Raw genomic sequence first — 56995 nt, forward strand, 5'->3', positions numbered from 1 at the left:
TTCGGAGGCTGGGCGGCTCGCGGGTTGCCGCGACCGGCTGTCCGGTTCGCACCGGTGTCGGGCCGGGCGGTGTTATCCGTTGTGCGCCCGCGGTTTCCGGCCTGACGGCCGGTGTTCTCGGGTTGCGGGGTGCGGCCGGCGCCGCTTTCGGTCGCGGTGCGGCGCTTACCGGCCTCGTCCTTGCGGCGGCGCTCGATACGTTCACTGTCGACCCGCTGCACGAGGTCGTGGACGGTGATCGGCTTCGAGGTCTGCGGTTCGTCCGCACGCCGGTTCCGGGGGGCATCGTCGGAATCCGGCGCGGGGTATCGCTCCCACGGGGCGCGACCTCCGGGCCGGGACGAACGCCCGCGCCGATCGTCGTCACCCACCAACGAACCTCACTTCACTCTTCGTCGCGACCGGAGCTGTCGATTCCATCACTCCGGTGGCGGCACGCGCAGTCACATCTGGCCGAATCGGCCCCAGCCATGATAACGATTACGCCACAGTTGGCCACTTCTAAACCAGCCATCACTGTCGGCGCAGGTCGGAGAGTATGCGCGCGTCAGCCTCCGCTGTGCATCACATCGGCGGCCGAGGGCACGGTGGGATCCTCGGGATCGTCGAGCCAGCCCTCCGGCAGCACCACCTTCGCCGCCGGGGAACCCTGGCGGCCGCGCGGTCCCTGCGCATCCGCCGGGAACGGCACATCCGGCGGCAGCTGCTCGATCAGCTCGCGCAGCTGTGTGAGACTGCCCACGGTCGCGAAGCTGCGGCGCAGCTGCGAACCCAGCGGGAAGCCCATGAAATACCAGGCCATATGTTTGCGGATATCGCGCATGGCCTTGTCCTCGCCGTCGTGGTCGACGAGCAGGGTCGCGTGCCGGTACAGGATTTCGCCGACCCGGCCCAGGCGCGGTCCCTCCGGAATCGGTTCCCCGCGCAGCGCGGCGCTCAGTTCGGCGAACAGCCACGGCCGGCCCAGGCAACCGCGCCCGACAACCACACCGTCACAACCGGTTTCGGCGATCATCGCGAGTGCGTCTGCGGCGCTGAAGATATCGCCGTTGCCGAGTACCGGAATCGTGGTGACGGCCTCCTTGAGCCGCGCGATGGCCGACCAGTCGGCCGTGCCGGAATAGAGCTGCGCGGCGGTACGTGCGTGCAGCGACACCGCGGCGGCGCCCTCGGCCTCGGCGATGCGCCCGGTGTCGAGATAGGTCCGATGGTCGTCGTCGATGCCGATGCGGAATTTGAACGTCACCGGCACACCGGCGGGTTCGGCCGCCGCGACCATCTCCCGCACGATCTCGGCGAACAGCCGTCGCTTGTAGGGCAGCGCCGCACCGCCACCGAGCCGGGTCACCTTCTTCACGGGGCAGCCGAGGTTCATATCGATGTGGTCGGCCCAGCCCTCGCCGACGATGATGCGCACCGCCTCGCCGAGCGTCCTGGGGTCCACGCCGTAGAGCTGCATCGAGCGGGGATGCTCGTCCTCGTCGAAAGCCATCATGTGCAGCGTCTTCTCGTGCCGCTCGACCACCGCGCGGGCGGTGATCATCTCGCAGACGTAGATCGAGGTGCGGCTGCCGAATTCGCGGCACAGCTTCCGGAACGCGACATTGGTGATCCCGGCCATCGGCGCGAGCACCACCGGCGGATCGACGGGGTAGGGGCCGATTCGCAATCCGGTTCTGGTGTCGAGTGCCGCGGTCACGAGTTCCAGTGTCCCATCCGAATGACAGTGCGAGAGATCACAGGTCTCCCGGTGCGTGCGACGGGACCGGTGCCGTGCGGCACCGGTCCCGGTCGAAGTCGTGCGGGCGAGCTCAGCTCGCCGCGGTGAGGTCGCGCTCGCGCTTGGCGGCCTCGCGGGCCAGCATGCGGTCGCGCTGCTCCTCGAACTTCAGGACGTCCTTGCCCAGCTTGTCCAGGAACAGGCCGAGCCGCTCGCGGGTTTGCTCACCGCGCGCGGTGAAGTCGTCGCGCTCGAAGATCTGCCACTTCTTCAGCACCGGCTGCACTACGTCTTCGAGGTGCTGGCGCAGGTCGTAGATGCCGTGCTTGGCCATCAGCACACCGTTGCGACGGAAGTTCGGCATTCCGGCGCCGGGCATCTGGAAGTTCTCGAGGATCAGGGTGATCGCGTCGAGGGCCTGGTCGGGCGCCAGATCCAGCGCCGCACCGCACATGTTGCGGTAGAAGATCATGTGCAGGTTCTCGTCGGCGGCGACGCGCTGCAGCATACGGTCGGCGATCGCGTCGTCGCACACCTTGCCGGTGTTGCGGTGGCTGACGCGGGTGGCCAGCTCCTGGAAGGTCACATAGGCGACCGAGTGCAGGAAGCCGGCGTCGGCCTCGGCGGGAGAGGCGAAACCGTTGGTCATGTGGACCATGCGGGCTTGTTCCAGCGCCACCGGGTCCACGCCGCGGGTGACCACGAGGTAGTCGCGCATCACGATGCCGTGGCGGTTCTCCTCGGCGGTCCAGCGGCCGACCCAGGTTCCCCAGGCGCCGTCCTGGGAGAAGTTCTCGGCGATCTCGCGGTGGTAGGAGGGCAGGTTGTCCTCGGTGAGGAGGTTGGTGATCATCGCGGCCTTCGCCACTTCACTGAGCTTCGACTGCTCCGGATCCCAGTCGACGCCGCCCAGCGCGGCGAAGTTGCGCCCCTCGTCCCACGGCACGTAGTCGTGCGGGTGCCATTCCTTGGCCATCGAAAGGTGCCGGTTGACGTTTTCTTCGGCAACCGGCTCCAACTCCGTCAGCAGCTCGAGTTGAGTCAGATCCCTTGCCATACATACGCCCTTCGGTGTTGTCGTGCGATATTGCTGGTCGCCCCCCTGCTGGCCGTGCCGCCGCCGCCCATACCTTACGGCACCGTAGGTGTGATGCGAAGCGCACCTGTATGAGTTCACAGCATCGGTGACGGAACTCATAAGGGTGTTCGGCACATGCCCCAACCGGTTGCGAGTGTAGGGGGGAGACCTGTGCGCCAACGGTGTATCGGCTGGGAGTTGCGAACGTTAGCCGAGTATCGGATTGCGCAGGTACCGGGCATCCGCGCAGGGAGACGGCGATGGGCCGGAGCTTTCGCTCCGGCCCATCGGTGTGCCCCCACCAGGGCTCGAACCTGGGACCTGCGGATTAAAAGTCCGTAGCTCTACCAACTGAGCTATAGGGGCGCGGTCCGCAAGTCTAATGTTTCGCGCGCGGAAGTGGTAACCGGTATCCGTGTGACGGTGTCGCGGTGGGTATCTGCGCTGGTCGCGCCGGGTTCGACGGCCGGGTGGCGGCGCCCGGGAGCGGGATGGCCGCCGGCGATATCCGGGGCACCCCCTGAACGCCGGGCGGCGCCCGCCGCGACGGTCCGGGGGTTGCGCATCCCGGCCCCGCCGGTTCCGGAGCGTCGCGGCGTTCCCGTATACCCGGCCGATTGCCGGGCAATCGCCTTGCTCAGCAATTTGTTTCAGCGCGGAAGTGTGGAAACATTGTCCAAACGTAGTGCGTGACAACATATTTGGTACGGGAGGTGATCGTGTCGGTGGATCCGCCCGGTGGCCGACCGCAGCGGCCGGGATGAGTCCCGGGTATCCACGGCGCCGGCCGGTGGTGGTGAACATTGCTGGGGCGCGCCGGAATTCGCATGCCCGGACGCTAACCGGGCATTTGCCACAACCGGTTCCGGTTCCCGGTGAAGTGACTCCTCGGTACGTGGCGCGTCGTCCCGGGATTCGGGGTACGGTGATCGCTTGGTGAATTCCGGCGAATCCGGGAGATCTTCCGGCCGTTGGGATTCGGCCGAAGGTTGTGGTGCCGGCACATCTCGCGATCGGCCGGGCCGGTCACGAGGTCGGAGGAGGCGACGTCGCAGGAGGCGGATCCGAGACGAACAAAACGCCCGGGTGCGCACCCCCTGCGGCGCACCCGGACGTCGAAACTATACCAGCTGGTGTGTTTCAGGTATTCCTGCGAATTTTCGTACCGAAAGTCTGAAAGCCGGGCGTTAGCCCGGAATTAAGTATTTGAAAATCTAATAACTTCTCGTCGAGGACCGTCTCCTATCGGTTCCTCCGGCGGCAAGCAGCTTCGGAGGCGTTTCGAGCATGGCACGGCAGCAAGAGCGGGCCCGCCGGACACGGGCGGCGATCATCAGGTCCGCCGCCGTTGAATTCGGGAAGAGCGGCTATGCCGCGGCATCGCTGAATCGCATATTGGAGGGATCGCGCGCGACCAAGGGCGCGATGTACTTCCATTTCGATTCCAAGGAGGATCTGGCCCGGGCGGTGCTGGACGCTGCCGTCGAACGATATCGGGCGACCACCGAAAGGTGGCTGGCCAGAACGGATCTCGAGCCGCTGGACATCATGCACGGGATGATCGACGAGGTCGCGCTGCGCCTGGAGAACGACATCATCGCCCAGGCGGAGTTCCGGCTCGTGATCGAACCGGAGTTCTATCAGGACGCGCGGGCCGGCGGCAGCCGCATCGTCAGCCGGTCGGCGCGGCTGCTCGCGGTGCGCGCCGTCGACCGCAAACAGCTGCGCCTGGACACCGACCCGGACCGCTTCACCCGCACCCTGGCCGCCGCGCTGGCCGGACAGCGCTACATCATCGATCTGCTCGGCGGCGGGGTCGATCTGCGCACCCGGTTCACCGAGGCGCTGGAGGTGATCATCGAGGCGATGGCGACTCAGGATTGGCTCGAGGAGTTCCGCCGGCACGGCTGGAAGGCCTCGGCACGCCTGGAAGATCTGAATCTGGGCCTCTGACCAGCCGATTTGGGAATAGCGCAAAGCCTGTCATAAGCTATGCGAGCTCCCAACGGAAGCCGTTGAGGTACGGACCGGAGAGATCCGGCGGGCCCCCTTCGTCTAGCGGCCTAGGACGCCGCCCTTTCAAGGCGGTAGCGCGGGTTCGAATCCCGTAGGGGGTACGGTGGCAACACCGTTGAGAGCATGCAAGGCCCTGTGGCGCAGTTGGTTAGCGCGCCGCCCTGTCACGGCGGAGGTCGCGGGTTCGAGTCCCGTCAGGGTCGCTTTGTTGTACGGCATTCGGTTCGGGTGCCCCGGCCAGGTAGCTCAGTTGGTACGAGCGTCCGCCTGAAAAGCGGAAGGTCGCCGGTTCGATCCCGGCCTTGGCCACTTCAATCCCCTCGACCTGCGGTCGGGGGGATTTTTCGTGTCCGGGATCACCGTGCGTTGAGAGAGCCACGTCGACAGGGCGTCGGCGGGTACCGCGCCCACGCCGCCGGACCCGAGCGCTACCGACAGAATTCGGATGACCGCATAGCTCGCGCCGGTCCCAGAGGCGCCGGCGGCCGGCTGGTCGTGGCTCGTGTGCGCGAGGTGCGGTGTCTTTCGGCCTGCCGTGACAGATATGGACCGTTCGTTCGTCTCGGGGAGACGAAATCTGCGCGGAACGGCGGTCGGGGTGGGGCTGGGGGCATACCGTCCGTGGTGTGGCGAAGGCGCGGGATGGTGATGTCGGCTCGGGCGAATATGTCGCTCGGATCGCCGCGCGGTTGAACGAGCAGGTGACCGGGGTCAGTTCGCTGATCAAGGATGCGCTCGAGCAGCGCATTCCGGAGTTGCGGGGGGATGCGCGGACGGTCGAGTTGCTGGGGGCCAGTGTCGAGGGGAATGTCGACACGATTCTGCATGCGCTGCGGCACGGCATCGCGGTGGAGCGGATCACCGCGCCGACCGCCGCGCTCGAATACGCGCGGCGGCTCGCGCAGCATGGGGTGCCGGTGAATGCGCTGGTGCGGGCGTATCGGCTGGGGCAGCGGCGGTTGACCGAGCTGGTGTTCGCGGAACTGCACGCCATCGATATGGAGCCGACGACGCGGATCGCGGTGATCGAGGAGATCACCGACGTGCTGTTCGCCTATATCGACTGGATCTCGCAGCAGGTTGTCGCGGTCTACGAGGAGGAGCGCGAACGGTGGCTGGAGAACCGAAACAGCCTGCGCGCCATGCGGGTCCGGGAGGTGCTGGCCCAGGACACGGCCGTCGACGTCGACGACGCCACCGCCGCGATCCGGTATCCGCTGCGCCGGCATCACGTGGCCATGGTGCTCTGGTACCCGGACGCCGATTCCGACAGCGACGACCTGGCGCGGTTGCAACGGTTCGTCCGGGAACTGGCCGGGGCCGTCGATGTGGCTGCCGCCCCGCTGTTCGCCGCGGCCGACCGCACCAGCGGATGGGTCTGGCTGCCGTACACCTCGGATCCCGATGATCCGGCCGCGCGGATCCGCCGCTTCGCCGCCACCCGGCCGGACGCACCTCATATCGCGATCGGCGCCGCGGGGGTCGGCGTCGAGGGGTTCCGCCGCTCGCATCGCCAGGCCCAGCAGGCCCGCACGGTGGCGGCCCGGAGCGGGGCGGCGGACAAGGTCGTGGCGGCAACCGATCCGGGCTTGACCGCGGCCGCGCTGCTCGGCGAGAACCCGGCGGCCGTCCGGGACTGGGTCGCCGACGTCCTCGGACCGCTGGCGACCGACACCGCGAGCGATGCCCGGCTGCGCGACACCCTGCGTGTGTTCCTGCGCACCGGATCCAGCTACAAGGCGGCGGCGCAGGAACTGGATCTGCACTACAACTCGGTGAAGTACCGGGTGAGTCGCGCGGTGTCGCGGCGCGGGCGACCGATCGCCGATGACCGGCTCGATGTGGAGATCGCGCTGCTGGTGTGCCGGTGGTACGGCAAATCGGTACTCGTGCGCTGAGCCCGCGACCGTGCGCCGATCATGAGCGCGGCCGCCCGCGGTGCGCCAGGTGGTCAGTGCACGGCCGCCGGTTCCGGCCGATGTGGGTGAACTGATCGTGCAAAGCTCGCCGATCCTGCGCGTTTTCTCGCATTGTCGCGGAGGTTTGCACGGAAAGTTCAGGGGGACGCGCCGGGACACCGCACCAGCCGGTCACCGCCGGCCGCACATTCTTTGTCTCGCGAAGACGACACTTCCGGAGTAATTCGTCCACACGCGACGGTGTGGTCCAGCTCACTAATTTCTACCGTTGACGTGTCCGTTCGAGACCGAAGATTCAGGACCGTCCATGCACCTTTCCGAGTTACCCGACCTGCGCAGCCGGCATGACCCCGGCGGGCCCTGTGTGGCCGACGATCAGGTCGAGCTGACCAACGCCGAGTTCGCCGATGCCGTACGACGCGCGGCCACCGCCCTTGCCGCGCACGGAGTTTCCTCCGGCGATGTCGTCGCGGTGATGTTGCCCAACACCGTGGCGCTGGTGGTGTCCCTGTTCGCCGCATGGCGGCTGGGCGCCGCGGTGACGCCGATCAATCCGTCGCTGGTTCCGGCCGAGGCCGGCTATCAGGTCACCGATGCCGGGGCCGAGGTGCTGGTCACCGATCGGCCGACCGATATCGGGGTCACGGTCCTCACCCCTGCCGAGCTCACCGCGCGACCGTCCGCCGATATCGCCCCCGAAACTCGCGACGACGCGCTGGCCCTGCTCGTCTACACCAGTGGGACCACCGGGCGGCCCAAGGGCGTCATGCTCGATCACGCGAACCTGAACGCGATGTGCGCCATGGCGATCGGCGCCTTCGAACTCACGGCCGGCGACCACAGCCTGCTGGTTTTGCCGCTGTTCCATGTCAACGGCATCGTGGTGAGCACCCTTTCGCCGCTGCTCGCCGGCGGGCGTACCACGATCGCGGGACGGTTCAGCCCGACCGCGTTCTTCGACCGGCTCGAACGCAGCCGTGCCACCTACTTCTCCGCGGTGCCGACCATCTACACGATGCTGGCCGATCTGCCGCCGGACGTGGCCCCCGATACCTCATCGGTGCGATTCGCGGTCTGCGGTGCCGCACCTGCCAGTGCCGAACTGCTGCGGAAGTTCGAAAACCGTTACGGCATACCGATCGTCGAGGGCTACGGCCTCTCCGAGGGCACCTGCGCGAGCGTCGTCAATCCGCTGCGCGGCCGCCGCAAGCCGGGCACGGTCGGTCTCCCGCTGCCCGGCCAGACGATCCGCATCGCCGACCCCGACGGCAATCCGGTCGCCGACGGTGCCGCGGGCGAGGTGCTGATCCAGGGCCCGAATGTCATGCGCGGCTATCTGAATCGGCCGGAGGACACCGCCCGGACGCTCATCGACGGCTGGCTGCACACCGGCGATATCGGCCGCATCGACGAGGACGGCTACCTCGTCCTGGTGGACCGCGCCAAGGACATGATCATCCGCGGCGGCGAGAACATCTATCCCAAGGAGATCGAGAGCGTCGTCTACCAGCTGCCCGAGGTCGCCGAGGCCGCGGTGGTCGGCCGGGCCAGCGAGCTCTACGGCGAGGAGCCCGTGCTGTTCCTCGCCCTGAACTCCGGCGCCACCCTCACCGCCGAACAGGTGCTCGCCCATACCCGGCGGAACTTGTCGAAATACAAACTGCCGGTGGCGATCACCTTCCTCGACGACCTGCCCAAGAACGCCGTCGGCAAACTCGACAAACCGTCGCTGCGCCGCGTGACCACCGCCTGATCCGCCCCACGAGAAGGAGATATTCCGATGGGATTCACGAAGCCGGATCTACCGGCAGTCGATCCGGACACGTTCCTGCAGAAACCGCTGATGGAGCGAATGCGCATCCTCGGTGCCGATTGGGCCGAAAACGGCTTCGGCTCACCGAAGATGGTGCATTGCGTCTACATCCTCAAACTGGTCGTGTTCTACGCGATCGGTGGAATCACGGTGGCCACACTGACTTCCGGCCTCCCGGCGTTCTGGCATGTCGCCGAATGGTGGAATCAGCCGATCGTCTATCAGAAGGCGGTCGTCTGGACGGTGCTGCTGGAGGTCGTCGGTCTCGCCGGTTCGTGGGGGCCGTTGGCCGGCAAGGTGAAACCGATGACCGGTGGCATCCTGTTCTGGGCCCGGCCCGGCACCATCCGGCAACGCCCGTGGGCGTGGGTGCCCGGTACCGGCGGAGATCGCCGCACCTGGTTCGACGTCACCCTGTATCTGGCCCTCCTGGCGAGTCTGGTGCTCGCGCTGGCTCTGCCCGGCGCGCACAGTGATTCGCTCGCGGCGGCTGTGCCGGACAACGTGTCCGGGCTCATCGCTCCCGCCGTGCTGCTGGCGCCGATCGTGCTGCTGATTCTCAACGGCCTGCGCGACAAGGTCGTCTTCCTCGGCGCCCGCGGCGAGCAGTATCTGCCGGCGCTGATCGCGTTCACCGTGTTCCCGTTCGTCGACATGATCGTCGCGTTGAAACTGCTGATCGTGGTGGTCTGGGTGTGCGCCGGATTCTCCAAACTCGGCAAGCATTTCTCCAACGTGGTGCCGCCGATGGTGTCCAACAGCCCGTCGGTGCCGTTCAAGTCGGTGAAACGCGCGCACTACAAGGACTTCCCGCGCGATATGCGTCCCTCCGGCATCGCGCATTTCATGGCCCACGTCAACGGCACCTGCGTGGAGATGCTGGTCCCGCTGGTGCTGCTGTTCTCCACGAACAAGTGGGTGACGTCGATCGCGGTGCTGATCATGGTGATCTTCCACCTCTTCATCGTGTCCACCTTCCCGCTGGCCGTGCCGCTGGAATGGAACGTGCTGTTCGCCTATGCCACCGTTTTCCTGTTCCTCGGATTCCCGGCGTGGAACGGATACGCCGTGTGGGACATGTCGCCGGTGTGGCTGGCGGTCCCGGTGGTCGCCGCGCTGCTGTTCTTCCCGGTGCTCGGCAATCTGCGGCCCGACAAGGTGTCGTTCCTGCCGTCGATGCGCCAGTACGCGGGCAACTGGGCCTCGGCGGTGTGGACGTTCACCCCGGGCGCCGAGGAGAAGTTGAACCGGGTGACCCGCTCGGCCGGCAATCAGATCGATCAGTTCATCGATTTCGGTTACGAACCGCAGTGGGCGGAGATCACCCTGCAGAAGACGATCGCCTGGCGCACCCTGCACAGCCAGGGCCGCGGCCTGTTCTCGTTGCTGATCGCGCGGCTGCCCGATATCGATTCGCGTACGGTCCGGGAGGGGGAGTTCCTGTGCAACTCGATCGTGGGGTTCAATTTCGGTGACGGCCACTTCCACGACGAGGGGATGATCCGCGCGGTGCAGGACGAGGCTCGCTTCGAACCCGGCGAATGTGTGGTCGCCTGGGTGGAATCGGAGGCGTTCGGCAGCGGCGTGCAGCACTACAAGCTGATCGACGCCGCGCTGGGCGTGATCGAACGCGGCACCTGGCGGGTCGCGGACGCGGTCGCCGAGCAGCCCTGGCTGCCGAACGGGCCGATTCCCCTGCGGCCCACCTGGACTCGTGCCGCCGCAGCGCGGATCGAACCCACGCAGGACGATTTCGGAGTGGTGGCGTGACAACCGCACTGGTGGTCGGCGGCGGGCCCAACGGGCTCGCCGCCGCCGTCGCCCTCGCCTCCGAAGGTGTCGAGGTCACCGTGCTCGAAGCGGCCGAGCGGATCGGTGGCGGCACGCGCAGCAGCGAGGCGATCGTTCCCGGCCTGCTGCACGACCACTGCTCGGCCATCCACCCGATGGCCGTCGGATCCCCGTTCCTGACCAGCCTGGGCCTGGACCGCTACGGGCTCCGCTGGCGGCTGGCCGAGATCGACTGTGTGCATCCGCTCGATGACGGCAGCGCCGGTGTGCTGTACCGCTCGGTCGAGCAGACCGCGGCAGGGCTCGGTCGCGACGGCTCGCGCTGGCGCCTGGCATTCGAACGCCCGGTGCGGCGATACGACGCGCTGAGCGAGGACATCATGCGCCCGCTGCTGCGCGTGCCGCACCATCCCCTGACGCTGGCCCGGTTCGGGATGCCGACGCTGTTGCCCGGATCCACCGTTGCCCGGCTGTTCCGGACCGAGCAGGCGCGCGCGTTGTTCGGAGGTGTTGCGGCGCATGCCTTCCGGCCGTTGCATCAGCCGCTCACCTCGGCCATCGGACTCGGGATCCTCACGGCCGGGCATCGGCACGGCTGGGCGGTCGCGTCCGGCGGATCACAGGCGATCAGCGATGCGATGGCGGCGCTGCTGACGGAGCTGGGCGGAAAGATCGAGACCGGGGTGCCGATCGAGTCGGCCGCGCAGCTGGCCCCGGCGACATCACGCTCTTCGATCTGGCGCCCGATGCGGTCGGCCGCATTCTCGGGGATCGGCTGCCCGGCCGAGTCCGTCGGGCGTTCAGCCGCTTCCGTCGCGGCCCCGGCGCCTTCAAGGTGGATTTCGCGGTGGCGGACGGAGTGCCGTGGACCAATCCGCAGGCTCGCCGTGCCGGAACCGTCCATCTCGCCGGGACCTACGGTGAGCTGGCCGCGACCGAACGTGAGATTCACGCCGGTCGGATGCCCGAGCGTCCGTTCGTCCTGATCGGCCAGCAGTATCTGGCCGATCCGCAGCGCTCGGCAGGCGATGTGCACCCGGTGTGGAGTTATGCGCACGTCCCCAACGGCTTCACCGGCGACGCGACCGAGGCGATCATCGCCCAGATCGAGCGATTCGCGCCCGGGTTCCGGGAACGCATTGTGGGACAGGCGGTTCGCTCGACGACCGAGATGGCCGTCTACAACCCGAACTACGCCGGCGGCGACATCATGACCGGCGCCAAGGACATTCGACAGCTGATGTTCGGACCGCGCACCACGTTGTCTCCCTACAGTCTCGGCGTCCGAGGCATGTACATCTGTTCGGCGGCAACGCCACCCGGGCCGGGAGCGCACGGAATGTGCGGCGCCAATGCGGCACAGCTCGCGCTCGCCGAGTTGAGGCGCGGGTAGGGGCCGAGGCACCTCGTCGCGGAAGCCCTGCCCGATCACTTCAACACGTTGACCGCCCGCGCGATGACCAGCGCCGCGGTGATCAGCGACAGCGCCGATTCGGCCATCATCAGCGTCTTGGCCCAGCGCGTCATCGGCATCACATCGGTGGGGCTGAAGGCGGTGGCGTTGGTGAACGACAGGTAGAGGTAGTCGAGGAATTCCGGTTCCCAGTCGGCGGGCGCCAGGTCGCGGTTCTGCATCTGGACGAACAGGAAATCCGGGAGCGGCTCACGGGCGTGCGCCCGGGCAGCCGGCCCGCCGCGATCGAATTCCCAATACCAGAGCGCGAATACGGTGACGTTGGTCAGCCAGATGGCCGCGCCGGAACCGAGCAGCACCGGCGGATCGTTGCTGAGGGTGCCGTCGATGAGCCCGGCGACGAGCCGGAACACCGACCATGCGGTGGCGATTCCCAGCAGCGCCGACATCGCCAGGCCACACCACCGCAGCCAGATCTCCTCCCGATCCAGCCGCACCGGGCTGCTCACCACCAGCACGATGAGCAGCAGCACCTCGAGCAGGGGCAGCAGCCAGATCGGCCGCAGCTGGAAATGATGTGGCAGCAGCAGTTGCAGCACGATGATCCCCACCATCGCCGCCGTCGCCGCCCACCGCGATTCGCCCGCGGTGCGCCGTTTCCACGCCGGGATCTCGTCGCCGCTGGAGCTGTCGTTTCCGGAGCCGCTCACCCGAGCAGTATTGCCCGCGCGAAGACGGCATGCACGCAGGAACGCGGGCTCGTCAGGGCGGGCGACCCTAAGATGGGGAACCACAGCGCGTATGTCGGCTCGCAGGAGGGCTCGGTGATGACTGTGGTTCGCAAGGTAGTTCTGGGCGGCGCGATTGCCGTGCTGCTCGGCTCGGGTGCCGGCGCGGCGGCCGCGGAGACGGTTCCGTTTCAGATCAACCCCGCGCCGTACGGTAATCCGAACGGCAGCGTCGATTCGCTACCCGCCCGCTGTGTGGCCGTCACCGGTGCACGAGCGGGGGAAATCACCATCACCGGCGCGAACGACCGTGGGTGGGGCTGCTATTCGGCGCCGGTGCGATGGTTGAACCTCGCCACCGGCGCATCCGGCGAAGCGCATCTTTCCGACGGCCTCAACGGGATTCCGCCGGCCGTCACGGTCGTGACCGGGAGCGGACCCGTCGTCGCCGTCGTTCTCACCGGCGGCGTGTACACGCCCGGCCTCGTCTCCGTGCAGGTGCCGTAACCGACGGGCGGCTCACAGCGCGCGGGGCCGCGGTGGCAGCGGCACGAAGGCCGAAACCCGCTGCACCACATCGCGATACGCGGGTCGTCGCTGGAGGCTGCGCTGTTCCATCATCGGAATGCTGACGCCCACGAACATCGCGACCATCGTCACCACACCCGCGAGAACCCACCAGCTGCCCGGGGCTGCGGCCAGACCGAACAGGCCGAACGAGAGCCAGACGCCGCACTCGCCGAAATAGTTCGGATGCCGCGACCACGCCCAGACACCGCGGTCCATGACCTGGCCGGGAGATTTGGTGGCGGCGAAGCGATGCATCTGCAGATCGGCGACGGCTTCCAGCGTCACCGCGCCCGCACCGATCACGAAGGCGACCACGTCGAGCACGCCGAACGGTTCGCCGGCGCGCGTCGCGACCACGTACACCGGAATCATCCCGGCGAACACCTGCAACGTCGGAAAGACGTGAATTCCGAACAGATCCGCGGCGAAGGCGAATCTGCCCGCGCGTTCGCGCACCATCGGATAGCGCCAATCCTCGTGGTGCATACCGGGAAAGGTGGACACCCAGTTGGCGGTGAGCCGCACCGCCCACACCAGCATGACGGCCATCAGCAGCCACCAGCGCGCCGAATTCGACGGCTCGTCGCTGCGGAACCACCAGTAGAAGGCGAGCAGCGGCGGGATCACGCTCCAGTACGGGTCGTAGAAACTGGAATTCTGGTAGATCCGGCTGAATACGAACACCACGACCGTGGCGATCAGATCGGCGATCAGGCCGTTCAACCACAGCTGCCCGGTATCCGGGCCCCACAGCAGCCAGGCGAGTCCCACGACGACGGCGATCACATAGGCCAGCGCGACTCGAACCAGGGCGCCCACTCTGCTCATGAGCGCACTCTAGGCACTGCGCGGCCGAGCGGAGCCGGATTCGGACAACACCGGCAGTCCGCCGGATCAGCGCCGAACTGATCGTGCAAACCGCGCCGTTTCTCGGCGATTTCCGGATTTCCAGGCGAGGTTTGCACGAATAATTCGCCCTAGCGGGAAACGAATTCGTCCAAGCGGCGGCCAGTCTCCTCGGTGTGGATGAGTGCCCGGATTTCGGTGCGCTCCAGGGCATACCCCGCTCCGGTGCCTGTCGCGTCGATACACCGTTTGGCAGCGGTGTAGGCGTGCGCGGGAAGATCGGCCAGCCGTCCGGCGAGTGTCAGCGCGGTGGCGGCAGGATCCTCGACGGCCCGATGCACCAGGCCGAGGCGTTCGGCGGTCGTCCCGTCGATCAGCTCCGCGCCGAGAATCAGCCGATAGGCGACGGCCGGGCCGACCAACCGGGTAAGCCGCTGGGTGCCACCGGCTCCCGGCAGCAAACCGATACCCACCTCGGGCAACCCGATCTTGGCGGTAGCGCGCGCGACCCGGAAGTCGCAGGCGAGGGCCAGTTCGAATCCGCCGCCGGTGGCCGCACCGCCGATTTCGGCGATCGTGGGTTTTCCCAGCGCCGCCAGCGCCGCGAACGCATCCTGCAGCAGCAAACAGAATTTCTCCAGCCGCACGCCTCGGTCGGGCAGTTCCCGCCAGGAATCCATCATGGCGATATCGGCGCCCGCGCAGAACACCTTCGCCGCACTGCGTACCACGACCGCACGCACTTCCGGGTCCGCACCGAGTTCGGTGACCGCCGTGGCGAATTCACCCGCCTGCGCCTCGTCGAAGGCGTTGACCGGCGGGCGATCGAGGGTGAGGACGCCGACGGCGCCGATACGAGACAGCGTGACCGACAAGATATTTCACTCCATGAGATGTCGATAGCGCTCGGCGACTGCCGGAGCGAGCAGGGTGGGCAGCACGAAACGCACCTGTGCCCGGATGTATTGCTCGACGGTGTAGCGCGGCGCGAAATGCCAATGTTTGAGGGCCCAGGCGTGGGCGAGCATCATCAGGTTGAAGACGACGAGATCCGGATCGAGGTCGTTCATCAGCCCGGCCGCGATTCCCGCCTCGACCGCGGCCCGCAGCGGGGCCGAGGTTTCCACCTCGAGTTCCTTGATCCGTTCGCGGCCTTGCGGATCGAGGGTCCGGCTCTCCCGATAGGTCAGAACCACGGCGTCGAGGTTCTCGTCGACGATTTCCACATAGTGGCGGAAACCGGCGACGAGTCGCTCCACCGGATCGTCGCCGACCGCGTCCATGGCCGGATCCAATTCGTCCCGGAAGGCGTCGAGGATGTCGACGATGGCCGCGAGCAGCAGGTCTTCCTTACCGCCGAAGTACTTGTAGATGAGCCCGACGCTCACATCGGCCTGATCCGCGAGTGCCTGCATCGACATCTGATGAAAGCCTGTGGTCTGCATGACGGCGACGGCCGCGTTGAGGAGTTGGCGCCGGCGCGAACTGGTTCGCACCGCACGCACCGCCTCCTCGATTTCCATCGGTGCGGATCGCTTCGCCATCGGGCCTACCCTTCCGTATCTGCGCAGTCGAATGAACGACGGTTCACTCAACTCTAGAGTGGTCCACCGAGAATCAGATGCCCAGCTCCTTCGCGATGATGGTCTTCATGATCTCGGTGGTGCCGCCGTAGATGCTCTGAATTCGCGCGTCGACGAACGCCCGCGACACCGCGTATTCGCGCATATAGCCGTAGCCGCCGTGCAGTTGCAGGCAGCGGTCGGCCACCCGCATCTGCAATTCGGTGGTCCACCATTTCAGCCGGGCGGCGCGGGCCGCGGTGAGGCCGCCGGTGATGTGTTCGGCGAGGCAGTCGTCGAGGAAGGTCCGCGCGATATCGAGTTCGGTCGCCAACTCCGCGAGCACGAATTGCGTGTTCTGAAAACTCGCGACCGAGGTGCCGAAGGCCTTGCGTTCGCGCACGTAGTCCAGGGTCTGCGCGAGCACACCCTCGGCGGCCGCGACCGCGCCGACCGACAGCGACAGCCGCTCCTGCGGCAGATTCCGCACCAGCTGATAGAAGCCCTCGCCCTCCGCGCCGAGCCGATTCGCCACCGGCACCCGCATCTCGGTGAAGGTCAGTTCGCTGGTGTCCTGGGCGTGCAGGCCGATCTTCTCCAGGTTGCGGCCGCGGCCGAATCCCGGTGTGCCGGCCTCGACGACCAGCAGGGTCAGCCCCTTGTGCTTGTCCTCGCCGGTGCGGACCGCGACCACGAACAGATCACCGTTCTGCCCGTTCGAGATGAAGGTCTTACTGCCGTCGACCACGTAATGCTCGCCGTCGCGGACGGCGGTGGTGCGAATTCCGGTGAGGTCGCTGCCGGTACCCGGTTCGGTCATGGCGATCCCCAGGACGGTCTCGCCGGTGACGACGCCGGGCAGCCAGCGGGCCTTCTGCTCCTCGTCGGTGAGATCGGTCAGATAGGGCAGCACCACATCGTTCTGCAGGGAGAACGCGATACCCGCCGCGGCCGCACCCGCCCGCGTGATCTCCTCGATCACGATGGCGTGGTAGCGGAAATCCTCCACCCCCGGACCGCCGAAGCGCTCCGGGACCGGGAAGCCGAGCAGGCCCAGCTTGCCCGCCTCGGTGAACAACGATCGGTCCAGGCAGCCGGCCCGTTCCCAGTCCTCGTGGGCCGGTGTGACCGTCTGCCGAACGAAATCGCGTACCACGGAACGGAATTGGCGGTGTTCGGAGTCGTACTCCAGTCGTGCGTTCATGAGACCTCTTGTCAGCGGAAGGCGTTCTGGCCGGTGAAGGCCTGGCCGAGCACGAGTTGATGCATCTCCGGCGTCCCCTCGTAGGTGAGCACGGATTCGAGATTCACCATGTGCCGGATGACCGGATACTCGAGCGAAATACCGTTGCCGCCGAGGATGGTTCGCGCGGTGCGGCAGATCTCGATCGCCTCACGGGTGTTGTTGAGTTTGCCGAAACTCACCTGTTCGGGGCGCAGTCCCACCGAATCCTTGAGCCGGCCCAGATGCAGCGAAAGCAGCTGCCCCTTGTGCAGTTCGACGGCCATATCGGTGAGTTTGGCCTGGGTCAGCTGGAATCCGGCGATCGGTCGGCCGAACTGGTTGCGCTGCATCGAATAATCGCGAGCCGCCTGCCAGGCCGAGCGCGCCGCACCCATCGAACCCCAGATGATGCCGTAGCGCGCCTCGGACAGACTCGACAGCGGCGCCTTCACACCCCGGCCCTCGGGCATCATCGCCTCGGCGGGCAGGCGCACGTCGTCGAGGACCAGTTCGCTGGTGATCGAGGCACGCAGCGACAACTTGTGCTTGATGGTGTGTGCGCTGAATCCCGGGGTGTCGGTGGGCACGATGAACCCGCGGATGCCCTCGTCGGTATCGGCCCACACCACCGCGACATCGGCGATCGAGCCGTTGGTGATCCACATCTTGCGCCCGTTGAGAATCCAGTCGTCACCGTCGCGCTTGGCGCGCGTCCGCATGGCCGACGGATCGCTTCCGACATCCGGTTCGGTGAGGCCGAAGCAGCCGATGATCTCGCCCGCGGCCATCCCGGGCAGCCACCGCCGCTTCTGCTCCTCCGAACCGTTGTTCCAGATGGAGAACATGGCCAGCGAGCCCTGGACCGAGACCAGCGACCGGATACCGGAATCGCAGGCCTCGAGTTCGAGACAGGCCAAGCCGTAGTGCACGGCCGAGGCGCCGCTGCATCCGTATCCCTCGAGGTGCATGCCGAGCACACCGAGTCTGCCGAATTCGCGGGCCAGATCGCGCGCGCCGGGCAGGTCGCCGGCTTCGAACCAGTCGGCGATATGCGGGGTGACGTGTTCGGCGCAGAAGCCGCGCACACTGTCGCGCACGGCCCGCTCGTCCTCGGTCAGCAGCGAATCGAGGGCCAGCGGGTCGAGTGCGTCGAATGCGGGGGGACGTTTCGCGCTCATGCGGTTTCCTTGTCCGGATAGGTGAACAGGCCGGCCGCGGCATCGTCGCGGGCCTGTTCGGTGAGTTTGTAGTGCAACTTCTTGCCGGTGGCCGACACCGGCAGCGAATCGACGAAGCGGTAGGCGCGTGGACGCTTGAACGCCGAGAGCATGGGATGGGTGCGGCAGTGCCGATCCAGTTCGGCCACGCCCACTCCGGGCTCGGCGGCGACCACATAGGCCACCACCACCTGCCCCCAGCGCTCGTCGGGAATGCCCACCACCAGGCAGTCGTCTACGCCGGGATGTTCGTTGAGCGCCTCCTCGACCTGGACGGGATGGACGTTCTCGCCGCCGGACAGCAGCATGTCGTCCTTCCGTCCGACGATGGTGACGAATTCCTGCTCGTCCCAGGTGGCGAGGTCACCGATATACAACCAGCCGCGATGGAACTTGCGGGCCTCCTGTTCGGGCGAGTCGACATAGGCATTGGCGCCCTTCGGGGAGCGGACGATGACCTCGCCCACTTCCGTGCCGTCCTTGGCGACGGTCTCCTCCGGCTCGGCCAGCCGGTCGTCGAGCACCCGCACCACCGCCACGTCGTCGTCGATGCACGCGCGCCCGGCTGTCCCGGCCATGGCCGGCAGATCGGTCGGCCGCAGGAAGGTGTTCCAGAAACCTTCGGTACTGCCGTAACCGTTGAAGATGTTGGGATTCAACACCTTCTGATACCGCAGCGCCGCCTCGCGTTCCAGCGGGGCGCCCATCGTCACGATCCCGCGCAGGCTCGACAGATCGCGCCGCCTCGTCTCCTGCGCGTGGGCGAGCATGGCCAGATTGGTCGGCGCGCCGATGAGGAAGGTCAGCCCGTAGCGCTGCACGTGGTCCAGGGTGGTGTCGGCGTCGAAGGCGCGCATCGGCACCAGGGTCGAGCCCAGGTAGAACGTGGGATTCGGGCCGGCGCAATACAAACCGCCGCGGTGGAACCACGGGGTCATGTTGAGCGTCTTGTCCTCGGGCGACAACGGGAAATGCATGACGACGTCGTGCGCGCTGAAGATCTCCACCAGGCTGTTGAGCGGTACGCCCTTCGGCATCCCGGTGGTGCCGGAGGTGTAGAGGCGGGTGGTCTCGTCCCACACCGTGCGCTGGGTGTGGAGCGGCCGCGCCGTCGCGGCGAACAACTCGTCGAAGCGGACCGCGCCCGGCAGCGGCTCGCCCGGACCCGACGCCACCAGCAGTTCGGGCCGGAACGTGCTGCGCTCCAGTGCTTCTCGCACCATCGGCGTGAGATCGGTGTCGTAGACGAAGACCCGGGGGCGGTTCGACGCGAGGATGTAGGACGTCTCACCGGCGGCGAGCCGGAAGTTCATCGGCGAGCCGACGGCCCCGGCGGCCTGCGTCGCCAGATACAGCTCGGCGAACTCGACCCCGTTGAACAGCTGATACGCCACGACGTCGCCCGGCTCGACACCGGCGTCGGCGAGGCCGGTGGCCAACCGGTCGACCCGGTCGCCCAGGTCGGCGTAGGTGACGGTGGTCCCGGTCGCCGGATCCTCGATCGCCGGGTGGTGGGCGTAGCGGTGGACGTTGCGCCGGAAACCGTTGAGATAGGTGAAATCGTGTTCGAAGTACTGCCGGTAGGCGTGGGCGTCGTACATCTGGTCCTCCGAAGTCGGCTCGGCGCTCAGCCGGCCATGGTGAGTCCGCCGCTGACGCTGAGCACCTGACCGGTGATGAACGAGGCGTCGGGGGAGGCGAAGAACAGGGCCGGGGCGGCGACCTCCTCCGGCCGGGCGAGGCGGCGGAACGGGATCGCCTTGATCAGAGCCTGTTTCAACTTCTCGTCCTGGGCCTGGAACAGCGGCGTGTCGGTCGGGCCGGGGCAGACGCAGTTGACGGTGATCGAGTAGCGGGCCATCTCGCGCGCCAGCGATTTGGTCAGGGCGATCACGCCACCCTTGGCGCCGGCGTAGATGGTTTCGCCCGAGCTGCCGACGCGTCCGGCGTCGCTGGCCAGGTTGACCACCCGCCCGCCGCCGGCCTCGACCATGCCCGGCAGGAACGCGCTGCACATGTGCACCGGCCCCAGATAGTTGATCGCGACCACCTTCTGCGCGAATTCCGGTGTGGCATTGAGGAATGTGTCGGTGCGATCCCAGCCGGCGGCATTGACCAGGATGTTCGGCACACCGACCTCGGCGTGCACCTGATCGCGCAGGGCCTGCACCTGCGCGGCGTCGGCGATGTCGACCTTCATCGCGACGATGCGATCGGGTTGCTGTTCGGCGGTGCGCTTGGCGGCGTCGAGATCCAGATCGGCGGCCACGACCCGGTCGCCGCGCGCGGCCAGGGCCAGGGTGATCGCCCGGCCGATGCCCGAGCCGGCTCCGGTGACTACCGCAATGGTGTTGTCGCTCATGATGTTCGGCTCCTCACTTACCGGTGACCGCGCGGGCGGAGGGGAATTCGGGGGCGCGCTTCTCGCGCAGGGCGGTATAGCCCTCGATGACATCCGGGCCCATGAAGCAGAGCATTTCGTAGGCGGCGGACTGGTCGAAGATCGGACCGGCCTGCTTGAGCCAGTTGTTGAGTGCCTTCTTCGTCCACCGGATGGCCAGCTGGGAACCGCCGGCCAGTGTGTTCGCGACCGCCAGGGCGTCGTCGAGCACCTGTTCGCGCGGCACCGCGCTGGTGACCATGCCGATGCGCTCGGCCTCGGCGCCCACGACCATCTCGCCGGTCAGCAGGTAGTACTTGGCCTTGGCCATACCGGACAGCAGCGGCCAGAGGATCGCCGCGTGATCGCCGGCGGCCACGCCGAGCTTCACATGCCCGTCGCCCAGCTTGGCGTCCTCGGCGCAGATCGAGATATCCGAGAGCAGGGCCACCACGAGTCCCGCGCCGACCGCGACGCCGTTGATCGCGGCGACGACCGGCTTCTCGCAATTGATCATGTTGTAGACCAGGTCGCTCATCTCCTGCAGCATGTTCGCCACCCGCTCGTGGTTGCCGGCCATGCGCTCGACCATCGCCAGGTCACCGCCGGCGGAGAACGCCTTCCCGGCGCCGGTGATCACCGCGACCCGGGTCTCGGGATCGGTGGAGACATCCGTCCAGACCCGGGCCAGCTCGGCGTGCATCTGCTCGTCGGCGGCGTTGTATTTCTCCGGCCGGTCGATGGTGATCAGCAGGACGCCGTCGTCCAGGCGTTTGAACGTGAGCTGGGAGTAGGTCGAGAAATCCATTGCGCTTCCTTCTGCTCCGAAGAGTCGGCGAGCGGATCGCCGCCGCGATGAGTGAACTGGCATTTGTTGTGAATGAACGTACATTCAACGCGTAGGTGTGTCAAGGGCCACAGCCGCCGCTCGGTCGTAGCCGAGACAGTCCGACGTGCGGATTCGCCGGTTTCCTGACAGGCCGGGCGCCGGATGCGACGATGATCGGCATGGGCGATTCCGACGATCAGTGGTACTACTGCCTCAAACATCACCGCGCCGAACAGGGCAAGCGGTGCTGGTTCGCCGATCGGATGGGGCCGTATCCGGACCGCGCCACCGCCGAGCGGGCGCTCGAGATCGTGCGCGAACGCAATGCCCGCGAGGATGCCCGCGACGGGAGAGACTGAGCCGCTCGTGCCCTCTCAGGTGGGTGGGCTACGGTTCTCCAGAGCACGTCGTGCCCGGATCCGGGGGCGCGCAGTCAGGTCGAATCGAGTGGAGGGCGACTTGTGAAGGTGACCGTGGTGGTGCCGACCTACAACGAGCGGGAGAACCTGCCGGTGGCGGTGGAGCGGCTGACCGCGCTACCGGTTGCCGATCTGCATGTTCTCGTGGTCGACGACAACTCCCCGGACGGCACCGGCGAGGTCGCCGACAAACTGGCCGCCGAACTGCCGTCGGTGGTGGATGTGCTGCACCGCACCGAGAAGGACGGCCTCGGCCGCGCCTACATCGCCGGCATCACCGCGGCCCTCGACCAGGGCGCCGACGTGGTCATCCAGATGGACGCCGACCTCTCGCACCCGGCCGAGGTGATTCCGGCCATGCTGGAGAAGCTCGAGACCTCCGATGCCGGTGTGGTGCTGGGATCGCGCTACGTCGAAGGCGGCTCCACCGCGGCCGAGTGGAAGTGGTACCGCAAGGCGCTGTCGGCGTGGGCGAACTTCTACGTCAACGCCATCCTGCGGCTCGGCGTCAAGGACGCGACCGCGGGATTCAAGGCGTGGAAGGCGGATACGCTGCGCGCCATCGATGTGGCCTCCATCCACAGCAACGGCTACTCGTTCCAGGTCGAGATGAACTACCGCACGATCAAGCAGGGCATCTCGATCGCCGAGGTGCCGATCCGCTTCGAGGAGCGCACCAAGGGCGCGTCGAAGATGAGCCTGAAGGTGCAGCTGGAATCGGCACTGATGCCGTGGAAGCTGTTGTTCGGCCGCCGCGTCTGACGGCTGCGGCGTCCGGAGCTCAGGGCACCGCCTCCACCGCCGCGTCGACCGGCCAGTCTCGCAGCGTATCGACGAACAACTGCCGCACGCGCGCGATGTCGGCGTCCATATCCTGTGGATCCCAGCCGCTCACATCGATCGGTGCCAGCACCGCCACGTCCACCGTGCCCTTGCGCACGATCGCCGAATTCCGCCAGGCGATTTCGCCCGCGTTGCGGATGACGAGCGGAATGATCGGCACTCCGGCCTCGATCGCGATGTGGAAGGCGCCCTTCTTGAACGGGCCGATCCGCGGCGTCATCGAGCGCGTGCCCTCCGGCGCCACCACGAGCGAGAGTCCGCCGCGCAGGGTGTCCACAACCGGTTTCAGCGCCGCCTTCGCACCGGTGGTGTCGGAGCGATCGATGAAGGTCGCCTCGGCGAACCGCAGCAGCGGGCCGAAGACCGGGTTGGTGGTGACCTCCTTCTTCACCACCGCGGTGAATCCCGAGCGCAGCACCGCGGCCAGCACCACCATGTCGAACTGGCTCTGGTGATTGAACAGGAAGACCGCCGGACGCGGCTGCCGGGCATGCTCGGCGCCCACCACCCGCACCCGCACGCCGGTGGTGCGCAGGGTGGCGTCGGCGGCGGTGGCGATCATGGCGTCGGCCATCGCGCGGTGGCGGCGGGTGACCGCGCGGGAGGCGACCCCGAAGGCGGCGCCGCTCAGCAATCCGGTGAAACCTACCGCGGTACGGGCGAAGTCGGTGACACCCGCGGGATCCCGCGGTTTGAAGGTCAGGGTCGGCCAGTCGCGTTCACCGGCGGTCATCGACATCCGCGGACCGGGATTCACCGCGACCGGATGGCCGACCGTCTCCAGCAGCGGAACATCCGGGGCCGCATCGGCATAGGCGTAACTGTCCGCGGGATCGATATCGTGTTCGGCGGCGAAGCGGCGCACCGCCGCGGCCTTCTCGGTGCGCCACAGCGGTTTTCCCTCGGTGAAGCCGGTGAGCACCCCGTCGGCGGTGGCCATCGCGGTGTAGAGCACATGGTCCACTCCGAGTTCGCGGGCCACCGGCAGCACCTGGAAACGGGTGAGGCTGGTGACGATCACCACCGTATGCCCGGCCGCCTCGTGCTCCCGGATCAGTTGCCACGCTTCGGGATACACGTGCCCGTACACGGTGCTGCGGAACAGCTGTTCGCCGAGTTCGGTCAGCTCCTGTTCGGAACGGCCCACCCATACCCGGGCGACGCGCTGCAGGAAGCGCTCGTACTCGCCCTCGGTCCGGGAACCGCGAATGCTGTACAGCAGGGTGTCGGTGAGGGCCCGGCGCGAGTCGCGTCCGCGCAGCAGGCGCAGCGGTGCGGCGGCGGGCGCGAAGCCCGCGACCACCGTTCCGCCGAAGTCGAAGACGGCCGCTACCCGCGGGCCCTGTGGCCCGGTCCGGATGGCGGAAATCGCTTCGGAAAGGTTCACACTGTCCCCTGCGGTGCGCGATTGGACGGGTCGAGGGCGGCGGCGCGGGAGATGCGGGCGCCGATGGTGCGCAGCTCGTCGGCCAGCTCGCGGCGACGCTGCGCGAGGTCCGGGGTGCCGGGATCGAGCAGGCCGTGGTTCTCCGCGAGTTTCAACGCGCTGGAGAACAATTCCGACGATACCGACTCGGTGCTGTGCAGCCGCTGCTGCAGCAGCATCTGGCGTCCGACGGCCAGGCATTCGTCGATGAACTGTTTGCGGTCCAGCGGTGCGGCCGGATCGGCGGCGGCCAGGCGCTCGGCCACCACGAGCTGGGCATCGAAGAACGAGCGCACCACGCGGTGCGCCATGATGAATCCCGAATCGGCCAGCGCGCAGACCAGTTCCGCGGCACTTTCGCGCTGCTCCCACTCGCGGTCCAGCAGCAGCATTTCCGCGCTCATCGCGGCCGCGAATTCGATCCGGTCGGGGAAGAAGAACTCGAATTTGAGCAGGTCGCGCAGCCGGTAGGCGGCATCCCAGATGACCTCGATCCCGGGTGCGGCGCCGGCCTGCTGGTCGGCGACCTCCAGAATCGCCAATTCCAGAATCGCGCGGTTCACGAACCAGTGCACGGCGCTGTTGCGATAGAACGCGGCTTCCAGATGGGCGCCCGCCTCGATCGAATACACCGGTTCCAGCCCGCCCCGGTACACCGTCACCACCTTGGCCAGCGACAGCTGTTCCAGAACCACCGCCAGACCCTGATCGTCGTTCAGCGTATCCAGCTCGCCGGTCGGCAGCGCGCGGCGTGAGATGTACCCGCAGACCGGCTCCAGCGTCCGACGCACCTCGCCGAGGGTGAGCGCGCGCTCGTGCACACCGAGCAGGGTCAGCGTCACCAGCGCGTTGACCGTGACCGGCGTGACCGCGTTGATGCCGACCGCCACCTCGAAGGCCAAGCGCTGCACGGCTTTGCGCTGGCGGTCCGCCACTTCCTCCGGTTCCGGGGCCAGGGATTCCGCGATCGGCTGCATCGGATCGCCGTGGGCGGCCAGCCGGTCGCGCGCCGACAGCGGCGCGCCGAAGCGGACGTAGACCCGCCCGGCGGAGTGCTGCTGGCTGCGGATGTAGCGGGCCAGCCAGGTCAGCCCCTCGGGTTTCTTGGCGCCGCCGACCTGTTCGGTCGCAATGGATCCCAGTTCGTTGAGCCGCTCGTAGGTGATCGACACCGGAACCAGCATCACATCGTCGATACGCCGCGAACGGATGGCCGAGGCCAGATAGTTCAGCAGTCCGAACCGGGGCGGGCGCAACTTCCCGGTACGGGTGCGCCCACCCTCGAAGTACCACTCCAGATTGAAGCGTTTGGCGAGCAGATAGGCGAAGTACTCCTCGACCACGGCCTTGTAGATCTCGTCGTCGCCGAAGCTGCGGCGAATGAAGACGGTGCCGGTGCGGCGCGCGATCGGCCCCATCGGCCAGAAGCTGAGATTGGCCCCGCCGATCACGTGGTTGGGTGGAAAGTCGTTGCGCGCCAACGCGTCGCCGAGGACGAACGCGTCCACGTAGGAACGGTGCGAGGGCAGGAACACCAGCGGGTAGTTGCGATTGAGCCGCCGCAGCGCGGCCAGCCCGGACCGGTCGCAGTCGATCTTCCAGGCCGAGGCGTGCACCGGCCGCATCGCCTGGGTGAACAGATCCGAGATCAACCGGCTCTGCGCGGCGACGAGTTCCCGCAGCGCCTTCTCGGCCCGCCGGTACACCTCCCGGGGTTCGGTACCGGTTTCGGTGGCGATGGCGTCGAGGCGGCGCAGGAAGTCGGGGGAGTCGAGAATCTCCTCGACCACCATCCGGGGGACCTTGTAGCGGTCGCCGATCACCGATCGTTCGGCCCGTTCGAGCGCCACCGTGCCCGCGCGGACGATCGCCCGCGCGAACGGTTCCGAACTTTCCGCGGCCCCGGGGTTGTTCGCGCGCAGATCGCTGAGCCGGGCGGGCTGCCCGGTGAGGATGAGATGCCGGTCGGGCGCCTTGTTCACCAGCCGGCGCTGCAGCAGCCGGTGCGGCCGGCGCGGATCGCTCAGCAGCGCCAGATCGGCGAAGGTGGTGCGCCGCACCCCGTCTCGTTCGGGCGGCAGCCACAGCACCCGGATGGGGATCACGATGGGATCGTCGCGGCGGCCGACGAGCCGGGCGGCGATGGCGGTGGCGTCCAGGTCGATCTGCGTGACGGGAGCGTCGATGCCGAGTTCGGCGGCGATCCCGCCCTCGGCGAGCCAGCCGCCGATCAGTTCGCGTTCCACCGGCGACACCGCATCGACCAGGGCGACCGCCGAGCGTGGCAGATCCTTCGCGGTACTCGGAGCCGGATTGCCGGCGGCGTGATCGATCATGGCGGGCCCCTCCTCGACGGCGCTCCACCATTCAAGCTCGCGGAAGCGGATTCGCGCAGGAAGTTGGCCACGACGCTCGGAAAGCGAGTCCGATGTGTGCTCCGGCACAATACCGGGAAGGCCAGGTAATGCTAACCTCACCTCTTGTAGTTAGGTAAGCATAACCTTGGAGGAACGGTGTCGACCACGGACGAGCGGGTGCGAAACGGTTACGGGGACGGTCCGGGGGCGACAGGACAGCTGGCACCGGGGACGGAGGTGACGGGCACGGCGCCGGCGATCGCACCCGCCGACGCCATGGCGGCACTCGCCGCGGCCGACCGCTTCGGCGAGTACGTCGGGTACGAGGGCCCCGACGGCTGGGTGTTCGCCGCCGATCCGATCGGCAGCATCGAATTGGATTCCGGCGAACTGCGTGTCGAATGGGAGGGCCGGGCCACCGTCGAGCCGTGGCAGGGGCGTCCGGCCGCGGTGATCGACGCGGCGCTGGCCGCGCTCCCGCTGCAGGGACGCAACGCCTACGGCTGGATCGGATTCGAATTCTGCGCCTGGGCGCTGGGCGCCGACGCGCACGTACCGGCCCGAACCACTTTGGCGCATCTGATGATTCCGCGCATCGAGGTGCGCATCGACGCCTCCGGTGTGCGGGTGTCCGGTGCGACGCCCCGCGAGACCGCGGAGATCCACGAACTGATCGCGCAGGCGAGTGCGCAACCTCCGGCCCCGGCGCGGCCGGTGGATGTCACCATCGACCCCACCGACTACCGCGGCCGGGTCGCCGAGGCGGTCGACGAGATCCGGGCCGGGCGATATCAGAAGGTGATCCTGTCGCGGAAGGTGGATCTGCCCTTCCCCGTGGACGTTCCGCAGACCTATCGGCTCGGGCGCGCCAACAACACGCCCGCGCGTTCGTTCCTGTTGCGGCTGGGCGGCCTGGAGGCGGCCGGATTCAGCCCCGAACTGGTGGCCTCGGTCGACCGGCACCGGGTGGTGACCACCGAGCCGCTGGCCGGCACCCGCGCCTTCGGCCGTGGCGAGACGGCCGACGCCGCCGCCCGCGAAGAACTGGTCGGTGATCCGAAGGAAATCGTCGAGCACGCCATCTCGGTGCAGACCTCGTTCGGCGAGATCGCCGCGGTGGCCGAGCCGGGCAGTACCGCCGTCTCCGATTTCATGGCGGTGCGTGAACGCGGCAGCGTGCAACATCTGGCCTCCACCGTGCGCGGCACCCTCGCCGGGGACAAGAGTGCCTGGGATGCGCTGGAAATGCTGTTCCCGTCGGTGACCGCTTCGGGCATCCCCAAGCGCACCGGCGTGGACGCGGTGTTCCGCCTCGACCACGACGCCCGTGGCCTGTATTCCGGTGCGGTGGTGACCGTTTCGGCCGACGGTGCGCTGGAGGCGACGTTGGTGCTGCGGGCTATCTATCAGACCACGGAGGGCGCGTGGTTGCGCGCCGGAGCCGGCATCGTCTCGCAGTCGCGCCCGGAGCGCGAATTCACCGAGACCTGCGAAAAGCTGGGCAGCGTAGCGCCGTACGTCGTCGAAGCCTGACGCGGGGGAACGTGGACCGAGCCCGGCGGGAGTTCCCGCCGGGCTTCGTCGTACCGTGGCCGTTCGCCGAGTCCGGTTCGGCGACAAGGCTGTTCGGCGGCGAGGTTCAGTGCGATGCTGTCGCGGACTCGGTGTCGTAGCGGGCCCGCAGGACCTTCTTGTCGATCTTGCCGACAGCCGTGAACGGCAGCGCGTCGGCCTGCTCGAGGATGTCGGGCAGTTTGTAGGTCGCCAGGCCGCGAGCGGTGAGGAACTCCTTGATCTCGACCAGGCTCGGCATCTCGCCGTCGATCACCAGTACGGCACAGACCTTTTCGCCGAGGGCCGCGTCCGGCAGGCCGACCGCGGCAGCATGACGGACCGCGGGGTGGGCCAGCAGGTGTTCCTCGAGTTCGTCGCAGGAGATGTTCTCGCCGCCGCGGTTGATCACATCCTTGATCCGGCCGGAGACGATCAGATGCCCGCTCGGCAGTTGCCGCACCAGATCGCCGCTGCGGTAGTAGCCGTCGGGGGTGATGGCGCGGGAATTGTGTTCCGGGGCGCGGTAATAGCCGCGGATGGTGTACGGGCCGCGGGTGAGGAGTTCGCCCTCCTCGCCGGGCGCGACGTCGTTGCCTTCGCCGTCGACCACGCGGACCTCGTCGGCCGGGGAGAGCGGGCGTCCTTGCGAGACCGCGATCGTTTCCTCGGGATCGTCGAGGCGGGTGTAGTTGATCAGCCCCTCGGCCATGCCGAACACCTGCTGCAGTGTCGCGCCCAGTGCGGGAGACACCTCGCGCGCGTTGACCTCGGCCAATTTCGCGCCGCCGACCTGCAACAGCCGCAGGCTGGAGAGGTCGGCTTCCTCCCATTCCACTGCCGCACACCACAATTGGGCCAGCGGCGGTACCACCGCCGTCACGGTGACGCCGTAACGTTCGATGGTCGCGAACGCGTTCTCCGGACTCGGGTCGGCCAGCATGACGATCGACGCGCCCGCCGCGACCGCGCCCAGAATGCCCGGGCACGACAGCGGGAAGTTGTGCGCGGCCGGCAGTGTCGCCATGTACACGTCGTCGGAGGTCAGCGCGCAGATCTCGGCGCTGGTGCGGGCGTTGTAGTGGTAGTCGTCGTGGGTGCGGGCGATGAGTTTCGGCAGGCCGGTGGTGCCGCCGGAAACGAGCATCACCGCGATCCCGGACGCGTCGACGGCCGGCAGCGAACCACCGTCGCGCGCAACCGTTCTCAGGTCGACATAGGCGCCGGGATCACCGAGGACGAAGATCGTGCGCAACGACGGCACCCGCTCGGCCACCGCGGCCGCCAGTTCGCGGTAATCGAAGTCGCCGACCTTGTCGGCCACGATGTAGCCGGCCGCGCCCGAGAGCCGGGTCAGATGTTCGATCTCGGCCTGCCGATGCGCCGGCAGGGCCAGTACCGGCACGATTCCGGCGCGCAGCAGCCCGAACAGCACCTCGACGAATTCGGTCACGTTGGGCAGTTGGACCACGACGCGGTCGCCGGGCTCGAGTCCGGCGGCGAGCAACCCGTGGGCCGTGCGGTCGGCGCGGCGATCGAGCTCGGCATAGTCGATCGGTCCGGCCTCGGTATGCAGGGCGGGACGCTGAGGCCCGGTGCGGGCGGCGTCGCGCAGCAGGTCGCCCAGCGGTTCGCCGCGCCAGTAGCCCGCGGCTCGGTAGCGCTCGGCGAGTTCGGCCGGAAACGGTACGAAACCGTCGAGCAGGTCCTGCTGAGCGGGGGATATCGAAGTCACGGGTATCGCCTCACGGGTCGAGCTGCGCAGTATCGAAGCTGCCTTAGATAGGTTAGGCAACCCTATATTAGAATAGGTGGCCTCGCGTCCCGGGTGGGCCGAAACGCCGCGGCCCGGCTCCGCGACAACAGCGCGCACCGGCCCGTGCCCGCCTAGACTCGTGCGGGTGAGCGGTTGGAACATCTCCGATATTCCGGACCAGAGTGGGCGCACGATCATCGTGACCGGCGCGAACAGCGGACTGGGCGCGGCCACCACCAGGGCGTTGGCGCAGGCCGGTGCGCAGGTGATCATGGCCTGCCGCGACGAGGTGAAGGCCCGCGCGGTCGCCGACACCATCGGCGAACGGGTGCAGGTGCGCCGGCTCGACCTGGCCGACCTGTCCTCGATCCGCGAATTCGCGCGCACGATCGAGAATGCCGACGTGCTGATCAACAACGCCGGCGTGATGGCCCTGCCGCTGCGCCGCACCGCCGACGGCTTCGAAATGCAGTTCGGGACCAACCATCTCGGCCATTTCGCGCTGACCGGGCTGCTGCTCGACAAGATCTCCGATCGCGTCGTCACGGTATCCAGCGGCGCCCACATGATCGGCCGCATCGACCTCGCCGATCCGAACTACCAGCACCGGCGCTACGAGCGCTGGCGCGCCTACGGTCAGTCGAAACTGGCGAATCTGATGTTCGCCTACGAACTGCAGCGCCGCCTCACCGCGGCCGGTTCGCCGAAGGTCTCGGTGGCGGCCCACCCCGGCTACGCCAGCACCGAACTGCAGTCGCACACCGAGTCGTTCCTGGACGCGATCATGGCCCTGGGCAACCGGATTCTCGCCCAGTCGGCCGAAATGGGCGCCCTGCCAAGCCTTTACGCCGCCACCGCGAAGGTCGAACCCGGCGCGTTCTACGGCCCGACCCGCCTCGGTGGCCTGCGCGGCTACCCCGAGCGCTGCGGCTCCTCGGCCGCCTCCCGCGACGAAGTCACCGCCCGCCGCCTCTGGGACCTGTCCGAACAACTGACCGACGTCACCTACTCGTTCGCCCGCCGCTGAGCCGAACCGACCCGGTGTGACCGGCATCACTTCCGGTGATGTCACACCCCGTGGGTGCTGTTCCGTCATCTCTGTGTAGCGACGCCGCGCAGCGCGGCTCACTTTCCACAGGAGGATGGTCATGGAACCCCGTTTCGCTCTGTTCAACAACGAGATCGCCGCCAAGTTCGTCAAGCGGATCGGTAACGCGGGCCAGGTCGTGGACAACTCACCGCTGCCCAAGGCCACCCAGGAGTTGGTCAAGCTGCGCGCCAGCCAGATCAACGGGTGCGGCTTCTGCACCGATATGCACTCCAAGGACGCGGCCGCCGCGGGGGAGACCTCGGTGCGGCTCAATCTGGTCGCCGCGTGGCGCGAGGCGATCGTCTTCACCGAGGCAGAGCGGGCCGCGCTCGCGCTGACCGAGGAAGGCACCCGCATCGCCGATGTCCACCGCGGCATCAGCGAGGAGACCTGGGAGCAGGTGCGCAAGCACTACGACGACGAGCAGATCGGCGCCCTGATCTCGCTCATCGCGCTGATCAACGCCTACAACCGGCTCAATGTCATCGCCGGTACCCCGGCCGGCACCTACGAGCCCGGCATGTTCTGAGCGCCGCACGCGAATTCGGGCCCGGCACAGGATCGTTCGATCCCGGCCGGGCCCCGTCGTATCCACGGTGGCTGTGGGGACCGTCACGTCCGCCCACCCGGCCGGAGCCACCCGCGCCGCGCCCCTGGTACAGTCGCCCTCGTGCAGCGCGCGTATTTCTGGTTTACCAAGCCGGCCCCGGGTGGGTCGGTCGGTGACCCGCGCTGACCTTCTCCCACCCCGAGCCGGACTGCAGACCGGCTCCACGGGATTTCGCTCGGTGGGTCGGCCTGAGAAAAGGAACCCATCATGACCACCGCAGCCGATGTCGATGCCTCACACAGTGACCTCGACGATCAGCGCACGCTGAGTATCAGCCCGCTACTGTCACCCGCCGAGGTTCGCCGCGAGCATCCGATCGACGATGCGCTCGCCGACACCGTGCGGGCCGGCCGCGCCGCCACCGTCGAAGTCCTCGACGGCGCCGACGACCGCCTGATGGTCGTCGTCGGCCCGTGTTCGGTGCACGACCCCGAGGCTGCCCTCGACTACGCGCGCCGCCTGGCCGCCGAGAGTGCCGAACTCTCCGACCGGCTGCACATCGTGATGCGCGTCTACTTCGAGAAGCCGCGCACCACCCTCGGGTGGAAGGGCCTGATCAACGATCCGCATCTGGACGGCTCGTTCGACGTCAACACCGGCCTCGGGCTGGGGCGGCGGTTGCTGGTCGACATCACCGGTCTCGGCCTGCCGGTGGCCTGCGAATTCCTCGATCCGATCACCCCGCAGTACATCGCGGATCTGGTGTCCTACGGCGCGATCGGCGCGCGCACCGCGGCCAGCCAGGTGCACCGGCAGCTCTCCAGCGCGCTGTCGATGCCGGTCGGGATCAAGAACGGCACCGACGGCGATGTGCAGGTGGCCGTGGACGGGGTGCGGGCGGCCGGTGCCAGCCACGTCTTCCCCGGCACCGATCTCGACGGCCGCTCGGCGCTCATCCGCACCAGCGGCAACCCGGACTGCCACGTGATCCTGCGCGGCGGTAGCGCCGGCACGAACTACGACGCGGCCTCCGTCGCCGAGGCCTGCCTGCGCCTGGAGAAGGCGGGGCTGGCGCAGCGGGTGGTCGTCGACGCCAGCCACGGCAACAGCAACAAGGACCACAACAAGCAGGTCGATGTGGTCACCGATATCGCCGAGCGCATCGCCGCCGGTGACCGCGCGGTGGTGGGTGTGATGATGGAGAGCTTCCTGGTCGCCGGCCGCCAGGACCTCACCCTCGGCCGCGCCGACGATCTGACCTACGGCCAGTCGATCACCGACGCCTGCCTGGACTGGGAGACCACGGCGGCGCAGCTGGACCGCCTCGCCGACGCGGTGGCCCGGCGTCGCGGCTGAGGCACGGTAGCGGGTCACCTTCGCTCGCGGCTCGGACGAAGGTGACCGCGCGATCGTGCGATCACACGTGGGCCGCGTGCAGGCGGCGGACCGCCTCGTCGAGTGTGTCGTCCCGCTTGCAGAACGCGAAGCGCACCAAGCGATTCCACGAGTCGCGGTCGTCGGCGAAGACTTCGATCGGGACCGCGACGACGCCGAGCCGCTGCGGCAGCTCCCGGCAGAAGACCAGCGCGTCGGCGGAGCTCAGCGGGCTGATATCGGCGCAGACGAAATAGGTCGCATCGCTGCGCTTGACCAGGAATCCGGCGTCGGCCAGCGCCTCCGACAGGCGAATGCGCTTGTCGGACAGGCTGTCACGAAGATCGGCGACCCACTGCTGCTCGTTCTCGAGTGCGTAGGCGACCGCCGGTTGGAACGGCCCGCCGCCGACGAAGCTCATGAACTGTTTCGCGGCCAGCAATCCGTCGATCAGCGGTGCCGGACCGCACGCCCAGCCGATCTTCCAGCCGGTGACGCTGAAAGTCTTCGCGGCACTGGAGATCACGACCGTGCGCTCGAACATACCGGGCAGTGTCGAGATGCTGAGGTGGGTGTTGCCGTCGTAGACGAGATGTTCGTAGACCTCGTCGGAGACCACGATCAGATCGTGCTCGCGGGCGAGCTCCGCGATCGCCTCGAGGTCGGCGCGGGGCAGGATCGCCCCGGTGGGGTTGTGTGGCGAATTCAGCAGCAGCATGCGGGTTTTCGGGGTGATCGCCGCGCGCAGGCTGTCCAGGTCGAGGACGAATCCGTTGCCGTCGGGCACCAGCCGCGCGGTGCGGCGGGTGGCTCCGGCCAGGGCGACCACCGCGGCGTAGGAGTCGTAGTACGGCTCGATCAGCACCACTTCCTCGTCGGTCTCCACCAGGCCGAGCACCGCCGCCGCGATCGCCTCCGTGGCGCCGACGGTGACCACCACCTGGGAGTCGACGTCGTAGTCCACGCCGTAGCGACGTTTCCGGTCCGCCGCGATCGCCCGGCGCAGAACCGGCATGCCGCGCCCCGGCGGGTACTGATTCAGCCCGTCGGCGATGGCGGTGCGGGCCACCTCCAGCATCGCGGCCGGGCCGTCCGTATCGGGGAATCCCTGACCGAGGTTGACCGCGTCGTGGCGCACGGCCAGTTCGGTCATCTCCGCGAAGATCGTGGCGCGGAACGGGCGCAGGCGGGCGACGGTGGGGATGGCTGACATGGTCCCAACGTAGCGATATCGCCCCCGTGGCCGCGGGGCGCACCCCGGGCCGTGGACCGGTGCGATGCTTGCCCTCCGTTCGCTACGGTTGCGGAGCGATAGCGAAAGGCTATGTTTCACATTTAATTCGGGCTTCTGACCTGCATGGTTGTGCGGTTTCCTGGTGGCAGCTAGCCTCCCCGTGTTCTATCTCACAACCACTTCGGTGGTGGCTCGAAAGGGGCGGTGTATGGCCTCCTATCTCGACCTTCTGCTGCATCCGGCGGCGGGGACGGTCCTCGGATACATCAACGACACCCTGCACAACATCTTCAGCAACGATTGGGGCTGGGGTTCCTCGACGCCGAACTGGGGTACCGGATCGTCCACGGGCAACTGGGGACTCGGTTCGAGCACCCCGGACATGTGGACCGGTTCGTCCACTCCGTAGTCCGCCGATGCAGCAGTCGAGCCGCCGGGACGCTCGATGCGTTCCGGCGGCTACGCCGGATCCCGGGGCAGGCGAATGCCACCGAGCTTCGCGGGATTGGCGACATCGTAAGTGCCCCAGATCAATCCGTCGCGGACGGCGAAGCCGACCACGCGCGGTGGCGAGCCCGGCGCACCGTTGCGCGGGGCGCGCTCGTGCAGCAGCAACCCGAGTTGCCCGTTGACGCCGACGAATTCGAACCGATCGGAATCGGTGGGCGAGAGTTCGGCCGGGTCCACCTGATACATCCGGATGAGCCCGAGGACGAACCGCGCGATCTTGTCCGCACCGAGGATCGCCCGCGCGGCGGTCTTCGCGGTGCCACCGGTATCGCCGATGAAGACCGAATCCGGATGCAGGGCCGCGACGACCGCGTCCACATCGCCGGAATACAGCGCCTCGAGCAGTCGCTGCACGGCGGCGAGATGTTCGGTGTCCGATACCGGTTCCGGGGCCGCGGCCAGTGACTTCCGGGCCCGGACCGCGAGTTGCCGGGCCGCCTCCGGCGTCACCTCGAGCAGTTGGGCGATCTCGTCGAACGGCACCGAGAACCCGTCGTGCAGGACGAAGGCCACCCGCTGCGCCGGCGTCAGTGCGTCGAGGACCACCATCGCGGCGAAACGGCAATCCTGTTTGCGCACCACCGTTTCCAGCGGATCCGGCAGATTCGACGGAGTGACGCCGGTGACGATCGGCTCCGGAAGCCATTGCCCCACATAGCTTTCCCGCCGGGCGGCGGCGCTGCGCAGCCGATCCAGGCAGATCCGGCTGACCACGGTCGTCAGCCAGGCGCGCAGATCCTCGATCTCGGATTGATGGGTGGTGGCCAGTCGCAGCCAGCTCTCCTGCACCGCGTCCTCGGCGTCGGCCACACTGCCGGTCAGCCGGTAACCCACCGACAGCAGATGCGCCCGATGGGACTCGAACAGATCGGCGAGCAACGCGGCAACCATTGGCCCGATTCTACGGTCGCCGGAAATCCGCTGGGCCACCGCAGGGTTGCGTGCCAGCATGAAGCGGTGGAGGACTGTGTACTGACCGACGAGACGGTGTGGTTGTCGCGCCCGGCCGAGGCCGATATCGACGCGATCGTCGCCTGCTGCCGGCAGCCGTCGATTCCGGAGTGGACGACGGTGCCGGTGCCGTATCGGCGGGCCGACGCCGTGGGATTCCTGACCGATATCGTCGCGCCCGGGTGGGCGGCCCACAGCCCGGTCTGGGCCGTGCGCACGGCGGCGGACGGGCCGGTGGTGGGCATGGTCGGCCTCGACGCGGGCCCGCAGCCCGGGGCTGCCGAGATCGGCTTCTGGCTCGGCGACGCGGTGCGCGGCCGCGGGTTGATGACCCGCAGCGTCCGGTTGGTCTGTGATTTCGGTTTCGCCGCCGACGGGCTCGGCCTGAGCCGCATCGAGTGGCGGGCCTTCGTCGGCAACGTCGCCTCCGCCGCGGTGGTGCGGCGGACCGGCTTCCGTTACGAGGGTCTGCTGCGCGGGGCCGGTGTGCAGCGCGGCGTGCGCAGGGATTCCTGGATCGCCGGGCGGCTGGCCGGCGACCCGCCGGAGCCGGCCACCGACTGGCCACCCCTGCGCGGGCCGGGATCGGCGACCTGAGCCGCGTCCGGGTGCGAGTGCGCTCACAGCGAACATCTGCCCAGCTCGCGTAGGGTTGATGAAGGTTTGTCGGGGGGTCCGGCAACAATGTGGGACGTATTCCCCGAGCGCAGGGGGCCGACCCGAGAATCTGGAGGAGGTGCCGTGACGGACGGACCGCTCATCGTGCAGAGCGACAAAACCCTGCTGCTCGAGGTGGATCACGAGCAGGCCGACGCGGCCCGGCAGGCGATCGCGCCGTTCGCCGAACTCGAACGCGCACCCGAGCACGTGCACACCTACCGGGTGACACCGCTGGCGCTGTGGAACGCGCGGGCGGCGGGGCACGACGCCGAACAGGTCGTCGACGCGCTGGTCAACTATTCGCGCTACGCCGTGCCGCAGCCGCTGCTGGTCGACGTGGTCGAGACCATGGCCCGCTACGGGCGGTTGCAGCTGGTCAAACATCCCGCGCACGGGCTGGTGCTGGTCAGCCTGGACCGTGCCGTGCTGGAAGAGGTGTTGCGGCACAAGAAGATTCAGCCGATGCTCGGCGCCCGCATCGACGACGACACGGTCGTCGTGCACCCGTCCGAGCGCGGTCGGATCAAACAGATGCTGCTGAAGGTCGGCTGGCCGGCCGAGGACCTCGCCGGCTACGTCGACGGCGAGGCCCATCGCATCGATCTCGACTTCGGCACCCACGAGTGGCATCTGCGCGACTATCAGGAGCTCGCCGCCGACTCGTTCTGGGCCGGCGGATCCGGCGTGGTGGTGCTGCCCTGTGGCGCGGGCAAGACGATGGTCGGCGCCGCCGCGATGGCCAAGGCCCAGGCGACGACGTTGATCCTGGTCACCAACACCGTGGCCGGCAGGCAGTGGAAGCGGGAACTGCTCGCCCGCACCTCGCTGACCGAGGACGAGATCGGGGAGTACTCCGGCGAGCGCAAGGAGATCCGCCCGGTCACCATCGCCACCTATCAGGTGATCACCCGCAAGACCAAGGGTGAATACAAACACCTGGAACTATTCGACAGCCGCGACTGGGGTCTGGTCATCTACGACGAGGTTCACCTGCTGCCCGCCCCGGTGTTCCGGATGACCGCGGATCTGCAGTCCCGGCGCCGGCTCGGACTCACCGCGACGCTGGTGCGCGAGGACGGCCGCGAGGGCGACGTGTTCTCGCTGATCGGCCCGAAGCGCTACGACGCGCCGTGGAAGGACATCGAGGCGCAGGGCTGGATCGCGCCGGCCGACTGCATCGAGGTGCGGGTCACGCTCACCGAAGCCGAACGCATGGCCTACGCCACCGCCGAACCGGAGGAGCGCTACAAGCTCTGCTCCACCGCGCGCACCAAACTCCCCGTCGTCGAATCCATCCTGGCCCGTCACCGCGATGCGCCCAGCCTGGTGATCGGGGCCTATCTCGATCAGCTCGACGAACTCGGCGAACATCTCAACGCTCCGGTCATTCAGGGCTCGACCCGCACCAAGGAGCGCGAGGCGCTGTTCGATGCGTTCCGCAACGGCGAAATTCCGGTCCTCGTGGTCAGCAAGGTGGCGAACTTCTCCATCGATCTGCCGGAAGCGTCGGTGGCCGTTCAGGTTTCGGGCACCTTCGGTTCCCGGCAGGAGGAGGCCCAGCGCCTGGGCCGGCTGCTCCGCCCGAAATCCGACGGCGGTCAGGCGCACTTCTACTCGGTGGTGGCACGTGACACGCTGGATGCCGAATACGCGGCCCACCGCCAGCGTTTCCTTGCCGAACAGGGGTATGCCTACCGCATCACCGATGCGGACGACCTGCTGGGCCCGGCGATCGGGTAGGCGCAGCCGATCGGCCGCGGTGGGCGCGCCGCTGGGTTACCGCTGCCGGACAGATGTGAGGATTTGAGACGTGCGACGCTTCGAATTCGCGGTCGACCGCGAACATGCCCGGGCGGTGAACGAAGTCGTCCGCGATATCCGGCGGCTGCGAATACTGGCGTTCACCGCGGCCATCGTGCTCGGCCTCGGTACGGCCGGGCTGATCTGGCTGAATCACCCGTACTCGTTCCTGCTGGCGGTGGCCTTCGCGTTGGCGACCATCACCGCGCTGTTCGTCGCGCTGTGGACGCCGTACCGCTCGCGCATCGAGAAGTTGTACGCCGAGGGCGAGCTGGTTCCGGCCGTGGTCTCCGGGCAGCATCCGAAAGGGATCACCCTGCTCGCGCTGGTGAACCTCGCCAAACCCGGCGCCGTGCCGCGCTACGCGCTGATCACCCGGGTGGTGCGCGCCCTGCCGGGGCACGACACCGACGCCGGGGAACAGGTGCCGGCGGTGACCGTGCGAGCCGATCGCGCGCCGCGATCGGTCGGCGATCTGCGCCAGCCGGTGAGCGCCATGCCGATCGCCTGGGGCACCCGCGACCTCGGCGTGATCGAGCGCGCCCGCGCCGCGATCAGCGATGTGGAATGGAAGCTGCTGGCCGACAATCTCGGCCTCGCCGAGAAGGTGGGCCGGGTCGACTCGCAACGGCTGCTGCTCGATCCGCAACAACTGCCCGAGGAACTGCGCGGTTGACGCGTGTGGCGGTTCCGGCGCGCAGCGACGCCGACTAGCATCGTCGGTTGGTCGGCACGCCGTGCCGCGAAAGGGGTGGAGGGTCGATGGAGTCGCATGCCTGGGCACGGTGTCTCACGGCGGGAGCGTTGTGCGGGGTGGCGCTGGTGCTCCCCGCCTATGTGCAACCGGTGCCGGCGCAGGCCCAGCCCGCCGCCGATCCGTTCACCGGATCGCCCGGCCTCGGCGACCCCTACTATCCCGATGACGGCAACGGCGGCTACGACGTGCAGCACTACGACGTCGCCATCGATTACGACCCGCCGACCAGGCATCTCACCGGTACGGCGCGGATCGACGCGGTGTCGACGCAGCCGCTGCGCGCGTTCAACCTCGACTACGCCGGCCCCGCGGTGGTGAAGGTGTCGGTGAACAATCTGCCCGCGGGCTTCACCACCGGTGGTGCACACGAACTGACCGTCACCCCGGCGCTGCCGGTGCTGCCCGGGCTGCCGTTCACGGTGACGGTCGACTACGCGGGGGCCGAATCCGACGATCCCGATTCCGGCTGGACGATCTCGCCGAGCGGTGGCGCCTTCGCCGCCGGTGAACCGCATTCGGCGACCACCTGGTACCCGCTCAACGACACCCCCGTGGACAAGGCCACTTTCGATCTGCAGGTGACGATTCCGCAAGAGTGGCAAGCGGTGTCGAACGGCCTGCGGGTCAGCGATACCGTCGCCGGCGACAAGCGCACGGTGACGTGGAGTTCGAGCCATCCGTCGATCGGCTATCTCACCACGGTCGCGATCGACCACTTCGATTTCCTCGAACAGCGCCGCGCGAACGGCACTCCGCTGATCAGCGCCTTCGCGCCGGGTGCGGACAAGGGCAGGGCACTCGAGCAGCGGCTGCCGGAGGTGCTCGATTTCCTCGAATCCCTCTACGGCCCCTATCCGTTCGAGAGCGGCGGCGGCATCTACGTCGACACCGACCTGCATTTCTCGCTGGAAACCCAGACCCGGCCCATCTACGCGCCGTGGACCGATCTCGACACCGTCGTCCACGAGAACACCCATCAGTGGTGGGGCGATTCGATGTCGGTGCGGAACTGGTCGGATATCTGCCTGAACGAATGCTTCGCCAGCTATACCGCCGATTATCTGTGGCCGGAGCGCAAAGAGGGAAAAGATGTGGACACCCTCTACCGCCGCACCATCGCCAAAACCATCGACAATCCGGGGTACTGGGAGATTCCGCTGCAAAATCCCGGGGCCGGAAACGAATTCACCACGGTGTATTCCCGGGGGCCGTTGTTCCTGCACGCCCTGCGCCACGAACTCGGTGACGAGGTGTTCTTTCCCGCCGTGGCGCAATTCGTGCGCTCACATGCCTACGGCAACGCGTCCATGCCGGAATTCCGCAGCTTCATCCAGACCAAGACCGCGACGGATCTGAGCGGATTCTTCACCGCCTGGCTCGATACCACCACACCGCCGCCGGACCAGTACCTGTACCCCGGTTCGCTGCGCGGCTGAACATCCTCGGCGGCAACATCTTTCGTGGTCCTCAGCGCAGCTCGTCCACGCGTCGCCGCGCCTGCTCGAGGTCCGCGTCGGCTCGTCGCAACGCCGCCTCGGCGGATTCCACCCCCGCGGCGGCGAATCGGCGAGCTTCCTCGGCCTGTGCGAGCTCGTCGCGCAGCGCCGTGATCCGCTCGTCCAGGGCGGCCACGTCGGAGCGTTGCCGCTCGAGCTCGGCCGCGGCCGAATCTCGTTCCGCGCGAGCGGCTTCCAGAGCTTCCCGGGCGGCAGCCGCCTCGTCGGCACCGGTGTCGGCGGGTTCCTCGCTCTCCTCGTCGGGGACGGCCGCCAAGGCGGGCCCGGCCGGGCCGAAACCGGCGTAGTCGACCGCGGCGGCCAGCACGCCGGCACGAACCTGGTCGGTGACCTCCGGATCGGCCAGCGCCGCGTTGAGAGTCTGCGCGACCGCGCGCAACACGGGTTCGGTGAGATTCTTGCCGGCGTCGGAGGCGAGGCGAGCGGCCTTGTCCGTCAACGCGTTCACCGCTTTGCGGCGTTGGTCGGCGAGGGTGCGCATCCGCTCGGCCGACAGGGTGCGCTGCGCCTCGCGCAACGCCTCGCCGAGATCCAGCAGTGCCCCCAATTCCTGGGTTGCCTTGTGCGCCAGTAGATTCACCGCCCACGCCGCGACGGTCGGTCGCCGCAGCCGCGATATCGCCGTGGCCAGCTGTTTATCGCCGTTCGCGCGCGCGGTGCGGGCCGCGTCATCACGAGCGGCCACGAATTCGGCGGGGTCGAGGGCGTAGAGCTCTGCGGTTGTCTGCTCGAGCTTCATGCTGCAGAGCGTAACGATTCGGGCGAGGATATCGACTACAGATCGCGCGTGTGCGGCTGCACCCGCGGATTGTCGAAAGGTGTATCGGATCGTGAATTCCTTCGGGCTCCTGCTACTCAACCATCTGCTCCCCAGCATCGTGAACTATTCGCTGATGGGTTTGTACGGCCTGCACTCGCTGCACATGTGAGGCAGGACCCGCCCGGCAGGGCGGGCGGGTATCCTCCCCAGCACGTTCGCCATAGGTGAGCGGCTCGGCGAGAAAGGTTTTCGTAGGTGAAGTTCGCAGGACCGAGACCGGTCAAGGGTCTCGTGCTGGCGCTCATGGCGGTCGCCGCCCTGACTGTGACCGGCTGTTCGATGTTTTCCGATGCGGCAAAATCCGATACCGCCCGCGCGAAGGTCGGTGACTGCATCAATGTGCTGGAGGGATCGCCCGCAGATTCCAAGACCGAGCCGGTGGACTGCTCCTCGGCCAAGGCCGTCTACACGGTGAAATCGACCTCCGACAAGAAGCAGGACTGCGGGACCGAATACTCCTCGTACGAGGAGACCTTCAACGGCGGTACCACCGCATTCCTGTGCCTGGCGCCCAACCTCAAACAGGGCAACTGCTATCACGAGGACAAGACGACCGGATACTCCTATGCCGAATGCGACTCGGCGGAGGCGACGGTCAAGGTCGTGAAGCGGGTCGACGGTCAGAACGACGAATTCCTGTGCGACGCGAATTCGACCTTCCTGACGCTCTCGGAGCCCAAGACCACGTTCTGTCTGGCCAACCCCAAGAGTTGAGCCCGCGGTCGCCAGGCGCGCCCGCTGTCAGCCGCGGGTCACGACTCGACCAGTGCCACCGACGCGATCCGGTGCAAGGTGAAGTGCCGGATCGCGCCGGTGTCCGGATCGGTCGCATCCAGCTGACCGCCGGCCACCCGCACCGGTTCCACGATGCGCTGGGTGGCCACGCCCTGGGCGTCCACGTAACCGATGTGGACCGGGCGGCGCACCCGTACCGCCAGTTGCAGCAGTGCCAGCGTGGCCGCGGTACTCGTGCGGGTGCCGTCGCTGCGGACGCGCTGCCCGGACCGGCTGCGGGCGGCCTTCTCCCCGGCGCGTAGTTCGCCCACCAGCAGCCGCAGTTGTTCGGCACTGGGCGGGGTGGGCCGCCAGGCGTGGCGTTCGTTCGGGCGGGTGGACAGCCGCGCTCCACGGGGGCGCAGATCCACGATCGCCCCCGACGAATCCTCGCCGGCCGGGCTGAACCCCGCCGCGCGCAGCCGCTCCAGCACCTCGCCCAGCGGCGCCTGCGAGATCGCCACCGTCGGCGCCACCGCCCGCAGCGCCAGCTCTGCTGCCACGGGCGCGGCCAGCACCTCGGCCAGCAGCGCCGGATCCTCACTGCGCACGAACGATTGCGCCATCCCGGCGCGCAAGCGCCCGTGCCGGCGTGCCACATCGTCGATCAGATAGGTCAGCGATTGCGGGACCGGGGTGCGCGAATGGGCGGTGAACAGCTGATGCAGTTCGGCGGCGGTCATGCCGGCGTCGAGCGCGCGCCGCACCGATCCTTCGCCGATGCGGTAGACGGTGGCCGCGCCCGCCGATTCGATATCGGCGACCAGGGCGATGCGCTCCCGCAGTTCCGGCACGAGCGGTCCCGGGGCGACCACGGTCAGATCGGCTTGGACGAGTACGTGATCGACCGGTTCGGGCAGCGCCGCGTCCATTTCGGCCTCGGCGTCGGCGACGGTACCGTGCAGCAGCGCCCGGCCCGCGGAGGTCAGCGCGCCGCGGCCGACGATGCCCAGCGCCGCCGCCTCCGACAGCGTGCGCTCGACCGCCTCGATGCGGAAATGTCTGCGCCGCCGCGGCATTCGCCAGCTGAGCACGCGCGCCACATCGGCGGCCGTGATCGCCGTACCCGGAGGAAACTCCGCGGTCACCGCCAGAATCGCGCGCCGATCCGGGACCGCGTGAGCCGTGCGCAGCTCCGCCGAGAGGGCGGCCAGCGGTTTGTCGTTCACATCGCGCAGGCCGATCATCCAGGGGAATCGGTCCAGCTCCAGCCAGGCGTGCGCGAGCACCGCCCATCGGCGCGCCGCCGGGCCCTCCAGCCAGCCGTCCGAGGCGATCGTGGGCGCCCAGTAATCCTCACCGGCGTCGTTGTCCGGTTCAGGCTCGGGAATTCCCTTGTCCAGCAACCGGGCTGCGGCCAGCACCTCCACGAGCAGCCCTACCCGGACCTCGTCGAGTCCGGTCTGTTTGGCGATGCGCCGCAGTTCCCGCACACCCAGGCCGCCCGCGCGCAGCACCGGCGCCGGCACCTGGGAGAGCACCTCGAGGATGTCGCCGGCGTGGCGCAGCAACTCGCCGACCTCACCGGCGGCCGCGGCGTTCACATCGGCGGCGGAGTGCTCGCGGGTCTGCGGGTGCGGGGGTGTGAGCACATGGGGATCGGTGACCGGCTCGCGCCGCAGCACCTGGCCGACGGCCGGCGGGAGTTCGACCGTCTCGTCGTCGATCCAGATCAAGAGCCGGCGGGCCAGCAGCCGCTGGATGGGCCGTTCCGGATCGGTGCCGGGCGCCGCGTCGCGAGTGCGGCCGCGGGGGCCGGTGGTCGCCAGCTTGTCGAGCAGAGCGCGTTCCGCGCCGCCGATCTCGCGCAGCGCCGTCTCGATCTCGGGTTCGGTCAGTGCGTCGGGGAGTTCCGTGGTGGCGCCCATCTGCCACGGCAGTGTCTCGGGCGCGGCGGCCACGACGAACAGATCGTCGGTGCCCCACACCAGCGCGCGCTCGATCAGGCGCGCGAGCGCGGTGTCGACGGCCGCGGCGGAGACCCGATCGGCGAGCAGTTCGTGCAGGCGCGCGCGGGGCAGCGGCCGCTCCTGGCGACCACCGCCGAATGCGTTGTGCGCGGCGAGGGTTTCGATCACGGCGAACTCGAGTGTGTTCAGATCGTCGGCGGCGCGCAGTACCGACGCCCGCTGTTCCGCGCGGGCGGCCAGGACGGTCATCGAACCGGGCAACGGCACGGCGAGGTCGGGGCGCAAACCCAGGAGCCGGACGAGATCGTCGTCGCCGCGGGAGCTCAGCCAGTCGGTGAGTGTGCCGAGCTCGGGGGGTCCGGCGTCGGCCCCGGAATGCGTCCCGGCGCCGTCGTCGGAGGCTCGGGCATCGGTCGTGGTCATCCAATCCAGACTACGGCGAGCGAACATGCCAGAATGAGGCCGTGGTGAACAAATCGAAGAAACCCTACGTCGACAACGGCTGGCCCCAGGTGGACCACGGTGACCACGCGGTCACCGAATTGTCGTCGACCCGTTCCGGTGGCCTGTCGCCCTACGGCGAGGACACCGAGTTTCCGGTGCCGGCTGACACCCTGCCCTACGTGCATCCGCACACGGTGGTCAACCGCTGACGCGAACACGAAGAAGGCCCGCGTTCCTGTGACAGGAGTGCGGGCCTTTTTCGTGTCCGGACTTCGTATTCAGCCCGCACGATGCATGGCCCGGGAAACGCAGGGAAGGCCCGCATCGCGAGATGCGGGCCTTCCCTGCAGGGGGAAACCATGTGAGTGGTCTAGTTGGGCAGCAGGCCCTTGTTCGCCTCGTAGAAGTTCACGATCGACGGATCCAGCTTGGCGCCACTGGCTTTGAAGGCGTTGTACGCGTCGAGCGCCGGCTGCGGCAGCTGCACGCCCTGCGCCTGTGCGACGGTGACGGCCTTGTCGACGGCGGAGAACACCTGCTGGTTGCCGTCGGCCGGGGCCTGGGTCGAGGCCTCGCTCTCGGGGGCAACCTGCTGCCAGCGCGGGGTCTGGGCGGGAGAAGCGGGCACGTCGCGCTGAGTCGCGCTGCCGTGCAGGCCGAGGCTGGAGGAGCAGGAAGGCCACGCGCCCCAACCCTGGGTCGCGAGCACCTTCTCGGCGACCGCGATCTGCTGGTCGCGGCTGGCCTGGTTGGCCGACGGAGCGTACTGCGTGCCGCCGTGAGCGGCCCACGTCGACTGCGAGAACTGCAAACCGCCCTGGTAGCCGTTGCCGGTGTTGATGCCCCAGTTACCACCGGATTCACACTGTGCGAGGCGGTCCCACTCCGAATCGGGAGCCGCGGCGGCGTGTCCAGCGAGAGCCACACCCGCGCCACCCATGATCGCGGTGGAGACAGCGACCTTGGCGACGGTGCGACCGGTGTTGGTCTGCTTGCGATGGCGTCCACTCATATCGGGTCGTCTTCCTCTCGTACGCGCCTGCGAGGTGAGCTGTCGGGTTCGGACTGAGAGGCCGTCCGGTCCCGGCTCGCCGGGACTTCACCCCAAGGGAGCGGTCGTTGCCGGCCGTTCCCGCTTTCCTGCGGAGGCTTCGAAACCCGGTTGAGCTCCGAAAACCTCTGTGGGAACGTGGGTTCCCCGCCCTCGCCCCTGTGTTCCGTCGGGGTCCGTACCCGCGGGGCGAGGCTCGGTGCGGCGGGCCGGTGGTGCCGGGATGTCCCGGCTGCGATAGACGGTACGACGATCCGGCTGAAAAATCACTATTTGGTAACCGGCGTGTATGGCCGGTCGTGCTGTGCCGCAAGACCTTACGAATCCGCGTCTGTGCAGGTGAGTGCGGCGTGTCACCTTCGAGTGCGGGTCGTGACCGTGGCGTTATCGCGTCGTTATGTGATGAAGGTCACATGTGTAATCGCCCGGCGTGTTGGGGAAACGCTCAGCGCGCGCGCCGGCCCGACCAGAGCGCGAACGCGATCGCGAGCAGCAGGCCGAGCGGAGTCGCCGCCATCGCCACCAGATAGAGCCACAGCGGCGGATCCCCGTCGGTCAGGATCGGCGTGAGGAAAATGGCGACGATCGCGAGCACGCCGACCGCGAACAGGCCCACGGCCACCCGCAACAGCACGTCGCTGGAGCCCCGGGGTGTGCGGGGCGAGGAGGAGTCCGGCATGGGTGCACCGTAAAACGGATGTGCTTGCCTTATCCCCACCGGGGTAGACTCGAACCAATCGCGTCCTGCATCGCTGTGTGGGGCGCGTTCTTTTCGCACAGAGATAGGTTCCGGCGTTCTGCCGGGACCTACGTCCGTGTCCGGGGTCGTTCGCCGTCCCGCCGGATCCGGACGGACCGGACAACGATGACGAACGGGTGAGCGCAGTGCCGACCGGCAAGGTGAAGTGGTACGACGTCGACAAGGGCTTCGGCTTCCTTTCCCAGGATGAGGGCGAGGACGTCTATGTTCGGTCGTCCGCCTTGCCCAAGGGTGTCGATGCGCTCAAGCCCGGCCAGCGCGTGGAGTTCGGGATGGCCGCCGGTCGCCGCGGCCCGCAGGCGCTGAGCCTGAAGCTGCTGGAGCCGCTGCCCTCGGTGCGCACCGCGCAGGGCCGCAACGACCGCGTCCGCAAGGAGGCTCCGGCTCATCCGCGCAAGGCACCCGACGACCTGCACGGCATGATCGAGGACATGATCACCCTGCTGGAGGCGACGGTGCAGCCGGAGCTCCGCAAGGGCAAGTACCCCGACCGCAAGACCGCGCAGCGGATCGCCGAAGTGGTGCGCGGGGTGGCCCGCGAACTCGATCACTGAGTTCGCGAGCACCGCATTCGCGAGCGGGCCGCGGTCACGCGGCCTTGATCGACCACGCCTGATACGGCGAGAAGGCTTCGTTGCCGGCCTCGTCGCGCACGAGCAGCAGCAGCTGCACCTCGACGCCGATCAGGCGCAGGTTCGGTTCGGGATGGCTGTCCACCGTCACGGCCCGGGTGCCCTGTGGGTAGTCCCGGTACGACGCCAGGTGCTGCACGGTCTTACCCGTATTGTCGATCTGCTGGTACTCCAGCACCATCACCCAGGGCGCGTCGGCGATATGCCGCGGTAGCGACAGCTGCACCGGGTAGCCCAGCGGCGGATTCAGTTCCGCGGTGATCTCGGTGCGCTTGCAGTCGGGGGAGACGCGGCCGTGCGGATCCGGTTCGCCGATCGTGCAGTACAGATAGGGCGGAACCGTGACGGTTCTGCCGTGCGCGTAGGCGGTGACCGTGGGATCCGCCTCGTGCGCGTTGTGCACCGCCACCGCCACGATGCCGGCGACGGCCGCGGCGACGACCAGAACTGCCGCCAGGGCCAGCGCGAGGATCGTGCGGGTGCTGGGCTTGGTCACTGTGGCTGATTTCCTGTCGCTAGGGGGACTTCCTGTTTGACGTGCTGCGGACGGTTACCGCCCAATCCGGGGAGCAGCGAATGCCCACGGTAGCTCACGAACGTCTGCGCCAAACCGAGCGCCAGGACCGCCGTGACCACCGCGAAACCCTCCCAGTACACGGTCGGCAGCAGCACGCCGCCGGCGCCGCCGACCACCCAGGACAGCTGCAGTACCGTTTCCGAGCGCCCGAATCCGGAGGCGATCGATTCCGGCGGCAGATCGTCCTGGATCGAGGCGTCCAGCGAGACCTTGGCCAGTGCGCTGGCACAGGCCGCCACCAGCGCGGCGACTGCCGCGCCGATCAGATTGTCGAGCAGCATCGCGACGACCGCGACGGCAGTGCACGCCGCGGTGCACTCCACCACGATCAGCGACGGCCGGCCCAGTTTCAGCCGGGCGCCGGTCGCGTTGCCGGCGAAGTTGCCGATCGCCGCGGCCGCGCCCACCAGCCCCAGCATCGCGGCCTGCTGCACCGGGCGGTGTTCGGTCGATTTCGCGACGAAGGCCACATAGAAGGTGAGGAAGCCGGTCAGCACCCGGATCGCGCTGTTGCCCCACAGCCCGGTGACCACCGACCGGCCCAGCGGCTGCCGGCGCCGGCTGGGTTTCACCGTCGATTTCTCGCCGCGGTCCAGCACTTCGGTGCCGCCGTCGCGGTTGTGGTAGCCGAGGGTCGCCGGCACCTCACCCTCGGTGACCTCGACCCAGGACGGAATGCGCAGGCTCAGATAGGCCCCGGCCGCCGCGATCAGGGCCGCGAACACCAGGGCGCCGACGGACCCGGCCACCGCGGCGACCGCTCCGGCCACCGCGCCCGCACCGAGCGTCCCGCCGACCAGGCCGAAGACGGTGAGCCGGGAATTGGTGCGGACCAGATCGATTCCGGGTGGCAGCACCCGTGGCGTCACCGCGCTCTTGAGCACCGCGAACGATTTGCTCGAGATCATCATGCACAGCGCCAGCGGATACAGCGCCCAGCTGTCGAAATTGAAGATCAGCAGGATCGCGAAGACCACCCGGATCGCGAACGAGGCCGACAGCGCGAGTCTGCGCCCGCGTTGCAGCCGGTCCAGCAGCGGGCCGATCAGCGGCGCGATCACCGCGAACGGCGCGATCGTGATCAGCAGATACAGCGCCACCTTGGTCTTGGATTCGGCGGTGGCACTGGCGAAGAACAGCGTATTGGCCAGCGCCACCGCGATCGCGGCGTCGAGGGCGAAGTTGGCCATCGTCGCGTAAACGAGTGCGGTGAGCCCGGATTCGCCCGCGCCGTCGGCCCGCGCCGCGCGCTGGAAGGTGTGGAAACCCTTCTCGGTGAGGTCCCTGGTGCGCATCGCCATGACTCGCGTCACCGTCATCTTGCGAGGGACACGGTGGCGTTCGGCGATTTTCGCGTCCTTGGGCCGGGGGCGCTCGGCCGCGCTCGGGGCCTCGGACGCCTCGCCGGAACGCTGGTCGCTGTGCGATCCGCGTGGGGGGAGTGCCCGTGGCGGTTCGCCCGATGCCATGCGCCGGGTCACGAATTCGGGCACGTCCGGTTCACCATTGCGGCGCGGCAGCGGAGGCAGCGGCGTGGACGACGGGGCGTTCGGGGGCGGATACCGGTCGTAGCCGGGATGCCGCCGGGTATCGGGATACTCCTCGCCGTCCCACGGACCGGGTTCGGTGCCGGAGGGTTCGCGGGAGGCAGTCACGATTCGATTCTCTCGCACTCGGTCGGCGCGTGGACATCGGCCGTGCTGTGATCCGATGCGTGTCGGCCGCCGTCGTGGCGACCGTCGCGCTCACATCGGGACGAATCGGACCTCGAACAGGGTGGGCCAGTACTTTCCGGTGATCAGGAAGCGGTCGGTGCCGGGGATCTGGGCGATGCCGTTGAGGACGTCGGCGCCCGTGCGCTCGGTGGGGCGCAGCAGGCCGCCGGCCTCGATCTCGGCCAGTACCGCGCCGCTGACCGGATCGATGTGCAGGATCTGATCGGTCGGCCACACGTTGGCGTAGATCGAACCGTCTGCGGCGCAATCGAGTTCGTTGAGCCGGGCGTCGTGATGGCTGGTGAGCCGGATCGTGCCGGTCGTCGCGAAGGTGGCGGGATCGCGGAAGGTGAGGGTGTCGCTGCCGTTGCTCATCACCAAGTGGTCGCCGCGGGCGCACAGACCCCAGCCTTCGCCGTCGTAGTGGACGCGGCGGCGTTCGGCGAGTGTGCGCGGATCGCGGGCGAAGGCGGTCTCGTCCTTCCAGGTGAGTTGCCAGACGGTGTCCCCGGCGCGGGTGACGCCCTCGCCGAAGTAGTCGCCGGGGAGTGTCGCGGCGGCGATCGGCGCGCCGGTGGCGAGATCGGTGGCCCGCACTCCGGAGTCGCCTTCCATCCCGGTGCTCTCGTAGACAACCGTGCCGTCGACCTCCAGTCCCTCGGTGAACGCGGCGCGGTCGTGCGGCCGGGTGGCCACCACCTCGACCCGCAGGCGCGGAGTGTTGTCGGCGCGCTCACAGGCCGTGGCGGACAGCATTGTGGACGCCGCGATCAGCACTGCTGCGGCCGCCGCACGGCGTTGGCATTTCATACGGCAAAATGTAGGACGTGAGCGCAGTGTCTGTTTCGGAGTCCGGCGTGCGACCGATCCTGGCGGAGGCGGTCGACCTGGCTCGCCGTGCGCTCCTGGAGTTGCAGCCCACGGGTGTGGGCGAACATCTGGGCGTCACCGGCGAGAACGAGTGTGCGGCCACCCATCACTTCGCCGCGACCCTGCCGGGGTACCGCGGCTGGCAGTGGGAGGTCGTGGTCGCGGCCGCGCCCGATGCGGAGTACGCGACGGTCAGCGAGTCCGCCCTGCTGCCCGGGCCCGACGCTCTGGTGGCGCCGGACTTCGTGCCGTGGGATCAGCGCATCCGCCCCGGCGATCTGGCCCCCGGCGATCTGCTCGCCCCGCACGTCGACGATCCGCGCCTGGTGCCCGGATATCTGGAGACCGGCGACCCGGTGGTCGACGAGGTGTGTGAGGAGATCGGCCTCGGCCGCCGCCAGGTCCTCAGCCGCGAGGGCCGCGTGGAGGCCGCCGAGCGCTGGTACTCCGAATTCGGTCCCGACACCGAGATGGCGCGTTCGGCCCCCGGAACGTGCGGAGTCTGCGGCTTCTTCGTGCCCCTCGCCGGCGCCCTGCGCGCCGCCTTCGGCGTCTGCGCCAACGCGATGGGCGCCGACGGCCGGGTGGTACACGTCGAATACGGCTGCGGCGCCCACTCCGACACCGAGATGCCCACCGGAGCCGGCTCCCCGCTCTACGAGGCCTACGACGATGCGGCGATCGAGGTCGTCCCCGCGGAGGAATTGACCGCGCGGGACGGATCCGCGGAGTCGGAACAGTCCTCCGCCGCGGCGAGATCGGATGCACAGGACTCCGCAGGAGACGCTGCCGATTCGGCAGCAGCGATTGCCGTCGACGCCGGAGAACCTTCGAGCGCCGATCCGGAGACGGAAAAGGGTGCACCCGCGGGCACCGACACGCCCGCAGCGTCGACCGCGGTAGGCGAAGGCGCTGCCGAGACCGAAACGCCGTCGAGCCCGGCGGGCGACGCCCACGGTGTCGGCGACACCGGAACGGCCGCCGACGCACCGACCGACACCGACGCGGCCGCGCCCGAGCGTCCCGGCACCGATCCCGCGCCGAAAGGCGTTGCCGCCGAAGGTGTTCGGAGCGGGGTCGATTCGCCGTCGACCACCGTGGACGACGTCTCCGCGACCGCCGACTCTGCCGCACCCGACGCCGATCACGCTCGTGCGTCGGACACCGTTCCCGCCGGCGGTACGGCTGGGGTTGCGCCCGCAGCCGACGACGCTCCAGCCGAGGCGGCGGCCCTGAGCGCTGCCGCTGACACGACGAATACTGCCGCTGACGCGGTCACCGGCGAAACGGCTCCGGCTGCCGAGTCCGGCGCGGCCGGTGCCGAACCGGTTCGTTACAGCGATGCCTGGGCGGTGTCCGCGGTGCGGGTGCAGCCGGGTGAGTCCGGGGCGGCGGAGGAGAACTGACGAGCGCGAGCGGGGGAGCCGTAAGGGTGACAGCGGATCCGTTCGGCACCGCGGACTTGCGTGCGGGAGTGCTCACCGCATGGCGGAATTCGCCGACTCGCCTGCGCGAGGACGCCGCCACCGAGGCGGATCTGGTCCGGGCCGGGTATCGCGATCGGTTGCTCACCGAGCTGGCGCAGAACGCCGCCGACGCCGCGGTCAAGGCCGGGGTCTCCGGCCGGGTCTCGGTGTGGCTGCGGGGGCGGGCCCTGCATATCGCCAATACGGGTGCCCCGCTGGATCTTTCCGGCGTACACGCGCTGACGGCGCTGCGTGCGTCGGGCAAGACGGGTACGGCGGTCGGCCGGTTCGGCGTCGGATTCACGGCGGTGCTCTCCGCCGGTGACGAGGTGGAATTCCGTTCCACCACAGGATCTTTGCGATTCTCCCGGGCGCAGACTCTGTCCGAACTGCGCGACAACGGTATCGACGTCCCCGTCGGCGCGGACGGTCCCGCCGTCCCGGTGCTGCGCTTGGCCTGGTCGGTGGCGGTCGCCCCCGAGCCCGGTTTCGACAGCGAGATCGTGGTCTGGCTGCGCGAGGACGTCGATGCCGCGGACCTGCTCGCGGCCATGCGGGCCGAGGCGGTGGATCTGCTGCTGGAACTGCCGGGCCTGCATACGATCCGGATCGGCGACGACGAATCCTGGCGCGCGGTGGAGGATCTCGGCAACGGTCTGCAGCAGGTCCGCATCACCGCACCCTCCGGCGAGGATTTCCGGTGGTGGCAGTACACCACCGCGCGGGCGCGCTGGCTGCTTCCGATGCGTGACGGCCGGGCCGTCGCGGCGTCCGCCGATGTGCTGCGGGCACCGACCCGCACCGACGAGGAATTGTCCCTGCCCGCCCTGGTGATCGCCGATATCGCGCTGCAACCGGATCGGCGCCGACTGATGCCCGGCGCCCGGGTGGCCGAATTGGCGGAGGGCTATGCGGATTTCGCCCGCGCGCTACCGCCGGGGGATCGGCTGGTGCTCGTTCCGGCGCCCGGCTTCGCCCGCAGCGAGGCCGACGGTCTGCTGCGCGAGGCGCTGGTGAAGCAGCTGCGCGAAAATCCGTGGTTGCCGGTGCTGGCCCCGGCTGCCGGTGCTAGCGAGGACCCGGCCGATGCCGGTTTCGCGCTGCCCGATTTCGGCGCCGGCGCGTCCGGAGACGACGTGGCGGCCCCGGTGCGGACCGACGCGGCGCCAGCGCGTGCGAGTGTATTTCCGGGCGTCACAACCGAACTGGCCGACCTGCTGGCGACTCTGCTGGGGCCGCTGGTGGTTCCGGAGTTGTCGGGCCGCGCGACCGCCGAACTGCTGGGCGTGCTGGACGTCCACCGCATCGGCCTGGCTCGCGTCGCCGAACTGACCGGAAGTGTGCAGCGCCCGCCGCAATGGTGGTATTCGCTCTACGACGCGCTGGAACCGTTCGTCACCGATCCGCTTGCCGCCGAGGAGTTGGGGGCCCTGGCCGTTCCGCTCTCCGACGGCCGCCTGGTCACCGGCCCCCGTACGGTGGTGCTCGACGATCAGCTCGAGGACGCGGTGGCGGTGCCGTGGGCCCGGCTGGTCCATCCGGAGGCCGCGCACGAGCTGCTCGGCCGCCTCGGCGCACAACAGGCCGGTGTGGAGGATCTGCTGACCGACACCGCGTTGCGCGCCGAACTGGATCACCGGCCCGACGACGAGGATCTGCGCGAGGCCGTGCTCGGTCTCGCCGCCCACCTGCCGGCCGGTATCACGTTGCCGACGTGGCTCGGTGGGCTCGAATTGCCCGACAGCACAGGTGAATCGCGCCCTGCCGACGAACTGCTGCTACCGGACGCCCCGCTGGCCGAGGTGCTGGTCGGCGATTCTCCGTTCGGCACCCTCGACCCGGAGTTCGCGCAGCACCATCCGGCCTCGGCGTTGCGTGCGATCGGCGTCGGCTGGGGGTTCACCGTCGTCACCGAAACCGATCCCACCGGTCCCGACCACGACCTCGACGACGAGGACCGCTGGTGGCGGGGTTTGCCGGAAGATCCGCCGGAGTTCGCGGCGGTGCGAGACCTGGATCTGGTCGCCGACGACGCGTGGCCGCAGGCGCTGCGGCTACTGCTGTCCGAACCGGCCACCCGCGGCCTGCTCGCCGACCGCGACGGCTACACCGCGTGGTGGTTGCGCCGGCACGCACGGGTCGACGGCCGCCCGCTCGGCGTGCATCGGGCCGGATCGGATCCGGTGTTCGCCGATCTGCTGCCCGACCTGCCGGGGTTCTCCGCGGCCGATCTGGCGGCCCTCGACGCGGTACTCGCCGACCCGGCGAACATCACCGCGGACCTGGCCGTGGCCCTGCTTGAGGCTCTGGCCGATCCGGCGAAAAGGCCCACCCCGGAAGCAGTTTCGCAAACCCACCGCAGGCTCGCCGCGGCCGTGCCGCAGCTGGATCTCGACGAGATCGGCGTGCCCGAGCGGGTGCGTGCGTTGTCGGGAGCGGTGATCGATCCCGATCGGGCGCTGGTCCTGGACCGGCCCTGGCTCGGATTGGCGTTGCCGCCGGATCGCCTGGTCGCCGGTGATATCGAGCATGCGGGCGAGCTGGCCACACTGCTCGACTTGGCCGCTGCCTCGGAGGCGGTCCATGCCGAGGTGCTCGGCGCCGGAAAACGCACGACCTGGGCGGACGAGCCGCTGGGTGTGCTGTTGCGACTGCAGTTCGGTTTGCCGCCGCTGGCGGGTGAGCTGGTGCTGCACGATCGTCTGGAGGTCCGGCTCACCGGCGCCTACGAGGCCACCGTGGCCGTGCCGTGGTGGCGTTCGGGCGAGACCACCCACGTGCAGCGGCAGCCGGGTTCGTGATACGGGGCGCGGCTATTTCGCGTAGGTGGTGATCATCTCCGCCAGCACGTCGAGCTGGGTGCGCACCGCCGCGCTGTCGTCGTCGACGAGCCAGCGCAGAACGATTCCGTCGATGACATTCAGGGTGAATCGGCTCAACGTCTGAACCGGAATTCGCCATTCGGTTCCGGTGGCCACGCGCCCGTGCTCGAGGACGTCGGCGACGGTGGCGTCGTTGAACAGATACTGTTCGCGCGCGATCGCGAGTTTCGCTGGGGTCTGCTCACTTTCACGCAACGCGTAGGTGGTGGTTTCGTAGGTGAGCAGTTGTCGTTGCGGTGTGGATTCGATGTTCAGCCAGAGCAGTTCCAGGCTGGCGCGCACCAAATTTTGAAGGGATTCTTTTCCACTTCCGACTCCCTGCCAGACCGTTTCATTGGTCTCGACGGAATCGCGCAATTCCATCGACAATGCTTTGACCAGCTCGGTCATCAGCGCATCTTTGTTTTCGAAACAGTAATGCACCACACCGAGCGATACCCCGGCCGCCTGCGCGACATCGCGCGTGGTTACCCCGGCGACGCCCTTTTTCTCCGCGAGGCCGATGGCGGCCTCGATGAGGTGGGCTCGTCGTTCTTCGACGCTCAATCGGGAGGACACGGAAGCGAGTTAAGCCGTCAGGACGCGATGAGTCAATTCGCACACTGTAAAGTCGGCGCGCTCGGGCGTGGCGCGTGTCGGCCGGTGTCACAGCCCTTTCTGCGCGCCTTTGTCACCTCTGCGGGCGCCGCGGCGCTGAATCACGAAAATGCTGTAGCCGAGCAGTCCCACGCCGAGCCCCATCAGACAGATCGGCCGCGCGTCGGCCCAGCTGTCGTTGCACCAGACCGCGACCGTGGCCACCAGCCACACCAGCGAGCCGACCGCCAGCACGGGACGTGGATCGGTCAGCCGCGGCGGGATCTCGGGCACCTCGGGGGTCACGAAGTCAACGATAGCGGCGGGAACGGCGAACCACATATGTGGTGTCACGTATCGTTTGCCTCTGTGACAACGCCTTCCGATATCCGCGCGCTCGCCGGTGAACTGTCCCTGGCGGTCGTGCGGCTGACGCGCCATCTGCGCGGCCGTCGCGCCGACGCGCAGATTTCGCTCACCCAACTGTCGGCTCTGGCGACCCTGGCCAGGGACGGGGCGATGACTCCCGGTGTGCTCGCCGCCAAGGAGCGGGTGCAGCCCCCGTCGATGACGCGAGTGATCGCCTCGCTCTCGGAACTGCAGCTGGTCAAGCGCGATCCGCATCCCACCGACGGCCGCCAGGTCATCGTGTCGCTGTCGGACGCCGGCAAGGCGCTGATCCAGGACGAGAACAACGCCCGCGAGGCCTGGATGTTCGATCAGCTGTCCGGTCTGACCCCCGATCAGCTGCGGGTGCTCGACGACGCGGTCTCGATCATGAAGCAGCTGGTCGCCGACTCGGAGTAGGGCCCGTCCGGCGTCCCGATGTGAGCGCTCAGGCCACGAAAGCGTGCTCGCTGGAGACGATTTCACGTCCCAGCGGCATCAGCGAGACCGGGATGAGTTTCAGGTTCGCCCAGCCGAACGGAATCCCGATGATCGAGACGAACAGCGGAATGCTGGTGACCAGATGCCCGATCGCCAGCCAGAATCCCGCGAAGATCACCCAGATGATGTTGCCGATCAGCGAGGGAGCCCCCGCTCCCGGCTTGGCCACCACCTCCCGGCCGAACGGCCACAGCACATAGGCGCCGATCCGGAACGACGCGATCCCGAACGGGATGGTGATGATCAGGATGCAGCAGAGGATTCCGGCCAGGAAATAACCCACCGCCAGCCAGAACCCGGCGAAAATCAACCAGAGCACATTCAGTACGAACCGGATGAGGGTCACCTCCCCAGCATGCCAGGGCCGTGCCGTACTCACCAGAGACGACGAGGCTCCGGATGAAGACGCCCGGTGCCAGCTCAGAAGAACCAGCCGAGGACCGGTTCGCGTTCGGCCCGGAAAGCGCGGTCCACATCCGCGAGTACCCGCGCGTTCTTGGCGCGCACCCGGTTCGCGCCGGCGAAGGTGCGGGCGGAGTGGGCGCCGAGGTACAGACTCCCGAGCACGTCGATGCCGAGTTCGAGGTCGGGGGTGCGGGTGGTGGGTTCGCATTCGGCTCGCCCGTCGCGCACGCGCAGGGCGAAGGTGCCCCCGGCGTGCCGGAACGGATCGTCCACGGCGACAACCACATCCAGATCCGTTTCGTAGTCGCGGGCGGACAGGGCGGCCGGGACGTCCATCGGCCGGGCCCACAACCCGTCGTGACGGCTGACGGTGCGGACCAGGCGGGAGTCGGTGAGCAGGTGGGGCAGCGGGTCGTCGTCACCGATGGTGGCGGTGACGGTGTCGACCAGGTCCAGCCCCAGCAGCGCCCGCCACAGGGCCGCATGCGCCTCGGCGGTGACCGCGCGCAGTTCCACCACCTCGGCGGTCAGCTTGCGCGGCTCCGGATTGTCGTAGCGGTAGAGCGCGTACCCGTCGGGATGAGTGAGGGCGTACAGGGCGGCCTGGCCCCCGCTGCCGACCAACTGGATCAACCACGCCGAATGCGGGCGGGCCTGGGCGCCGGGGACCAGCCGCCGCCAGCGGTCGTAGATGCCGGGCGCCACGGCGATCGCGTCGTCGAGCAAGCTCAGGGTCACGCCGCCGGGATCCGGGGCGGTGGGCAGGAACTCGGCGAACCGCCGGTCGATGGTGACGCGGTTCTCCACCACACACGGCCCGTATCCGAACCGTCCGTAGATGGTGGCCCGGCTGGCGGTGAAGATGGTCAGCGGCAGCCCCGCGGCCTCGGTGCGCTCGTGCAGTTCGGTGTACATCGCGCGCAGAATCCCGCGACGGCGATGGGTCGGCGCCACCGCGACACCGGCCACGCCGCAGACCTCGACGGGGTGGGCGCCGGGCACCGTGAGCGTCATCGTGGTGTCCCGGGTATGCCCCACGACGCGGCCGCCGTCCACCGCGACGAGCGCGCGGTCGAGCGGGAACAACTTCAGCCGCTGCGCGGTGACGACCGGATCCTCCCGGGGCGAGACGCCGAATGCGTTCGACAGCAGCAACCCGATGCCGGGAAGGTCCTCCTCGGTCGCGGGCCTGAGTGTGACCTCCGATGCGATCGCCATACCTCGACCATCGCACGCCGGCCCGATCCGGCGCACCAGGATTTTCATGAGGTGCCTGCACGGATGCAAAGAGAACATCCCGAGAGGGCGCACCCTGGTGGGTT

Annotated in this window: 49 protein-coding genes, 4 tRNA genes, 2 pseudogenes and 1 riboswitch; of the genes and pseudogenes, 26 read left to right on the forward strand and 29 right to left on the reverse strand. The window is 68.4% G+C overall.

What is annotated here, in order from left to right:
• From ON23_RS02960 to ON23_RS02975, 4 genes and pseudogenes are all read right to left on the reverse strand, one after another.
• Positions 1–371: pseudogene (locus tag ON23_RS02960) on the reverse strand (LCP family protein); the annotation flags it as partial.
• 176 nt (positions 372–547) lie between these two features.
• Positions 548–1699, reverse strand: a complete 1152-nt coding sequence (dusB, locus tag ON23_RS02965; RefSeq protein ID WP_039776104.1) for a tRNA dihydrouridine synthase DusB — start codon at positions 1697–1699, stop codon at positions 548–550.
• 112 nt (positions 1700–1811) lie between these two features.
• The gene (locus tag ON23_RS02970) at positions 1812–2777 is read right to left on the reverse strand and encodes an acyl-ACP desaturase (protein ID WP_036497861.1); all 966 of its coding nucleotides are present in this window, start codon (positions 2775–2777) and stop codon (positions 1812–1814) included.
• A 314-nt stretch (positions 2778–3091) separates the two neighbouring features.
• Positions 3092–3164, reverse strand: a tRNA-Lys gene (locus tag ON23_RS02975).
• A 921-nt stretch (positions 3165–4085) separates the two neighbouring features.
• Between ON23_RS02975 and ON23_RS02980 the strand changes: the two genes are divergently transcribed.
• From ON23_RS02980 to ON23_RS03015, 8 genes and pseudogenes are all read left to right on the forward strand, one after another.
• Positions 4086–4751, forward strand: coding sequence for a TetR family transcriptional regulator (locus ON23_RS02980; RefSeq protein ID WP_030517458.1), 666 nt, complete (start codon positions 4086–4088; stop codon positions 4749–4751).
• 91 nt (positions 4752–4842) lie between these two features.
• A tRNA-Glu gene (locus ON23_RS02985) sits at positions 4843–4915 on the forward strand.
• 28 nt (positions 4916–4943) lie between these two features.
• Positions 4944–5017 (forward strand) — tRNA-Asp (locus ON23_RS02990).
• 32 nt (positions 5018–5049) lie between these two features.
• Positions 5050–5123, forward strand: a tRNA-Phe gene (locus ON23_RS02995).
• 317 nt (positions 5124–5440) lie between these two features.
• On the forward strand, positions 5441–6712 hold the full coding sequence (locus tag ON23_RS03000; RefSeq protein ID WP_039776107.1) for a PucR family transcriptional regulator: 1272 nt from the start codon (positions 5441–5443) through the stop codon (positions 6710–6712).
• Positions 6713–7040: 328 nt separating this feature from the next.
• Positions 7041–8486: a class I adenylate-forming enzyme family protein gene (locus ON23_RS03005; RefSeq protein WP_039776109.1), complete on the forward strand. Its 1446-nt coding sequence runs from the start codon at positions 7041–7043 to the stop codon at positions 8484–8486.
• A 27-nt stretch (positions 8487–8513) separates the two neighbouring features.
• Positions 8514–10316 (forward strand): DUF3556 domain-containing protein, encoded by a 1803-nt coding sequence (locus ON23_RS03010; RefSeq protein WP_039776111.1) that lies wholly within the window; start codon positions 8514–8516, stop codon positions 10314–10316.
• Positions 10313–11730, forward strand: a pseudogene (locus ON23_RS03015) (phytoene desaturase family protein). The gene ON23_RS03010 and the pseudogene ON23_RS03015 overlap by 4 nt, the downstream one beginning before the upstream one ends.
• Before the next feature lie 35 nt (positions 11731–11765).
• On the opposite strand, the gene ON23_RS03020 reads toward ON23_RS03015, so the two are convergent.
• Positions 11766–12461, reverse strand: a complete 696-nt coding sequence (locus tag ON23_RS03020) for a DUF1345 domain-containing protein (protein ID WP_039776112.1) — start codon at positions 12459–12461, stop codon at positions 11766–11768.
• Between the two features lie 117 nt (positions 12462–12578).
• Between ON23_RS03020 and ON23_RS03025 the strand changes: the two genes are divergently transcribed.
• Entirely contained in the window at positions 12579–12986 is a 408-nt protein-coding gene (locus ON23_RS03025; protein WP_039776163.1) for a hypothetical protein, read from the forward strand.
• Between the two features lie 12 nt (positions 12987–12998).
• Here the strand turns inward: ON23_RS03025 and ON23_RS03030 are convergent, their stop codons facing one another.
• The 8 genes from ON23_RS03030 to ON23_RS03065 all read right to left on the reverse strand — a co-directional run bounded on the left by ON23_RS03030 (position 12999) and on the right by ON23_RS03065 (position 21087).
• The gene (locus tag ON23_RS03030; RefSeq protein WP_083903658.1) at positions 12999–13877 is read right to left on the reverse strand and encodes a DUF1295 domain-containing protein; all 879 of its coding nucleotides are present in this window, start codon (positions 13875–13877) and stop codon (positions 12999–13001) included.
• 149 nt (positions 13878–14026) lie between these two features.
• Complete coding sequence (locus tag ON23_RS03035; RefSeq protein WP_039776115.1) at positions 14027–14770, reverse strand: enoyl-CoA hydratase/isomerase family protein; 744 nt, start codon at positions 14768–14770, stop codon at positions 14027–14029.
• Between the two features lie 6 nt (positions 14771–14776).
• Complete coding sequence (locus tag ON23_RS03040; RefSeq protein WP_039776117.1) at positions 14777–15439, reverse strand: TetR/AcrR family transcriptional regulator; 663 nt, start codon at positions 15437–15439, stop codon at positions 14777–14779.
• A gap of 73 nt (positions 15440–15512) precedes the next feature.
• Positions 15513–16661: an acyl-CoA dehydrogenase family protein gene (locus tag ON23_RS03045; RefSeq protein ID WP_039776119.1), complete on the reverse strand. Its 1149-nt coding sequence runs from the start codon at positions 16659–16661 to the stop codon at positions 15513–15515.
• A gap of 11 nt (positions 16662–16672) precedes the next feature.
• Positions 16673–17860 (reverse strand): acyl-CoA dehydrogenase, encoded by a 1188-nt coding sequence (locus ON23_RS03050; RefSeq protein ID WP_039776121.1) that lies wholly within the window; start codon positions 17858–17860, stop codon positions 16673–16675.
• Complete coding sequence (locus ON23_RS03055) at positions 17857–19500, reverse strand: class I adenylate-forming enzyme family protein (RefSeq protein WP_039776124.1); 1644 nt, start codon at positions 19498–19500, stop codon at positions 17857–17859. The genes ON23_RS03050 and ON23_RS03055 overlap by 4 nt, the downstream gene beginning before the upstream one ends.
• 26 nt (positions 19501–19526) lie before the next feature.
• Entirely contained in the window at positions 19527–20261 is a 735-nt protein-coding gene (locus ON23_RS03060) for an SDR family NAD(P)-dependent oxidoreductase (RefSeq protein WP_039776125.1), read from the reverse strand.
• A 13-nt stretch (positions 20262–20274) separates the two neighbouring features.
• Entirely contained in the window at positions 20275–21087 is an 813-nt protein-coding gene (locus ON23_RS03065) for an enoyl-CoA hydratase/isomerase family protein (protein WP_039776127.1), read from the reverse strand.
• 200 nt (positions 21088–21287) lie between these two features.
• On the opposite strand from ON23_RS03065, the gene ON23_RS03070 reads away from it, so the two are divergent.
• Complete coding sequence (locus ON23_RS03070) at positions 21288–21467, forward strand: hypothetical protein (protein ID WP_036497946.1); 180 nt, start codon at positions 21288–21290, stop codon at positions 21465–21467.
• A 120-nt stretch (positions 21468–21587) separates the two neighbouring features.
• On the forward strand, positions 21588–22289 hold the full coding sequence (locus tag ON23_RS03075; protein ID WP_039776167.1) for a polyprenol monophosphomannose synthase: 702 nt from the start codon (positions 21588–21590) through the stop codon (positions 22287–22289).
• 19 nt (positions 22290–22308) lie between these two features.
• Here the strand turns inward: ON23_RS03075 and ON23_RS03080 are convergent, their stop codons facing one another.
• Together ON23_RS03080 and ON23_RS03085 are read right to left on the reverse strand one after the other, a co-directional pair.
• Complete coding sequence (locus ON23_RS03080) at positions 22309–23757, reverse strand: HAD-IB family hydrolase (protein WP_039776129.1); 1449 nt, start codon at positions 23755–23757, stop codon at positions 22309–22311.
• A complete protein-coding gene (locus ON23_RS03085) occupies positions 23754–26132 on the reverse strand; it encodes a glycerol-3-phosphate 1-O-acyltransferase (protein WP_083903659.1) in 2379 nt (792 codons plus the stop codon). The genes ON23_RS03080 and ON23_RS03085 overlap by 4 nt, the downstream gene beginning before the upstream one ends.
• A 297-nt stretch (positions 26133–26429) precedes the next feature.
• Between ON23_RS03085 and ON23_RS03090 the strand changes: the two genes are divergently transcribed.
• Positions 26430–27686: a salicylate synthase gene (locus ON23_RS03090; protein ID WP_083903664.1), complete on the forward strand. Its 1257-nt coding sequence runs from the start codon at positions 26430–26432 to the stop codon at positions 27684–27686.
• Positions 27687–27792: 106 nt separating this feature from the next.
• Here ON23_RS03090 and ON23_RS03095 read toward each other — a convergent pair whose 3' ends face one another.
• Entirely contained in the window at positions 27793–29439 is a 1647-nt protein-coding gene (locus ON23_RS03095) for a (2,3-dihydroxybenzoyl)adenylate synthase (RefSeq protein WP_051041889.1), read from the reverse strand.
• A gap of 166 nt (positions 29440–29605) precedes the next feature.
• Between ON23_RS03095 and ON23_RS03100 the strand changes: the two genes are divergently transcribed.
• The 3 genes from ON23_RS03100 (at position 29606) to ON23_RS03110 (ending at position 32456) form a co-directional block, all read left to right on the forward strand.
• The gene (locus tag ON23_RS03100; RefSeq protein WP_039776176.1) at positions 29606–30487 is read left to right on the forward strand and encodes an oxidoreductase; all 882 of its coding nucleotides are present in this window, start codon (positions 29606–29608) and stop codon (positions 30485–30487) included.
• A 121-nt stretch (positions 30488–30608) separates the two neighbouring features.
• Positions 30609–31079: a carboxymuconolactone decarboxylase family protein gene (locus ON23_RS03105; protein WP_039776178.1), complete on the forward strand. Its 471-nt coding sequence runs from the start codon at positions 30609–30611 to the stop codon at positions 31077–31079.
• A gap of 288 nt (positions 31080–31367) precedes the next feature.
• Positions 31368–32456 (forward strand): 3-deoxy-7-phosphoheptulonate synthase, encoded by a 1089-nt coding sequence (locus ON23_RS03110; protein ID WP_039776131.1) that lies wholly within the window; start codon positions 31368–31370, stop codon positions 32454–32456.
• A gap of 61 nt (positions 32457–32517) precedes the next feature.
• Here ON23_RS03110 and ON23_RS03115 read toward each other — a convergent pair whose 3' ends face one another.
• Positions 32518–33687, reverse strand: a complete 1170-nt coding sequence (locus tag ON23_RS03115) for a pyridoxal phosphate-dependent aminotransferase (RefSeq protein ID WP_039776133.1) — start codon at positions 33685–33687, stop codon at positions 32518–32520.
• 229 nt (positions 33688–33916) lie between these two features.
• Between ON23_RS03115 and ON23_RS03120 the strand changes: the two genes are divergently transcribed.
• Positions 33917–34117 carry a hypothetical protein gene (locus ON23_RS03120; protein WP_030513254.1) on the forward strand — a complete coding sequence of 67 codons (201 nt, stop codon included), beginning with the start codon at positions 33917–33919 and terminating at the stop codon, positions 34115–34117.
• A gap of 50 nt (positions 34118–34167) precedes the next feature.
• Here the strand turns inward: ON23_RS03120 and ON23_RS03125 are convergent, their stop codons facing one another.
• Positions 34168–35109, reverse strand: a complete 942-nt coding sequence (locus ON23_RS03125; RefSeq protein WP_039776136.1) for a sigma-70 family RNA polymerase sigma factor — start codon at positions 35107–35109, stop codon at positions 34168–34170.
• 66 nt (positions 35110–35175) lie between these two features.
• Between ON23_RS03125 and ON23_RS03130 the strand changes: the two genes are divergently transcribed.
• The 4 genes from ON23_RS03130 to ON23_RS03145 all read left to right on the forward strand — a co-directional run bounded on the left by ON23_RS03130 (position 35176) and on the right by ON23_RS03145 (position 39822).
• Positions 35176–35766, forward strand: coding sequence for a GNAT family N-acetyltransferase (locus ON23_RS03130; protein WP_039776179.1), 591 nt, complete (start codon positions 35176–35178; stop codon positions 35764–35766).
• Between the two features lie 144 nt (positions 35767–35910).
• On the forward strand, positions 35911–37569 hold the full coding sequence (locus ON23_RS03135; RefSeq protein WP_039776139.1) for a DNA repair helicase XPB: 1659 nt from the start codon (positions 35911–35913) through the stop codon (positions 37567–37569).
• 70 nt (positions 37570–37639) lie between these two features.
• Positions 37640–38305 (forward strand): DUF3239 domain-containing protein, encoded by a 666-nt coding sequence (locus ON23_RS03140; protein WP_051041892.1) that lies wholly within the window; start codon positions 37640–37642, stop codon positions 38303–38305.
• An 86-nt stretch (positions 38306–38391) separates the two neighbouring features.
• Complete coding sequence (locus ON23_RS03145; protein ID WP_039776141.1) at positions 38392–39822, forward strand: M1 family metallopeptidase; 1431 nt, start codon at positions 38392–38394, stop codon at positions 39820–39822.
• Positions 39823–39853: 31 nt separating this feature from the next.
• Here ON23_RS03145 and ON23_RS03150 read toward each other — a convergent pair whose 3' ends face one another.
• Entirely contained in the window at positions 39854–40642 is a 789-nt protein-coding gene (locus ON23_RS03150) for a hypothetical protein (RefSeq protein ID WP_039776143.1), read from the reverse strand.
• A gap of 276 nt (positions 40643–40918) precedes the next feature.
• Between ON23_RS03150 and ON23_RS03155 the strand changes: the two genes are divergently transcribed.
• Positions 40919–41437, forward strand: coding sequence for an LppU/SCO3897 family protein (locus tag ON23_RS03155; protein ID WP_039776146.1), 519 nt, complete (start codon positions 40919–40921; stop codon positions 41435–41437).
• Positions 41438–41475: 38 nt separating this feature from the next.
• Here the strand turns inward: ON23_RS03155 and ON23_RS03160 are convergent, their stop codons facing one another.
• Positions 41476–43830, reverse strand: coding sequence for a helicase-associated domain-containing protein (locus ON23_RS03160; protein ID WP_039776148.1), 2355 nt, complete (start codon positions 43828–43830; stop codon positions 41476–41478).
• A gap of 41 nt (positions 43831–43871) precedes the next feature.
• Here ON23_RS03160 and ON23_RS03165 point away from each other — a divergent pair, with 41 nt between their 5' ends.
• The gene (locus ON23_RS03165; protein WP_030513263.1) at positions 43872–44060 is read left to right on the forward strand and encodes a hypothetical protein; all 189 of its coding nucleotides are present in this window, start codon (positions 43872–43874) and stop codon (positions 44058–44060) included.
• Positions 44061–44221: 161 nt separating this feature from the next.
• Here the strand turns inward: ON23_RS03165 and ON23_RS03170 are convergent, their stop codons facing one another.
• Positions 44222–44863 carry a resuscitation-promoting factor Rpf1 domain-containing protein gene (locus ON23_RS03170; protein WP_039776150.1) on the reverse strand — a complete coding sequence of 214 codons (642 nt, stop codon included), beginning with the start codon at positions 44861–44863 and terminating at the stop codon, positions 44222–44224.
• 9 nt (positions 44864–44872) lie between these two features.
• A riboswitch (cyclic di-AMP (ydaO/yuaA leader) is annotated at positions 44873–45084 on the reverse strand.
• A gap of 263 nt (positions 45085–45347) precedes the next feature.
• Positions 45348–45581 (reverse strand): hypothetical protein, encoded by a 234-nt coding sequence (locus tag ON23_RS03175; protein ID WP_039776152.1) that lies wholly within the window; start codon positions 45579–45581, stop codon positions 45348–45350.
• 206 nt (positions 45582–45787) lie between these two features.
• Here ON23_RS03175 and ON23_RS03180 point away from each other — a divergent pair, with 206 nt between their 5' ends.
• The gene (locus ON23_RS03180; RefSeq protein WP_039776154.1) at positions 45788–46216 is read left to right on the forward strand and encodes a cold-shock protein; all 429 of its coding nucleotides are present in this window, start codon (positions 45788–45790) and stop codon (positions 46214–46216) included.
• Between the two features lie 34 nt (positions 46217–46250).
• Here ON23_RS03180 and ON23_RS03185 read toward each other — a convergent pair whose 3' ends face one another.
• The 3 genes from ON23_RS03185 to ON23_RS03195 all read right to left on the reverse strand — a co-directional run bounded on the left by ON23_RS03185 (position 46251) and on the right by ON23_RS03195 (position 49396).
• Positions 46251–46790, reverse strand: coding sequence for a DUF2771 domain-containing protein (locus tag ON23_RS03185; RefSeq protein ID WP_039776155.1), 540 nt, complete (start codon positions 46788–46790; stop codon positions 46251–46253).
• Entirely contained in the window at positions 46787–48526 is a 1740-nt protein-coding gene (locus tag ON23_RS03190) for an MFS transporter (protein WP_051041897.1), read from the reverse strand. Before ON23_RS03190 ends, ON23_RS03185 begins: the two co-directional genes overlap by 4 nt.
• A gap of 90 nt (positions 48527–48616) precedes the next feature.
• On the reverse strand, positions 48617–49396 hold the full coding sequence (locus tag ON23_RS03195) for a glutaminyl-peptide cyclotransferase (RefSeq protein ID WP_039776156.1): 780 nt from the start codon (positions 49394–49396) through the stop codon (positions 48617–48619).
• Between the two features lie 17 nt (positions 49397–49413).
• Here ON23_RS03195 and ON23_RS36465 point away from each other — a divergent pair, with 17 nt between their 5' ends.
• Positions 49414–50862, forward strand: a complete 1449-nt coding sequence (locus ON23_RS36465) for a DUF3027 domain-containing protein (RefSeq protein WP_083903663.1) — start codon at positions 49414–49416, stop codon at positions 50860–50862.
• Between the two features lie 68 nt (positions 50863–50930).
• Positions 50931–53723: a sacsin N-terminal ATP-binding-like domain-containing protein gene (locus tag ON23_RS03205; protein WP_063821211.1), complete on the forward strand. Its 2793-nt coding sequence runs from the start codon at positions 50931–50933 to the stop codon at positions 53721–53723.
• 12 nt (positions 53724–53735) lie between these two features.
• On the opposite strand, the gene ON23_RS03210 is transcribed toward ON23_RS03205, so the two are convergent.
• Together ON23_RS03210 and ON23_RS03215 are read right to left on the reverse strand one after the other, a co-directional pair.
• The gene (locus tag ON23_RS03210) at positions 53736–54362 is read right to left on the reverse strand and encodes a TetR/AcrR family transcriptional regulator (protein ID WP_039776158.1); all 627 of its coding nucleotides are present in this window, start codon (positions 54360–54362) and stop codon (positions 53736–53738) included.
• An 87-nt stretch (positions 54363–54449) separates the two neighbouring features.
• A complete protein-coding gene (locus ON23_RS03215; RefSeq protein ID WP_039776188.1) occupies positions 54450–54686 on the reverse strand; it encodes a DUF2530 domain-containing protein in 237 nt (78 codons plus the stop codon).
• Between the two features lie 36 nt (positions 54687–54722).
• Between ON23_RS03215 and ON23_RS03220 the strand changes: the two genes are divergently transcribed.
• Positions 54723–55187 carry a MarR family winged helix-turn-helix transcriptional regulator gene (locus ON23_RS03220; protein WP_051024228.1) on the forward strand — a complete coding sequence of 155 codons (465 nt, stop codon included), beginning with the start codon at positions 54723–54725 and terminating at the stop codon, positions 55185–55187.
• A 28-nt stretch (positions 55188–55215) separates the two neighbouring features.
• On the opposite strand, the gene ON23_RS03225 is transcribed toward ON23_RS03220, so the two are convergent.
• Positions 55216–55605: a YccF domain-containing protein gene (locus ON23_RS03225; protein ID WP_169812471.1), complete on the reverse strand. Its 390-nt coding sequence runs from the start codon at positions 55603–55605 to the stop codon at positions 55216–55218.
• An 83-nt stretch (positions 55606–55688) separates the two neighbouring features.
• Positions 55689–56891, reverse strand: coding sequence for a GNAT family N-acetyltransferase (locus tag ON23_RS03230; protein ID WP_039776161.1), 1203 nt, complete (start codon positions 56889–56891; stop codon positions 55689–55691).
• Positions 56892–56995 lie beyond the last annotated feature (104 nt).

It is taken from the genome of Nocardia cerradoensis NBRC 101014 (assembly GCF_000308535.1).
Lineage (GTDB): Bacteria > Actinomycetota > Actinomycetes > Mycobacteriales > Mycobacteriaceae > Nocardia > Nocardia cerradoensis.

Excerpts from the sequence above, each read along its gene's own strand:
- ON23_RS02970 (WP_036497861.1), bottom strand. The coding sequence starts at position 2,777 with ATGGCAAGGGATCTGACTCAACTCGAGCTGCTGACGGAGTTGGAGCCG.
- ON23_RS02980 (WP_030517458.1), top strand. The coding sequence starts at position 4,086 with ATGGCACGGCAGCAAGAGCGGGCCCGCCGGACACGGGCGGCGATCATC.
- ON23_RS03005 (WP_039776109.1), top strand. The coding sequence starts at position 7,041 with ATGCACCTTTCCGAGTTACCCGACCTGCGCAGCCGGCATGACCCCGGC.
- ON23_RS03010 (WP_039776111.1), top strand. The coding sequence starts at position 8,514 with ATGGGATTCACGAAGCCGGATCTACCGGCAGTCGATCCGGACACGTTC.
- ON23_RS03025 (WP_039776163.1), top strand. The coding sequence starts at position 12,579 with ATGACTGTGGTTCGCAAGGTAGTTCTGGGCGGCGCGATTGCCGTGCTG.
- ON23_RS03030 (WP_083903658.1), bottom strand. The coding sequence starts at position 13,877 with ATGAGCAGAGTGGGCGCCCTGGTTCGAGTCGCGCTGGCCTATGTGATC.
- ON23_RS03040 (WP_039776117.1), bottom strand. The coding sequence starts at position 15,439 with ATGGCGAAGCGATCCGCACCGATGGAAATCGAGGAGGCGGTGCGTGCG.
- ON23_RS03045 (WP_039776119.1), bottom strand. The coding sequence starts at position 16,661 with ATGAACGCACGACTGGAGTACGACTCCGAACACCGCCAATTCCGTTCC.
- ON23_RS03050 (WP_039776121.1), bottom strand. The coding sequence starts at position 17,860 with ATGAGCGCGAAACGTCCCCCCGCATTCGACGCACTCGACCCGCTGGCC.
- ON23_RS03055 (WP_039776124.1), bottom strand. The coding sequence starts at position 19,500 with ATGTACGACGCCCACGCCTACCGGCAGTACTTCGAACACGATTTCACC.
- ON23_RS03060 (WP_039776125.1), bottom strand. The coding sequence starts at position 20,261 with ATGAGCGACAACACCATTGCGGTAGTCACCGGAGCCGGCTCGGGCATC.
- ON23_RS03065 (WP_039776127.1), bottom strand. The coding sequence starts at position 21,087 with ATGGATTTCTCGACCTACTCCCAGCTCACGTTCAAACGCCTGGACGAC.
- ON23_RS03070 (WP_036497946.1), top strand. The coding sequence starts at position 21,288 with ATGGGCGATTCCGACGATCAGTGGTACTACTGCCTCAAACATCACCGC.
- ON23_RS03085 (WP_083903659.1), bottom strand. The coding sequence starts at position 26,132 with ATGATCGATCACGCCGCCGGCAATCCGGCTCCGAGTACCGCGAAGGAT.
- ON23_RS03090 (WP_083903664.1), top strand. The coding sequence starts at position 26,430 with ATGGCGGCACTCGCCGCGGCCGACCGCTTCGGCGAGTACGTCGGGTAC.
- ON23_RS03105 (WP_039776178.1), top strand. The coding sequence starts at position 30,609 with ATGGAACCCCGTTTCGCTCTGTTCAACAACGAGATCGCCGCCAAGTTC.
- ON23_RS03110 (WP_039776131.1), top strand. The coding sequence starts at position 31,368 with ATGACCACCGCAGCCGATGTCGATGCCTCACACAGTGACCTCGACGAT.
- ON23_RS03115 (WP_039776133.1), bottom strand. The coding sequence starts at position 33,687 with ATGTCAGCCATCCCCACCGTCGCCCGCCTGCGCCCGTTCCGCGCCACG.
- ON23_RS03120 (WP_030513254.1), top strand. The coding sequence starts at position 33,917 with ATGGCCTCCTATCTCGACCTTCTGCTGCATCCGGCGGCGGGGACGGTC.
- ON23_RS03125 (WP_039776136.1), bottom strand. The coding sequence starts at position 35,109 with ATGGTTGCCGCGTTGCTCGCCGATCTGTTCGAGTCCCATCGGGCGCAT.
- ON23_RS03145 (WP_039776141.1), top strand. The coding sequence starts at position 38,392 with ATGGAGTCGCATGCCTGGGCACGGTGTCTCACGGCGGGAGCGTTGTGC.
- ON23_RS03150 (WP_039776143.1), bottom strand. The coding sequence starts at position 40,642 with ATGAAGCTCGAGCAGACAACCGCAGAGCTCTACGCCCTCGACCCCGCC.
- ON23_RS03160 (WP_039776148.1), bottom strand. The coding sequence starts at position 43,830 with ATGACCACGACCGATGCCCGAGCCTCCGACGACGGCGCCGGGACGCAT.
- ON23_RS03170 (WP_039776150.1), bottom strand. The coding sequence starts at position 44,863 with ATGAGTGGACGCCATCGCAAGCAGACCAACACCGGTCGCACCGTCGCC.
- ON23_RS03175 (WP_039776152.1), bottom strand. The coding sequence starts at position 45,581 with ATGCCGGACTCCTCCTCGCCCCGCACACCCCGGGGCTCCAGCGACGTG.
- ON23_RS03195 (WP_039776156.1), bottom strand. The coding sequence starts at position 49,396 with ATGAAATGCCAACGCCGTGCGGCGGCCGCAGCAGTGCTGATCGCGGCG.
- ON23_RS03220 (WP_051024228.1), top strand. The coding sequence starts at position 54,723 with ATGTGGTGTCACGTATCGTTTGCCTCTGTGACAACGCCTTCCGATATC.
- ON23_RS03230 (WP_039776161.1), bottom strand. The coding sequence starts at position 56,891 with ATGGCGATCGCATCGGAGGTCACACTCAGGCCCGCGACCGAGGAGGAC.